The organism is Ottowia thiooxydans, from assembly GCF_040548795.1.
GTDB classification, from domain to species: Bacteria; Pseudomonadota; Gammaproteobacteria; order Burkholderiales; family Burkholderiaceae_C; genus Ottowia; species Ottowia thiooxydans_A.
In genome coordinates, this window is the sequence record NZ_JBEPSH010000005.1 from 1 (window position 1) to 57,481 (window position 57,481).

General features: G+C 58.0%; 51 protein-coding genes, 5 tRNA genes and 1 pseudogene. 43 read left to right on the forward strand and 14 right to left on the reverse strand.

What is annotated here, in order from left to right; genetic code table 11:
* The 26 genes from ABIE13_RS12120 to ABIE13_RS12245 form a co-directional block, all read left to right on the forward strand.
* A partial coding sequence (locus tag ABIE13_RS12120) for an acyl-CoA dehydrogenase family protein (RefSeq protein WP_354443721.1) occupies positions 1-786 on the forward strand: 786 nt, incomplete at its 5' end.
* 67 nt (positions 787-853) lie between these two features.
* Positions 854-1,753, forward strand: coding sequence for a succinate--CoA ligase subunit alpha (locus tag ABIE13_RS12125; protein ID WP_354443723.1), 900 nt, complete (start codon positions 854-856; stop codon positions 1,751-1,753).
* Positions 1,750-2,901 (forward strand): ATP-grasp domain-containing protein, encoded by a 1,152-nt coding sequence (locus ABIE13_RS12130; RefSeq protein WP_354443725.1) that lies wholly within the window; start codon positions 1,750-1,752, stop codon positions 2,899-2,901. The genes ABIE13_RS12125 and ABIE13_RS12130 overlap by 4 nt, the downstream gene beginning before the upstream one ends.
* A 45-nt stretch (positions 2,902-2,946) precedes the next feature.
* A complete protein-coding gene (locus tag ABIE13_RS12135) occupies positions 2,947-3,729 on the forward strand; it encodes an enoyl-CoA hydratase-related protein (RefSeq protein ID WP_354443727.1) in 783 nt (260 codons plus the stop codon).
* A 15-nt stretch (positions 3,730-3,744) separates the two neighbouring features.
* Positions 3,745-4,917: an iron-containing alcohol dehydrogenase family protein gene (locus tag ABIE13_RS12140; protein WP_354443729.1), complete on the forward strand. Its 1,173-nt coding sequence runs from the start codon at positions 3,745-3,747 to the stop codon at positions 4,915-4,917.
* A gap of 18 nt (positions 4,918-4,935) precedes the next feature.
* A complete protein-coding gene (locus tag ABIE13_RS12145; protein ID WP_354443731.1) occupies positions 4,936-6,093 on the forward strand; it encodes an acyl-CoA dehydrogenase family protein in 1,158 nt (385 codons plus the stop codon).
* A 24-nt stretch (positions 6,094-6,117) separates the two neighbouring features.
* On the forward strand, positions 6,118-7,140 hold the full coding sequence (locus ABIE13_RS12150; RefSeq protein WP_354443733.1) for an acyl-CoA dehydrogenase family protein: 1,023 nt from the start codon (positions 6,118-6,120) through the stop codon (positions 7,138-7,140).
* Between the two features lie 27 nt (positions 7,141-7,167).
* Entirely contained in the window at positions 7,168-7,956 is a 789-nt protein-coding gene (locus tag ABIE13_RS12155; RefSeq protein ID WP_354443735.1) for a crotonase/enoyl-CoA hydratase family protein, read from the forward strand.
* 473 nt (positions 7,957-8,429) lie between these two features.
* Entirely contained in the window at positions 8,430-9,002 is a 573-nt protein-coding gene (locus ABIE13_RS12160; protein ID WP_354443737.1) for an aminodeoxychorismate/anthranilate synthase component II, read from the forward strand.
* 113 nt (positions 9,003-9,115) lie between these two features.
* Complete coding sequence (gene trpD / locus ABIE13_RS12165) at positions 9,116-10,144, forward strand: anthranilate phosphoribosyltransferase (protein WP_354443739.1); 1,029 nt, start codon at positions 9,116-9,118, stop codon at positions 10,142-10,144.
* A gap of 67 nt (positions 10,145-10,211) precedes the next feature.
* On the forward strand, positions 10,212-11,012 hold the full coding sequence (gene trpC / locus ABIE13_RS12170; RefSeq protein ID WP_354443741.1) for an indole-3-glycerol phosphate synthase TrpC: 801 nt from the start codon (positions 10,212-10,214) through the stop codon (positions 11,010-11,012).
* Positions 11,012-11,869: a uracil-DNA glycosylase gene (locus ABIE13_RS12175; RefSeq protein WP_436278407.1), complete on the forward strand. Its 858-nt coding sequence runs from the start codon at positions 11,012-11,014 to the stop codon at positions 11,867-11,869. The genes trpC and ABIE13_RS12175 overlap by 1 nt, the downstream gene beginning before the upstream one ends.
* 16 nt (positions 11,870-11,885) lie before the next feature.
* Positions 11,886-11,971 (forward strand) — tRNA-Tyr (locus ABIE13_RS12180).
* Positions 11,972-12,140: 169 nt separating this feature from the next.
* Positions 12,141-12,214: transfer RNA gene (locus ABIE13_RS12185), tRNA-Gly, on the forward strand.
* Between the two features lie 29 nt (positions 12,215-12,243).
* Positions 12,244-12,318 (forward strand) — tRNA-Thr (locus tag ABIE13_RS12190).
* Positions 12,319-12,386: 68 nt separating this feature from the next.
* Positions 12,387-13,577: an elongation factor Tu gene (tuf, locus tag ABIE13_RS12195; protein ID WP_354443743.1), complete on the forward strand. Its 1,191-nt coding sequence runs from the start codon at positions 12,387-12,389 to the stop codon at positions 13,575-13,577.
* A gap of 19 nt (positions 13,578-13,596) precedes the next feature.
* Positions 13,597-13,672, forward strand: a tRNA-Trp gene (locus ABIE13_RS12200).
* Positions 13,673-13,854: 182 nt separating this feature from the next.
* A complete protein-coding gene (secE, locus tag ABIE13_RS12205) occupies positions 13,855-14,238 on the forward strand; it encodes a preprotein translocase subunit SecE (protein WP_354443745.1) in 384 nt (127 codons plus the stop codon).
* On the forward strand, positions 14,238-14,816 hold the full coding sequence (nusG, locus tag ABIE13_RS12210; protein WP_354443747.1) for a transcription termination/antitermination protein NusG: 579 nt from the start codon (positions 14,238-14,240) through the stop codon (positions 14,814-14,816). The genes secE and nusG overlap by 1 nt, the downstream gene beginning before the upstream one ends.
* Before the next feature lie 129 nt (positions 14,817-14,945).
* Positions 14,946-15,377 carry a 50S ribosomal protein L11 gene (gene rplK / locus ABIE13_RS12215; protein WP_354443749.1) on the forward strand — a complete coding sequence of 144 codons (432 nt, stop codon included), beginning with the start codon at positions 14,946-14,948 and terminating at the stop codon, positions 15,375-15,377.
* Complete coding sequence (rplA, locus tag ABIE13_RS12220) at positions 15,378-16,073, forward strand: 50S ribosomal protein L1 (RefSeq protein WP_354443751.1); 696 nt, start codon at positions 15,378-15,380, stop codon at positions 16,071-16,073.
* A gap of 266 nt (positions 16,074-16,339) precedes the next feature.
* Positions 16,340-16,849, forward strand: coding sequence for a 50S ribosomal protein L10 (rplJ, locus tag ABIE13_RS12225; protein ID WP_354443753.1), 510 nt, complete (start codon positions 16,340-16,342; stop codon positions 16,847-16,849).
* A gap of 45 nt (positions 16,850-16,894) precedes the next feature.
* Positions 16,895-17,269 carry a 50S ribosomal protein L7/L12 gene (gene rplL, locus ABIE13_RS12230; RefSeq protein WP_354443755.1) on the forward strand — a complete coding sequence of 125 codons (375 nt, stop codon included), beginning with the start codon at positions 16,895-16,897 and terminating at the stop codon, positions 17,267-17,269.
* A gap of 306 nt (positions 17,270-17,575) precedes the next feature.
* Entirely contained in the window at positions 17,576-21,688 is a 4,113-nt protein-coding gene (gene rpoB / locus ABIE13_RS12235; RefSeq protein WP_354443757.1) for a DNA-directed RNA polymerase subunit beta, read from the forward strand.
* Positions 21,689-21,709: 21 nt separating this feature from the next.
* Complete coding sequence (rpoC, locus tag ABIE13_RS12240) at positions 21,710-25,954, forward strand: DNA-directed RNA polymerase subunit beta' (protein ID WP_354443759.1); 4,245 nt, start codon at positions 21,710-21,712, stop codon at positions 25,952-25,954.
* A gap of 186 nt (positions 25,955-26,140) precedes the next feature.
* Positions 26,141-26,725: a LemA family protein gene (locus ABIE13_RS12245; RefSeq protein ID WP_354443761.1), complete on the forward strand. Its 585-nt coding sequence runs from the start codon at positions 26,141-26,143 to the stop codon at positions 26,723-26,725.
* 233 nt (positions 26,726-26,958) lie between these two features.
* On the opposite strand, the gene ABIE13_RS12250 is transcribed toward ABIE13_RS12245, so the two are convergent.
* The 4 genes from ABIE13_RS12250 to ABIE13_RS12265 all read right to left on the reverse strand — a co-directional run bounded on the left by ABIE13_RS12250 (position 26,959) and on the right by ABIE13_RS12265 (position 30,881).
* Entirely contained in the window at positions 26,959-27,762 is an 804-nt protein-coding gene (locus tag ABIE13_RS12250; protein WP_354443763.1) for an MqnA/MqnD/SBP family protein, read from the reverse strand.
* Between the two features lie 146 nt (positions 27,763-27,908).
* Positions 27,909-28,844: a DMT family transporter gene (locus ABIE13_RS12255; protein ID WP_436278408.1), complete on the reverse strand. Its 936-nt coding sequence runs from the start codon at positions 28,842-28,844 to the stop codon at positions 27,909-27,911.
* Positions 28,841-29,338 (reverse strand): methylated-DNA--[protein]-cysteine S-methyltransferase, encoded by a 498-nt coding sequence (locus tag ABIE13_RS12260; protein WP_354443765.1) that lies wholly within the window; start codon positions 29,336-29,338, stop codon positions 28,841-28,843. The genes ABIE13_RS12255 and ABIE13_RS12260 overlap by 4 nt, the downstream gene beginning before the upstream one ends.
* Positions 29,339-29,381: 43 nt before the next feature.
* The gene (locus ABIE13_RS12265) at positions 29,382-30,881 is read right to left on the reverse strand and encodes a DNA-3-methyladenine glycosylase 2 family protein (protein WP_354443767.1); all 1,500 of its coding nucleotides are present in this window, start codon (positions 30,879-30,881) and stop codon (positions 29,382-29,384) included.
* 341 nt (positions 30,882-31,222) lie between these two features.
* Here ABIE13_RS12265 and soxC point away from each other — a divergent pair, with 341 nt between their 5' ends.
* From soxC to ABIE13_RS12300, 7 genes are all read left to right on the forward strand, one after another.
* Positions 31,223-32,473, forward strand: coding sequence for a sulfite dehydrogenase (soxC, locus tag ABIE13_RS12270; protein ID WP_354443769.1), 1,251 nt, complete (start codon positions 31,223-31,225; stop codon positions 32,471-32,473).
* Positions 32,460-33,077 carry a c-type cytochrome gene (locus tag ABIE13_RS12275; RefSeq protein ID WP_354443771.1) on the forward strand — a complete coding sequence of 206 codons (618 nt, stop codon included), beginning with the start codon at positions 32,460-32,462 and terminating at the stop codon, positions 33,075-33,077. The genes soxC and ABIE13_RS12275 overlap by 14 nt, the downstream gene beginning before the upstream one ends.
* Before the next feature lie 174 nt (positions 33,078-33,251).
* A complete protein-coding gene (locus ABIE13_RS12280) occupies positions 33,252-33,830 on the forward strand; it encodes a DUF4390 domain-containing protein (protein WP_354443773.1) in 579 nt (192 codons plus the stop codon).
* Between the two features lie 26 nt (positions 33,831-33,856).
* Complete coding sequence (locus ABIE13_RS12285; RefSeq protein ID WP_354443775.1) at positions 33,857-36,142, forward strand: sensor histidine kinase; 2,286 nt, start codon at positions 33,857-33,859, stop codon at positions 36,140-36,142.
* 27 nt (positions 36,143-36,169) lie between these two features.
* Positions 36,170-36,886 carry a response regulator gene (locus tag ABIE13_RS12290; protein WP_354443777.1) on the forward strand — a complete coding sequence of 239 codons (717 nt, stop codon included), beginning with the start codon at positions 36,170-36,172 and terminating at the stop codon, positions 36,884-36,886.
* A gap of 115 nt (positions 36,887-37,001) precedes the next feature.
* Positions 37,002-37,077 (forward strand) — tRNA-Phe (locus tag ABIE13_RS12295).
* A gap of 527 nt (positions 37,078-37,604) precedes the next feature.
* Positions 37,605-37,856, forward strand: coding sequence for a tyrosine-type recombinase/integrase (locus ABIE13_RS12300; protein ID WP_354443779.1), 252 nt, complete (start codon positions 37,605-37,607; stop codon positions 37,854-37,856).
* Positions 37,857-37,936: 80 nt separating this feature from the next.
* On the opposite strand, the gene ABIE13_RS12305 is transcribed toward ABIE13_RS12300, so the two are convergent.
* The 3 genes from ABIE13_RS12305 to ABIE13_RS12315 form a co-directional block, all read right to left on the reverse strand.
* On the reverse strand, positions 37,937-38,593 hold the full coding sequence (locus tag ABIE13_RS12305; protein WP_354443781.1) for a hypothetical protein: 657 nt from the start codon (positions 38,591-38,593) through the stop codon (positions 37,937-37,939).
* Positions 38,594-38,863: 270 nt separating this feature from the next.
* Complete coding sequence (locus ABIE13_RS12310) at positions 38,864-39,961, reverse strand: DUF4062 domain-containing protein (protein WP_354443783.1); 1,098 nt, start codon at positions 39,959-39,961, stop codon at positions 38,864-38,866.
* A gap of 81 nt (positions 39,962-40,042) precedes the next feature.
* Positions 40,043-40,552 carry a hypothetical protein gene (locus ABIE13_RS12315; RefSeq protein ID WP_354443785.1) on the reverse strand — a complete coding sequence of 170 codons (510 nt, stop codon included), beginning with the start codon at positions 40,550-40,552 and terminating at the stop codon, positions 40,043-40,045.
* A gap of 822 nt (positions 40,553-41,374) precedes the next feature.
* Here ABIE13_RS12315 and ABIE13_RS12320 point away from each other — a divergent pair.
* The 6 genes and pseudogenes from ABIE13_RS12320 to ABIE13_RS12345 form a co-directional block, all read left to right on the forward strand.
* Entirely contained in the window at positions 41,375-42,139 is a 765-nt protein-coding gene (locus ABIE13_RS12320) for a hypothetical protein (RefSeq protein WP_354443786.1), read from the forward strand.
* Positions 42,140-42,286: 147 nt separating this feature from the next.
* Positions 42,287-42,502 (forward strand): tyrosine-type recombinase/integrase, encoded by a 216-nt coding sequence (locus ABIE13_RS12325; RefSeq protein ID WP_354444684.1) that lies wholly within the window; start codon positions 42,287-42,289, stop codon positions 42,500-42,502.
* 136 nt (positions 42,503-42,638) lie between these two features.
* On the forward strand, positions 42,639-43,610 hold the full coding sequence (locus ABIE13_RS12330; protein WP_354443788.1) for a hypothetical protein: 972 nt from the start codon (positions 42,639-42,641) through the stop codon (positions 43,608-43,610).
* A gap of 126 nt (positions 43,611-43,736) precedes the next feature.
* Complete coding sequence (locus ABIE13_RS12335; RefSeq protein WP_354443790.1) at positions 43,737-44,594, forward strand: hypothetical protein; 858 nt, start codon at positions 43,737-43,739, stop codon at positions 44,592-44,594.
* A gap of 491 nt (positions 44,595-45,085) precedes the next feature.
* On the forward strand, positions 45,086-45,847 hold the full coding sequence (locus ABIE13_RS12340) for a hypothetical protein (protein WP_354443791.1): 762 nt from the start codon (positions 45,086-45,088) through the stop codon (positions 45,845-45,847).
* A gap of 133 nt (positions 45,848-45,980) precedes the next feature.
* Positions 45,981-46,211 (forward strand): annotated as a pseudogene (locus ABIE13_RS12345) (transposase domain-containing protein); the annotation flags it as partial.
* Between the two features lie 282 nt (positions 46,212-46,493).
* Here the strand turns inward: ABIE13_RS12345 and ABIE13_RS12350 are convergent.
* From ABIE13_RS12350 to ABIE13_RS12360, 3 genes are all read right to left on the reverse strand, one after another.
* Positions 46,494-46,862 carry an HNH endonuclease gene (locus ABIE13_RS12350; protein ID WP_354443793.1) on the reverse strand — a complete coding sequence of 123 codons (369 nt, stop codon included), beginning with the start codon at positions 46,860-46,862 and terminating at the stop codon, positions 46,494-46,496.
* Between the two features lie 352 nt (positions 46,863-47,214).
* Complete coding sequence (locus ABIE13_RS12355; RefSeq protein WP_354443795.1) at positions 47,215-48,561, reverse strand: type II toxin-antitoxin system HipA family toxin; 1,347 nt, start codon at positions 48,559-48,561, stop codon at positions 47,215-47,217.
* Positions 48,562-48,564: 3 nt separating this feature from the next.
* Positions 48,565-48,828: a helix-turn-helix domain-containing protein gene (locus tag ABIE13_RS12360; protein WP_354443797.1), complete on the reverse strand. Its 264-nt coding sequence runs from the start codon at positions 48,826-48,828 to the stop codon at positions 48,565-48,567.
* 588 nt (positions 48,829-49,416) lie between these two features.
* Here ABIE13_RS12360 and ABIE13_RS12365 point away from each other — a divergent pair.
* Both ABIE13_RS12365 and ABIE13_RS12370 read left to right on the forward strand, forming a co-directional pair.
* On the forward strand, positions 49,417-49,695 hold the full coding sequence (locus tag ABIE13_RS12365; protein ID WP_354443799.1) for a glyoxalase superfamily protein: 279 nt from the start codon (positions 49,417-49,419) through the stop codon (positions 49,693-49,695).
* Between the two features lie 47 nt (positions 49,696-49,742).
* A complete protein-coding gene (locus ABIE13_RS12370) occupies positions 49,743-49,997 on the forward strand; it encodes a hypothetical protein (RefSeq protein ID WP_354443801.1) in 255 nt (84 codons plus the stop codon).
* 612 nt (positions 49,998-50,609) lie between these two features.
* On the opposite strand, the gene ABIE13_RS12375 is transcribed toward ABIE13_RS12370, so the two are convergent.
* Together ABIE13_RS12375 and ABIE13_RS12380 are read right to left on the reverse strand one after the other, a co-directional pair.
* Positions 50,610-51,779 carry an aminotransferase class V-fold PLP-dependent enzyme gene (locus ABIE13_RS12375; RefSeq protein ID WP_354443803.1) on the reverse strand — a complete coding sequence of 390 codons (1,170 nt, stop codon included), beginning with the start codon at positions 51,777-51,779 and terminating at the stop codon, positions 50,610-50,612.
* A gap of 2 nt (positions 51,780-51,781) precedes the next feature.
* Entirely contained in the window at positions 51,782-52,738 is a 957-nt protein-coding gene (locus ABIE13_RS12380; protein ID WP_354443805.1) for a tripartite tricarboxylate transporter substrate binding protein, read from the reverse strand.
* Between the two features lie 12 nt (positions 52,739-52,750).
* On the opposite strand from ABIE13_RS12380, the gene ABIE13_RS12385 reads away from it, so the two are divergent.
* Both ABIE13_RS12385 and ABIE13_RS12390 read left to right on the forward strand, forming a co-directional pair.
* Entirely contained in the window at positions 52,751-53,638 is an 888-nt protein-coding gene (locus tag ABIE13_RS12385) for a GntR family transcriptional regulator (protein WP_354443807.1), read from the forward strand.
* Positions 53,639-53,824: 186 nt separating this feature from the next.
* The gene (locus ABIE13_RS12390; RefSeq protein WP_354443809.1) at positions 53,825-54,739 is read left to right on the forward strand and encodes a GNAT family N-acetyltransferase; all 915 of its coding nucleotides are present in this window, start codon (positions 53,825-53,827) and stop codon (positions 54,737-54,739) included.
* A gap of 105 nt (positions 54,740-54,844) precedes the next feature.
* Here the strand turns inward: ABIE13_RS12390 and ABIE13_RS12395 are convergent, their stop codons facing one another.
* Both ABIE13_RS12395 and ABIE13_RS12400 read right to left on the reverse strand, forming a co-directional pair.
* Complete coding sequence (locus tag ABIE13_RS12395; RefSeq protein WP_354443811.1) at positions 54,845-56,428, reverse strand: N-acyl-D-amino-acid deacylase family protein; 1,584 nt, start codon at positions 56,426-56,428, stop codon at positions 54,845-54,847.
* A 46-nt stretch (positions 56,429-56,474) separates the two neighbouring features.
* Entirely contained in the window at positions 56,475-57,473 is a 999-nt protein-coding gene (locus tag ABIE13_RS12400; protein WP_354443813.1) for a LacI family DNA-binding transcriptional regulator, read from the reverse strand.
* Positions 57,474-57,481: the final 8 nt, after the last annotated feature.

Genomic DNA, 57,481 nt, shown 5'->3' on the forward strand with positions numbered 1-57,481 from the left:
GAGCCTGATGCCGGCACCAGCACCACAGACATCAAGACCTTTGCCCGCCGCGAGGGAGACCGCTACATCGTCAACGGGCGCAAGGTGTGGATCTCCACCGCTCAGGTGGCCAACAAGATCTTGCTGGTCACCCGTACGGCACCCAAATCAGAAGGCAAGAAACCCACCGATGGCATCACGCTGTTCTACACGGACTTGGACCGCAGCCGCATCGATGTCCGAGAGATAGAGAAGATGGGCCGCAACGCGGTGGATTCGAATGAGCTGTTCATCGACAACCTGGAAGTGCCAGTAGAAGACCGCATAGGCGAAGAAGGCAAGGGCTTCAAGTACCTGCTGCATGGGTTGAATGCAGAGCGCATTGTGGTGGCCGCTGGGCTGCTCGGTGGAACGCGCAGCGTGCTGGATCGGGCGGTGAAATATGCCAAGGAACGTGTGGTGTTTGGCCGGCCCATTGGGATGAACCAGGCGGTGCAACACCCCCTGGCAGAGATCTGGGCGCGGTTGACGGCGGCTGAGCTCACGGTGTGGGCCGCAGCCACGCTGTACGACCAGGACCTGCCTTGCGCTGCGGAGGTCAACGCCGGCAAGTACCTGTCCGCTGAACTCTTCTTCGATGCCTGCACAAGGGCGGTTCGGGTACACGGTGGCTATGGCCAAGCCAAGGAATACCACGTCGAGCGCTACTTCCGTGAGTCTGTGAATCCCCTGGTGGCGCCGGTCAGTCAGGAGCTGGTTCTTTGCCACATTGCTGAATCCATGCTGGGATTGCCCAAGTCTTATTGATCTTAGGGAGATTGGCAATGTTCAAAGATTCACTATGTCCTATCTACTTTCTTGAGGGATCTACCCAATGGCTGTACTGCTGAAGGCCGGAATGAAGACCCTGGCGGTCAATGCCGTGGGCGACTACGGAGGCTCGGTCGTCCGTTACATGATCGAGTCCGGCACCAACATCGTCGCCCACGTGGCACCGGGGCGAGAAGAAGCCACTATCGACGGTTTGCCACGCTTCTCGTCCATGAGAGCCGCCGTAGAAGCCACCGGCGCCGTGGCGGCCGCCATCTACACGCCCCCAGGTGGTGTGCGTGATGCCTTGCTTGAGGCTGCTTCCTGCGGATTGCAGCTGGTCTTCACGGCTGCCGAATTCGTGCCGGTGCACGACGTGGCCTATGCCATGGCTGAAGCCCGTGAACGAGGCATGTGGGTGGTCGGGCCCAACTCGCTGGGCATCGCTTCGCCAGGACAGGCCATCATCGGCGCCGTGCCGCGCGACTTTGTTCGTCGCGGCAAGATTGGCATGATTGGCCGCAGCGGCACTTTGACCTTGAACTTGTGCCGTCTTCTGACCACGGCTGGTTTTGGCCAGAGCACCATCGTCCATACCGGAGGTGATGTCATTTGCGGCCGCAATCCCCACGAATGGTTACAGCAATTCCTGGACGATCCCGAAACCGAGGCCATCCTCTATTCCGGTGAACCTGGTGGAACCAAAGAGTACGCCATGCTGGACCTGATAGCCAGTGCGCGCAAGCCCGTCATCGGATTAATGGTCGGCAGGTACGCGCCGCGTGGCAAGGTGATGGGACACGCCGGTGCGCTCATTGGCGGCGACCGTGACACCGCCGCTGCCAAGGCAGATGCAATGCAAGCAGCGGGTGCGCATGTGGTGCGGTCTCCTCTTGATCTGGCGCCGTTGCTCAAGGAAATAGCGCCCGCGCTCATGGAACAAGCAGAGGAGGTGCCTGCATGAATCTTGTTGAATTCGAAGCCAAGGGCCTGTTGCGACGAGCAGGATTGCCGGTGCCCCCTGCACAGCTGCTAAGGCCTGATGACCCGATCCCTATGGACAGAGCGTGCGTAGTCAAGGCTCAGGTCCCGTTTGGCGGCCGCGGTAAGCAAGGTCTGGTGACCTGGGCCGCCGCCGATCAGGTGCAAGCTCGGGTCTCGGAGATTCGCCAGCGCATGCGAGAGCTCAAATTTGAACCCGTTCTGCTGCTGGAAGATCCGCTGGAAGTGGCGCAAGAGACCTATCTAGCCTGGCGCATTGACGATGTCGGACAGTGCTACGTCTGCTCGTTCTCGCTCCATGGGGGCGTAGAAATCGAGAATCACGCAGACGGCTTGCACGAACTTCGTTTTGATCCTCGGCAGATCCCAGGCGCGCATGATTTTCTTGAGTTCTTTGAAAGCTGCGGCGTCAAAGGGCGAGCCCTGGCTTCGCTCTCGCGCTTTGCAGCAAGCAGTTGGCGTGCCTTCATTCAAAACGATGCGCACCTGGTGGAAATCAACCCGTTGGCCATCACCCGCCAGGGCGACGTGATCGCCTTGGACGCCAAGATCGTGTTGGATGACAACGCAGACGCTCGCCACCTGGACTGGAGCGAGCTTCACTCGGCCAGCCTCACCTCGGCTGGGCTGACCGATCTTGAGCAGCGGGCCCAACGCGCGGGCCTGACATTCCTGGAGCTTGAAGGCGATACCGCCGTGGTCTCCGGCGGCGCTGGCCTTGGCATGGCGCTGCTGGACATGCTGGGCGATGCAGGAATGCCCGCCGCCAACTTCGTGGACACCTCGGGCGGTAGTGCCGCTTCAGTTTACGCAGCGCGCACGCAGATCGTGTTCGAGCGTGCCCAGCGCGATGACGTCAAGGCCATCCTGCTGTACCTGACCGTATCTGCCAGCAACATCGCTCGCCATGTGCGGACTTTGCTGGAGATCCTGGATCGGCATCCACCACCCAAACCCATGGTCATCGGCATCTTGTGCGCAGGCGCTGCCGAGCGTGAAATGACCTTCCAGCAGGCTCAAGCTTTGTTTGCCGAGCGCGGGTTCCCATGTGCTCGTGACCTCAAAGGGGTCATGGCTGCACTGGTTGAACTGAGAAAAAAGCACGGTTGAACACCGTCCAAACCGATTCATTTGATTTTGAAGCAGAGAGACGCCATGACCGACAACAACGAACTCATCATCGATCGCCAAGGACCGGTCCTCCGGTTGACCATCAATCGCCCGCATCGCCGTAACGCCTTCACTAGCCCGCTTTTGCTGGCGATGGCCCAGGCTGTACGCGATAGTGCAGAGGACGACGACCTGCGCGTGATTGTGATCACTGGGGCTGGAGACAAAGCTTTCTCAGCCGGCGCTGATCTCACGCCGGGCGACACCCCTTTCAAACCCAACGCCGCCATGCTGGAAACTCCGCTGGGCGTACTCGCTCGCGTGGTGCGCGAATGCCGGGTTCCGGTCGTTGGACGAGTCAACGGCTTTTGCCTGGCAGGTGGCATGGGCTTGTTCGGCCTTTGCGACTTGGTGGTCGCTACCGAAGATGCGACCTTCGGCATGCCGGAAGTCAAGCGTGGCCTCTTTCCCATGCAGATCCTGACGCAGTTGAGAGATCTCATTCCCCCTCGCCTGATGAACGAGATGTGCATGACGGGCGAGCCGATTGACGCGCGCACGGCCATGGCGGCGGGCCTCTTGAACAGGGTCGTGCCAGCCGATCAACTGGACGCCACAGTCGACGCTTTGGTGGCCAGCCTCGTCGCCGCGTCGCCTATGGCCATACGCCGTGGCAAGTACGCGATGCGGGCGGTAGAAGGCATGACCTTCGATCAGATGATGGCCTTCACGGAAACCGCGCGTGCGCCCATGATCCAGACGGAAGACGCCAAGGAAGGCCGCGCCGCTTTCAACGAAAAGCGCGCACCGCGGTGGACCAATCGGTAAGTGACCGCCCGCACCATGAAGTCTTCAGCATCGGTATTCGCATCTCATCGAATCTACGCCGGCGAAGGAAGTTTGCAGCAACTGCAAGCGGAAGTCCGCAGGGTGGGTGCTTCCAGGGTGGCTGTCCTATGTGGCCGGTCGTTAGCTGCCCATCCCACGGCGCTCGGCCTTGTGCAGCAGGCATTGGGAGAAGCCTATGTGGGCGTTTTCGACAAGGTACAAGCGCACAGCCCTTCCCAAAGCGTCGTACAGGCCGCTGATTGGTTGCGAGATCATGGTGCCGATGCCGTCTTGGCTTTGGGCGGCGGCTCAGCCATTGTCACTGCACGCGCAGCCAGCATCGTGCTTGCCGAAGGGGGGCTTCCCAGGGAATTGGCAACACACAGAGATGAGTCAGGGCGGCTCGTGAGCCCCAGGCTGTTGAAGAACAAGATTCCCATCTTTGTCTTGCCAACGACGCCGACCACGGCAACGCCCAAGACCGGCAGTGCCGTCCATGATGAGCAGACTGGCGATAGGCTGGCCTTGTTCGATCCCAAGACGCGCGCCACTTGCATCATTATCGAGCCCGCGCTATTGGCCACTGCGCCCGACGACTTATTCCTCTCAGCCAGCCTCAACACCCTGGCCATGGCCATCAGCGGCCTGGAGGCTGATCATGACAATGATCTTTCAGAGGCCTTGTTGCGTCACACCGTTGAGATGGTGGCAACGCATCTTCCCCACTTGCAGCGCGACCCAGGCTCATTCGACCTGCGACAGCGTCTCGTGCACGCATCAATACTGTGTGGGCAGGGTACAGATCTGACTGGCGGCGGCGTGGTCACTGCGGTCAGCCATAGCCTGGGGCCGGAGTCCGATGTGGCCAATGGCATCATCAACGCGATCTTGCTACCGCACGCCATGCGCTTCAATGCACAGGTGGTGCCGCATCGGTACGAACGTATAGTGGCGCCATTGCGGTTCTGGGTGCCTGCTGTGCAGCAAAGCGCGGCTGAGTCAGCCATTGCTGCTGTAGAAGCTCTCTTGCGGACCCTGGGCACACCTTCGACGTTGAGAGATACGGGTGTGAAACCAGAGCGTTTCGAGTCGCTTGCGGCACACGCCATGAATGACTGGTCGCTTAAAAACAATCCAAGGCAGGTCCAGGATGCCGACATCGTGGCGCTGTTGCGCGCGGCCTGGTAGTTTTCAGAAAGAGTTCAGATGAGTGTCCTTGACTCTCTTTCCCTTACTCGGATCCCATCGGAAGATGAAGCGCTGCGCGCAGAAGTACGCGACTTTCTCTCCCAGGCCATCCGGCAATGGCCTGCCCATGTCAGGGCGCGTTCATGGGGCGGCTACAGCAATGAGCTGAGTCGCCAGATCGGCGCCAAGGGATGGATTGGAATCACTTTACCCAAAGCCTATGGGGGTGGTGGCCGCAGCGCCTTTGCTCGCTACGTCTTGGTAGAGGAGTTTCTGGCCACAGGCGCACCAGTGGGCTCGCATTGGATCGCCGATCGCCAAAGCGGGCCCCTCATCCTCAAGTACGGTACCGAGGATCAAAAGCAGTTCTATCTGCCTCGCATATGCCGCGCAGAAGCATTCTTCTGCATAGGCATGAGTGAACCCAATTCAGGCTCCGACCTGGCAAGCGTGAAGACGCGGGCAGTATCTAATGACAACGGCTTTCTGCTGAACGGCCAGAAGATCTGGACCACCAACGCCCATCACTCTCATTACATGATTGCGCTGGTCCGTACCTCCGGCGAAGCGTCCGACCGGCACAAAGGACTGTCCCAGGTGATTGTGGACCTGTCGCTCCCGGGCGTGACCGTGCGTCCTATTGTGGATCTTTCCGGAGACAGCCATTTTTGCGAAGTCTTCTTTGAAAACGTGCAACTCGCGCCGGAGGCGCTCATCGGAACGGAAGGGCAGGGCTGGGAGCAAGTGATGTCAGAGCTTGCTTTTGAGCGCAGTGGACCCGAGCGAATTTTCTCCAGCATCGTGCTTTTCGATGAATGGTTGGCTTGGGTGCGCACTTCAGAAGGTCGAAGCGACAGTGCGTTGCGCCTGGCCGGACGCATCTTCACGGAACTGGCGCCGCTGCGCGCGATGTCCATTTCCGTGCAAGAAAAATTGACCCGTGGTGAGAGCCCTGTCGTTGAGGCTGCCCTGGTCAAGGAGTTAGGCACCACCTTGGAGCAGTTCATTCCTTCGGCCATTGCTGATGACCTTGCAGGGCGAGGCAACACCGATGTGCCGCTGGAATTGCTGCGAACCTTGAACTACACCACAGAGGTAGCGCCCTCGTTCTCGCTGCGAGGCGGTACACGTGACATCCTGCGCGGCATGATCGCCCGTGGCCTGGGCTTGCGCTGATCGCGGTGGACAGGAGTGATGGAAATGCATGAAGATCTGTTCGCCGACGCTGTCGATCAACTGCTGAGGGACCACTGCAGCCCTCAGGTGGTGCGCAACATAGAGGCCGGCCAGTCGGCCCAGGCGCTGTGGACTCAACTGGAGAATGCTGGTTTTGCCGATGCCATGGTGGCAGAGTCGGGCGGCGGGGCTGCCATGGGCCTTTCTCAGGTGTACGGCGTGTGGTCGCTGTGCGGCTCGCACGCCTTGCCCGTGCCGCTGGCAGAAACCATGGTGGCACGTGGGCTGCTGTCTCTGGCGGGTGTGACCCCTCCTGCCGGCCCCATTGCCTTGGCAGAAGGCCGCGTCATGCAAGACGGCACGCTGACTTGCGCCGTAGTTCGGTCAGGAAAGGTGGCGCACACCGTGCTGGTTCAGCATCAAGCGGGGTGGCAACTTCTCCCTATGTCTCAGGCGGATTCAGAGCCTGCCGCCTTTTGCCTGGACACGCGCTCTCATTGGGCTTCCGCGCAGGTCTCCAACGCCCCGTCTCTGGAACTTGCCCTGCCGGATATGCTCGATCTGCGAACCCTGCAAGCTTGCTTGACCGCAGCTCAGCTCGCCGGAGGGCTTATGCAGACTTTTGAGCGCACCTTGAACTATGCCAATGATCGAACTCAGTTTGGTCGGCCCATCGGCAAGTTCCAAGCGATCCAGCACCAACTGGCTGTCATGAGCGAGCATGTCTTTGCTGCCCGTATGGCCGCACAACTGGGTTGTGCAGGTCATGGCATGTTCCCTGACCGATTGCGCGTGGCCGTGGCCAAGGCGCGCTGCAGTCAGGCGGCGCTGCTGGTGGCCAAATCAAGCCACGCTATCCATGGCGCCATCGGCTTTACTGAAGAATACGATCTTCAACTGATGACTCGGCGCCTGCACGCCTGGAGGCAGACTGCAGGTTCCGAGTCTTATTGGCATGCCGTGGCCGGCACGGCGCTTGTAGATGCGCACCCGGCTTGTACCCTTGATCTTCTGCGCGCAACCACAGATGTCGCTAGCGCGTGTTGACGCCCTCATTGATTGGAGAAAACTTTCATGGCCTTTTTGAATATTCAACGCGACGGCGCCGTTCTCACGCTCACCATGAGCCAGCCAGAAACGCGCAACGCCCTCACGGGCAACACGGCAGCCGAAGAGTTCGTCCAGGTCTGCGACGAGGTGCGTCGCGACCCTTCTGTCAAAGCCATCATCCTCACGGCCGAGGGACCGGTATTCAGTTCCGGTGGCAATGTGAAGGACATGCGTCGCTTCTTTGATGAAACCTTGACACCCGATGCCATTCGGGAAGAGTACCGCCAGGGCATCCAGCGTATTCCGCGCGCCCTGTACAACCTGGATGTCCCAACCATTTGCGCCGTCAACGGGCCAGCCATTGGTGCAGGCCTGGATCTTGTGTGCATGTGCGACATACGAATTGCGAGCGAAGAGGCCAGCTTTGCAGAAAGCTTCGTGCGGGTGGGCATCGTCCCTGGCGATGGCGGCGCATGGCTGCTTCCAAGAGCGGTAGGCATGGCCAAGGCGAGTGAAATGGCATTCACCGGCGAGGCCATCAATGCCCAGGAGGCCATGAGCTTCGGCTTGGTCAGTCGTGTGGTCGCTGCCAGCGAGCTGCTGCCCACCGCTCGCGCACTGGCTGGCAAGATTGCAGCCAACCCCGGGGCCGTCATGCGCATGACCAAGCGGCTGCTGCGTGAGGGCGAGCACGCGTCTCTGGAGTCGCTGCTGGAGATGTCCGCCGGCTATCAGGCCATTGCCCACAAGACAGCGGATCACCGCGAAGCCGTTACGGCCTTCATAGAAAAACGCTCGCCTCGGTTCAGCTAAAGCGCAGCCGAAGACTGCAAGCTCCTGTGGATTCGGCCCTGTGAAGTCGGCAATCCGTTCGGACTGAGGTTCTATGGGTTTGGTCAAGTAGAAAGTGGCATTTGAACTGCCTAAAACCGTTCCGGCGATTTCCAAGTCCGACAGGCTCCTAGCCATGTAGAATGCCTCGTGGCTGTTTTTATGACCCCCATTTCTTCGATCAACACACTTCAGTGGTGGCGCTTCCAATAGGAAGCGGCATGTCGCTGCGGTGCAGACCGCAACCTTGTCGCCGTACCGGTGGGCAAGGTCTGAGACTTTCCGGCACGGCGGCTCCAACCTCATGGAGGATGTCCAATGCCCTTGATCCCATCACATCTGGTAGCTTGCCTTTCCTCTCAGAATGGGCGTTGGCGTACGCGCGTCATTTGCCATTGGAGTCACGCCAACGCCGTGATCCCGTTCAAAATTCTTGAAATCAAAGAGGTGGATCTATGAAGCTCCTCATGCTCGACAATTACGACAGCTTTACCTACAACATCGTCCAGTACTTTGGAGAATTGGGCGCTGAAGTCGAAGTTTTTCGCAACGACGAAATCACGCTTGAAGGCATTGCTGAGCGCAAGCCTGATCGCCTGGTCATCTCGCCTGGCCCGTGTTCGCCCGCAGAGGCAGGCATCTCGGTCGCCGCCATCCAGCACTTCGCCGGCAAGCTGCCTATCCTGGGTGTCTGCCTCGGGCACCAGTCGATTGGTGCTGCTTTCGGTGGCAATATCATCCGTGCGCAGGAATTGATGCACGGCAAGACCAGCGTCATCACCACCAAGCAAAAGGGCGTTTTTGCGGGGCTTCCTGAGCAGTTCACGGTGAACCGTTACCACTCACTCTCCATCGAGCGCAGCACGATCCCCAAAGAGTTGGAGATCACCGCCTGGACGGATGACGGTGAAATCATGGGCGTGCGGCACCAGTCGCTGGACGTGGAAGGGGTGCAGTTCCACCCCGAAAGCATCCTGACAGAGCATGGACATGCCATGTTGAAGAACTTTCTGGTACGGGCGGCCTGACCGTCGCCTTCAGTCCGTCTTCTCCATCCACCCCACTTCTTCCCAGAACGCCCAGGTTCGGTGCAGTCGGGCCAGTGGCGCACTCTTCACCCCAAGTTGAATCGAGACAAAGAATGATCACCGCTCAGGAAGCGCTCCAGCGCACCATAGAACACCGCGAAATATTCCATGACGAAATGCTGCATTTGATGCGGCTGATCATGAAGGGCGAAATCTCCCCCCTCATGATTGCGGCCATCACCACGGGCTTGCGCGTCAAGAAAGAGACCATTGGTGAGATCACTGCGGCCGCGCAGGTGATGCGAGAGTTGTCTCTCAAGGTCCATGTTCAAGATCCCACCAACCTGCTTGACATCGTCGGCACGGGGGGAGATGGCTCACACACCTTCAATATCAGCACCTGCTCCATGTTTGTGGCGGCGGCCGGTGGTGCACGCTGCGCCAAGCATGGCGGGCGCAGCGTCTCCAGCAAATCAGGCAGTGCCGACGTTCTGGAATCACTGGGCGTCAATATCAATCTCAAGCCGGAGCAAATTGCCCAAAGCATTGCTGAAACCGGCATGGGTTTCATGTTTGCGCCCAATCATCATCCCGCCATGAAAAACGTAGCGCCGGTCCGCAAAGAGATGGGCGTGAAGACTTTCTTCAACATTCTTGGTCCACTGACCAATCCGGCCGGGGCACCCAACATCCTGATGGGCGTGTTTCACCCCGATCTGGTCGGCATTCAGGTGCGTGCCCTGCAGCGACTGGGCGCAGAGCATGCGGTGGTCGTGTATGGCAGAGACGGCATGGACGAGGTCAGCCTCGGCTCGGCCACTGCCGTGGGCGAGCTGAAAAACGGGGAAATCAGCGAATATGAAATCCACCCTGAAGACTTTGGTTTGCAGATGGTCAGCAACCGTGCATTGAAGGTCGAGACACCGGAGCAGTCCATGGCCATGCTCAAGGGTGTGCTGGACGGCCAGCCTGGCGCGCCTCGCGATATCGTTCTCTTGAACGCCGGTGTCGCGCTGTATGCGGCAGGCGTGGTGAGCACGATGAAGGACGGCGTGGTGCGCGCACGTGAGGCCATCGATTCAGGTGCTGCCCGTGGCAAGCTGGACAGCCTGGCAGCCTTCAGCGTCAGAATGGCCGCTTGATGCGCCCCGCCAACTTTTTGAACATCCAGAGCGCGAGCAGTCAGCTGGCGCGGAAAGCTATTGAAAAATGAGTGACATCCTCGACAAGATCGTCGCCGTCAAACGCGAAGAAGTCGCTGCGGGCCTGAAAGTGAAGTCGCTCGCTGCCATGCGCGAAGACGCTGAAAGCCGTGTGCTCACGCGTGACTTCATCGGGGCTCTGCGTGCCAAACTAGCGGCGGGCGAAGCTGCCGTCATCGCGGAGATCAAGAAAGCCAGCCCCAGCAAAGGTGTGATCCGTGAGGACTTCATCCCTGCGGACATCGCGCAGAGCTACGCGTTTGGTGACGGCAAGACCAGTGCAGCCTGCCTTTCGGTGCTGACGGACCGGCAGTTTTTCCAGGGCAGCATCGACTACCTCAAGCAAGCGCGCGCCAGTTGCGCACTCCCTGTGTTGCGCAAGGATTTCATGATCGACCCCTATCAGGTCTATGAAGCGCGCGTCATGGGGGCAGACTGCATTCTCCTCATTGCCGCAAGCCTTGGCGATGAGCAGATGGCTGAGCTGGAGGCCATCGCTCATGGCCTGGATATGGCGGTCCTTGTAGAAGTTCATGACCAAGCTGAACTGCATAGAGCTTTGAAGCTCAAGACGCCATTGGTCGGTATCAACAACCGCAATCTGCGGACCTTCGAAGTCTCGCTGGACACCACCTTGAGCCTGCTGGCGGAAGTCCCGTCTGATCGACTCCTGGTCACCGAAAGTGGTATTGCCACCGCGGCAGACGTTCAACGTCTTCGTGAGGCTGGTGTGCATGCATTTCTGGTGGGTGAGACCTTCATGCGTGCACCTGAGCCGGGTGAAGCACTGGCCGAGCTGTTTCGCTGATGCCGGCAACTGATCGTCAGCGCGCAGCGCAGACGGGTTCACTTTTTAACGACACGCCTGCTGGTCCGAACTGCCTGCGCGACTGGCCCGTGGGCATGGGTCAAGTGGCCTCAGGCTGGCAGCCCGTGCTGAACCAATTCCTGCAGAGCGAAGCCGGTCAGCGTCTGGATGAGTTCTTGAAGACGCGCGTGGCGGCGGGTGCTTGCATTTACCCTCCCACGCCTTTGCGCGCATTGACACTCACGCCTCCTGAAGCTGTTCGGGTGGTCATTCTGGGCCAGGACCCCTATCACGGGCCCGGCCAAGCCAACGGACTGGCATTCGATGTAGGCCCGGGCATCAAATTTCCTCCCAGCTTGCGCAATATCCACAAGGAATTGGCGCTTGAATATGGTCGGCCGCCCCAGACCGATGGCTTGCTTGAGCACTGGGCACGTCAAGGCGTTCTGCTGCTCAACACCTGCTTGACGGTAGAAGATGGCCAGCCCGCCAGCCATGCCAAACTGGGTTGGCAAACCTTGACCACCGCTATTTTCGATCAGTTGGTTGAAAGTGAGCGCCCGCTTGTGTTCATGCTCTGGGGCTCCCATGCGCAAGCCAAGGCCCCCGAAAATCTCAAGCTGGCAACAGCAGCAGATATCGCTGGCTCGCCCCAGCGCATGGGCGGGCAAAGAGCCCATTTGTGGTTGATGGCCAACCACCCTTCGCCGCTCTCAGCCTTGCGGCCTCCTGTACCATTCATGGGTTGCGATCACTTCAAACGCGCCAACGATTTCCTCGCCGCAAACGGCCAAATCACCATTGATTGGCTGGGCGAAAAAGAAATTTTTGGTAACGGTCATAAAGTGGTGGCATAATCCTGAGTTCTTCGCCGGAGAGGTGGCCGAGTGGTTAATGGCAGCAGACTGTAAATCTGCCCTCTTACGAGTACGCTGGTTCGAATCCAGCCCTCTCCACCAGCGAAATTGAGAAAGCCGGCTTGCCGGTCGACTGAAGTTGAAAGCCTGTTCGCAGGTTGGCAGCAAGAGTGTTTGGGAAGCTTTTTCCGAGCAAAAGAATCTTGCGCAGGGTTTGGGTAAGTCCGTGTCAGTTGTTGAGCGGGTCCTTGCTTTCCTTGTGGAGCCTTTTGCGGGAGTAGTTCAATGGTAGAACCTTAGCCTTCCAAGCTAATGACGCGGGTTCGATTCCCGTCTCCCGCTCCAGTTGGTCTCAAGTTGGTAAAGCGATTATTGCCCTTGTGGCTCAGTGGTAGAGCACTCCCTTGGTAAGGGAGAGGTCGCGGGTCCGATTCCCGCCAAGGGCACCAGATTTGCCGAGGCATGTGCATCCGGCTATCGTTTTTGATGTTCGGTTTATTTTTTCGGAGTCGAAGAAATGGGAAAAGAGAAATTCGAGCGGACGAAACCGCACGTGAACGTGGGCACGATTGGTCACGTTGACCATGGTAAGACAACGCTGACAGCGGCCATTGCGACTGTGCTGTCCAAGAAATTTGGCGGCGAAGCCAAAGCGTATGACCAGATTGACGCAGCGCCAGAAGAAAAAGCGCGCGGCATCACGATCAACACAGCGCACGTTGAGTACGAAACGGCTAACCGCCACTACGCTCACGTGGACTGCCCAGGTCACGCTGACTACGTTAAAAACATGATTACCGGCGCTGCCCAGATGGACGGCGCTATCTTGGTCTGCTCGGCCGCTGACGGCCCTATGCCCCAAACGCGTGAGCACATTCTGCTGTCGCGTCAGGTTGGCGTGCCTTACATCATCGTTTTCCTGAACAAGGCAGACATGGTGGACGACGCTGAACTGCTCGAGCTGGTCGAGATGGAAGTGCGCGAGCTGCTGTCCAAGTACGAATTCCCTGGCGATGACACCCCCATCATCAAAGGCTCTGCCAAGCTGGCCCTCGAAGGCGACACTGGCGAGCTGGGTGAAGAGGCCATCATGAAGCTGGCTGAAGCGCTGGACACCTACATTCCTACGCCTGAGCGTGCGATTGACGGTGCCTTCCTGATGCCAGTGGAAGACGTGTTCTCCATCTCTGGCCGCGGCACTGTGGTGACTGGCCGTATCGAGCGCGGTATTGTCAAAGTCGGCGAAGAAATCGAAATCGTCGGTATCAAGAACACCCAGAAGACCACTTGCACGGGCGTGGAAATGTTCCGCAAGCTGCTCGACCAAGGTCAAGCAGGCGACAACGTGGGTATCTTGCTGCGCGGCACCAAGCGTGAAGACGTCGAGCGCGGCCAAGTGCTGTGCAAGCCAGGCTCCATCAAGCCACACACGCACTTCACAGGTGAAGTGTATGTACTGAGCAAAGATGAAGGTGGCCGTCACACGCCTTTCTTCAACAACTACCGTCCTCAGTTCTACTTCCGTACAACAGACGTGACCGGCTCCATCGAGCTGCCAGAAGGCAAAGAGATGGTCATGCCTGGCGACAACGTGAGCATCACCGTCAAGCTGATCGCTCCTATCGCCATGGAAGAAGGTCTGCGCTTTGCTATCCGTGAAGGTGGCCGTACCGTTGGCGCCGGCGTGGTTGCAAAAATCATTGCCTGATAGGTAAGAGAGTATCAGTAGGGGTATAGCTCAATTGGCAGAGCGTCGGTCTCCAAAACCGAAGGTTGTAGGTTCGATTCCTACTGCCCCTGCCACCTAAAAGTGGCCCTTTCAAGCCCGCCGATCACTCGGTGGGCTTATGTGTTAAGAGCGGTAAGGACTTGTTATGCGGTGGGAGGTGTCTCCCGGGGTGAGATTTCTCGCCCAAATGGCTTCAAGTCTTTTCCTTGTGTTTTGAGCCCCGTCCGACGGGGGTCCAGCGAAGAATTCGCCCAATATGGCTAGCACTCAAGTTGAAACCGTCACCCCAGGCGCCGATAAGGTTCGTCTTGGTTTGGCGGTGCTTTTGGTTATAGGTGCGCTGGTCGCGTTCTATATGTTGGCCAAGCAGGGGCCGGTTGCTCAATGGGTTTCGCTCATTGCGGGCTTGGTGTTGGCTGCGATCGTGTTTCTCACGTCAGAGTCGGGTAAGCGCTTGATCGCTTTTGGCCGTGACTCCTGGCGCGAAGTCCAGAAAGTGGTTTGGCCCACGCGCAAAGAAGCGCTGCAGACAACCGCTTTCGTGTTCGTCTTTGCTGTGGTCATGGCACTGTTTCTCTGGTTCACAGATAAAACGCTTGAATGGGTCTTGTACGACCTCGTTCTGGGCTGGAGGCAATAATGTCAGATTCCGTTTCGCAACTTCCTCCAAGCACCTCCGACAACCCTGATCTGAAGTGGTATGTCGTCCATGCCTATTCGGGCATGGAAAAGGCCGTTGAGCGCAACATCATTGAGCGCATCAACCGCGCTGGCATGCAGTCCAAATTTGGCCGCATCATGGTCCCCACTGAAGAAGTGGTTGAGATCAAGAACGGCCAGAAGCGCACGACCGAACGTAAATTCTTCCCTGGCTATGTGCTGGTGGAAATGGTCATGGATGACGAAAGCTGGCACTTGGTGAAACACACCAATAAGGTGACCGGTTTCGTGGGTGGCGCCAAGAACCGCCCTGCGCCTATTTCTGAAGATGACGTGATGAAGATCGTCAATCAGATGCAGGAAGGTACTGAGAAGCCTCGTCACAAGGTCGAATTCGAAGTCGGCGAATACGTTCGCGTCAAGGAAGGTCCTTTCACCGATTTCAATGGAACGGTCGAAGAGGTCAACTACGAGAAAAGCAAGGTGCGTGTCTCGGTGACCATTTTCGGTCGCGCTACGCCGGTCGAATTGGAGTTTGCTCAGGTCGAAAAAACCTGATCCAGCTTCCTGTTGTTTTTAGGTCCCCTGCGTTTTCAAGACTCTGCGCAGGGTGATTGTTTCAAAGAGTCGAAACCCCGGGGAGTTTGGGTCATAAGCCTGAACGTTCGTACCCGCAAGGAGTAAAGCATGGCGAAGAAAATCGTCGGCTTCATCAAGCTGCAAGTGCCAGCTGGTAAGGCCAACCCATCCCCACCCATCGGCCCAGCCCTGGGTCAGCGCGGTCTGAACATCATGGAGTTCTGCAAGGCGTTCAACGCTCAGACTCAAGGTGTTGAGCCTGGTCTGCCATTGCCTGTGGTGATCACGGCTTTCGCAGACAAGAGCTTCACTTTCGTCATCAAAACGCCTCCTGCTGCTGTTTTGATCAAGAAAGCCATCAAGCTTGACAAAGGTTCGTCCAAGCCGAACTCTGACAAGGTTGGCAAGATTACTCGCGCACAGCTCGAAGAAATCGCCAAAACCAAAATGAAGGACATGACAGCTGCCGATCTGGACGCTGCTGTTCGTACGATTGCTGGTTCCGCTCGCTCCATGGGCGTGACTGTGGAGGGTGTGTAAATGGCCAAGTTGACCAAAAAACAAAAGACCCAAGAAGGCAAGATCGATAGCACCAAGCTCTACGCTCTGACAGACGCTCTGGCTTTGGTCAAAGAGTTTGCCAATGCCAAGTTCGATGAATCCATCGACGTGGCTGTGCAGCTGGGCATTGATGCCAAGAAATCCGACCAGGTTGTTCGTGGCGCCGTCGTGCTGCCCAACGGCACTGGCAAGACCAAGCGTGTCGCGGTTTTCGCACAGGGTGCCAAGGCTGAAGAAGCCAAAGCCGCTGGCGCCGACATCGTGGGCATGGACGATCTGGCTGCTCAAGTCAAAGCAGGCGACATGCCTTTTGACGTCGTGATCGCTGCCCCTGACGCCATGCGCGTGGTGGGTACGCTGGGCCAGATTCTGGGTCCTCGCGGTTTGATGCCTAACCCCAAGGTTGGCACCGTGACGCCTGATGTCGCCACAGCTGTGAAGAACGCCAAGGCAGGTCAGGTGCAGTTCCGTGTCGACAAGGCCGGTATTGTGCATGGCACCATTGGTCTGCGTTCGTTCGAATCCGACAAGCTGCAGGGCAACCTGGCTGCGTTGATCGACGCACTGAACAAAGCAAAACCTGCTACCAGCAAAGGTGTGTACCTGCGCAAGGTAGCAGTGTCGAGCACGATGGGTGTGGGCGTTCGCGTCGACACGCAAACCATCGCCGCTTGATGAGAAATGCGGGTGAGGGCTTTCGCAAGATAGCCCTCACCTGACGTGGTGGGCTGCCGCTTTTCTAACCAGAAGTGGCAGGCCATCCAAGACCGCTGGCGTATGGTGCAAGCTGTACTTAATTGCTCTGAATTTCAGAGTGGCCAGCGCAGATGGCGAACCCGCTGAAAAGGTTAAACCTAAACAGTTGGTCGCTGCAAGAAAGGCGCGTTCTGGAGGTGAGGCGATTTTTGCCAATCTGAAAGACGCATTTGAAGGAGTAGACCTTGAGTCTGAATCGCAGTGAGAAAGAAGCGGTCATCGAAGACGTGACCAGCCTCGCCGCAAAAGCTCAAACGCTCGTGATCGCGGAATACCGCGGCATCACGGTCGCTGACATGACCAAACTGCGCTCCGATGCGCGCAGCAAAGGTGTGGCCCTGAGTGTGTTGAAAAACACACTGGCTCGCCGTGCTGTCGCCGGTAGTTCATTTGAAGTTGTCTCCGACCAGATGACCGGCCCGCTGATTTATGGCTTCTCTGAAGACGCTATTGCCGCCGCGAAAGTGGTGGCAGATTTCGCGAAAACCAATGACAAATTGGTCATTCGCGCTGGCGTATTCGGCGGCAAAGCCCTGAATCCAAACGACGTGAAGCAACTGGCTAATATTCCTTCCAAGGAAGTGTTGTTGGCACAGATTTGTGGCTTGCTTATGTCGCCAATTTCCCGCACCGCAGTTGTGCTGGGCGCGCTGGCGGCAAAAAAAGGCGAAGGCGAACCCGCAGCAGCTGCTTAAAGCAAGCGCGGCAACCCTCAATCAATTGTTTTAGGAAAATTTATCATGGCATTCGATAAAGACGCATTTTTGACCGCGCTGGACAGCATGACGGTCTTGGAACTCAACGACCTGGTGAAAGCCATCGAAGAGAAATTTGGCGTGAGCGCAGCTGCTATGGCTGCTCCTGCTGCTGGTGGTGGCGGTGCTGCTGCTGCTGCTGAAGAGAAAACCGAGTTCACCGTGCAACTGCTGGAAGCCGGCGCGAACAAAGTTTCCGTCATTAAAGCTGTGCGCGAAATCACTGGTCTGGGCCTCAAAGAAGCCAAAGACCTGGTTGACGGTGCTCCAAAGCCAGTCAAAGAAGGCATCTCCAAGGCCGACGCCGAAACCGCCAAGAAAAAGCTCGAAGAAGCTGGCGCGAAAGTCGAACTCAAGTAATTCACTTGAAAGCAGCGCAGCCTCCTATCAATCATTCATTGACCTGGGATTTTGCGCTGCGAAGGCTGGCCTGAGAAGGCCAGCCTTCAGCTCTTTCAGAGCACACCTGAAAACGGCCCTACAAGACGGTTTTCAAGTGTCTTCTGACTCGACTGCAGAAGGCGACTTGGTTCGGACCGCGTGCAATGCGTGGTCGTCCGCCATCGGCTGGTAGTGGCCAGCCACCAAGCAACGCAAGCTTCTAACGGAGCGTGCTGTCCCCAGTCGCCAGATGTCCAGGACTCATCCTCTTTGCCCGGAGATTACATGGCCTACTCATTTACCGAACGTAAACGCATCCGCAAGAGCTTTGGAAGCCGCGATAGCGTACTCGAAGTGCCTTACCTGCTGCAAATGCAGAAAGACGCCTATACCGCCTTCCTGCAGTCGGGCACGGCACCCAAAAAGCGCACACATGACGGCCTGCAAGCCGCATTCGAATCCGCGTTCCCCATCGTTTCGCACAACGGCTTCGTGGAAATGAAGTTCGTTGAGTACAACCTGGCCAAACCCGCATTCGACGTGCGCGAATGCCAAACGCGCGGCTTGACGTTCTCGTCTGCCGTGCGCGCTCGCGTGCAGCTCATCATTTATGACCGCGAGTCATCCACTTCCCAGTCCAAAGTGGTCAAGGAAGTGAAAGAGCAAGAGGTCTACATGGGCGAAGTGCCCCTGATGACCGACAAAGGCTCATTCATCGTCAACGGCACTGAGCGCGTGATCGTCAGCCAGTTGCACCGTTCCCCAGGCGTGTTCTTTGAACACGACAAGGGAAAGACCCACAGTTCGGGCAAGCTGCTGTTCTCGGCACGCATCATCCCTTACCGCGGCTCCTGGCTGGACTTCGAATTCGATCCCAAAGACATTCTGTTCTTCCGGGTCGATCGTCGCCGCAAGATGCCCGTCACGATTCTGCTCAAGGCCATTGGCCTGAACCCTGAATCCATCCTGGCGAACTTCTTCGTCAACGACAACTTCCGCTTGATGGACAGCGGCGCGCAGATGGAATTCATCGCCGACCGTCTCAAAGGCGAAGTGGCGCGTTTCGACATCACAGACAAGTCTGGCGCCGTGGTGGTGGCCAAGGACAAGCGCATCACAGCACGTCACACACGTGAGATGGAGCAATCAGGCACCACGCACATCAGCGTGCCTGAAGACTTCCTGGTGGGCCGTGTGGTCGCCAAGAACGTGGTCGACGGCGACACTGGCGAAATCATCGCCAAGGCCAACGACGAGCTGACCGAAGCGCTGCTGAAGAAGCTGCGTGAAGCCGGCGTGCAAGACCTGCAGTGCATCTACACGAACGAACTGGACCAAGGCGCGTACATCTCGCAGACCCTGCGTGCTGACGAGACGGTGGACGAATTCGCAGCCCGCGTGGCCATCTACCGCATGATGCGCCCTGGCGAGCCGCCAACAGAAGACGCCGTGCAAGCTCTGTTCCAGCGCTTGTTCTACAACCCCGACACCTACGATCTCTCACGCGTGGGCCGCATGAAGTTCAACGCCAAGGTCGGCCGCGACGATTCGACCGGCCCCATGGTGTTGACCAACGACGACATCCTGGCCGTGGTCAAGATCCTCGTCGAATTGCGTAACGGCCGTGGTGAAGTCGATGACATCGACCATCTGGGCAACCGCCGTGTGCGTTGCGTGGGCGAGCTGGCAGAAAACCAGTACCGCACAGGTTTGGCACGTATCGAAAAGGCCGTGAAAGAGCGGCTGGGCCAGGCAGAGCAAGAGCCTCTGATGCCTCACGACCTCATCAACAGCAAGCCTATCTCGGCCGCTTTGAAAGAGTTCTTCGGCGCGTCTCAGCTCAGCCAGTTCATGGACCAGACCAACCCTCTGGCCGAAATCACCCACAAGCGCCGTGTATCGGCTCTTGGCCCGGGCGGTTTGACACGCGAGCGCGCAGGCTTCGAAGTGCGTGACGTTCACGTCACCCACTACGGCCGCGTCTGCCCAATTGAAACACCTGAAGGTCCCAACATCGGCCTGATCAACTCGTTGGCTCTCTATGCCCGGTTGAACGAATACGGCTTCATCGAAACACCGTATCGCCGTGTGAACGAAGGCAAGGTCTCTAACGAGATCGATTACCTGTCTGCCATCGAAGAAGGCAAATATGTGATCGCTCAGGCCAACGCCACACTCGACAAAGATGGCAACCTGACTGGTGACCTGGTCTCCGCCCGTGAAAAAGGCGATTCCATCCTCGTCGGCGCAGAGCGCGTCCAATACATGGACGTGTCTCCAGCACAGATCGTCTCCGTGGCGGCATCCCTGGTGCCATTCCTGGAGCACGACGATGCGAACCGCGCGTTGATGGGCGCCAACATGTCGCGTCAGGCCGTGCCTGTTCTCCGTCCGGAAAAGCCCATGGTCGGCACCGGCATCGAGCGCGTGGCCGCGGTGGACTCCGGCACGGTGGTCACCGCTAGCCGCGGCGGCGTGGTCGACTACGTCGATGCCACCCGTATCGTGATTCGCGTCAACGACGGCGAAGCAGTTGCCGGTGAAGTGGGTGTGGACATCTACAACCTCATCAAATACCAGCGCTCGAACCAGAACACCAACATCAGTCAACGTCCTATCGTCAAGAAGGGCGACAAGCTGAGCAAAGGCGACGTGATCGCTGACGGTGCTTCCACCGATCTGGGTGAGATCGCCATCGGCCAGAACATGCTGATCGCGTTCATGCCTTGGAACGGCTACAACTTCGAAGACTCGATCCTGATCAGCGAGCGCGTGGTGGCAGATGACCGCTACACCTCCATTCACATCGAAGAACTGGTTGTGATGGCGCGTGACACCAAACTGGGTGCTGAGGAAATCACACGTGATATCCCGAACCTGGCCGAGCAGCAGCTCAACCGCCTCGACGAATCCGGCATCATCTATGTTGGCGCAGAAGTGCAGCCTGGCGACACGCTGGTCGGCAAGGTCACACCCAAGGGTGAGACCACGCTGACACCTGAAGAAAAACTGCTCCGCGCGATCTTCGGTGAAAAAGCCTCCGACGTGAAAGACACCTCGCTGCGCGTGGACCAGGGCTCGCAAGGCACGGTCATCGACGTTCAGGTCTTCACGCGTGAAGGCATTCAGCGCGACAAGCGTGCACAGCAGATCATCGACGATGAACTCAAGCGCTTCCGCCTGGACCTGAACGACCAGTTGCGTATCGTTGAGGCAGATGCGTTCGACCGCATCGAGAAGCTCCTGAACGGCAAAGCCGCCAACGGTGGCCCGAACCGCATCGCCAAAGGCACAAAAATCGACAAGGCCTACCTGGCTTCCGTCGACAAGTACCACTGGTTCGACATCCGTCCAGCAGAAGACGACGTTGCCGCGCAACTGGAAAGCATCAAGGCTTCCATTGAACAGCAGCGCCACAGCTTCGACCTCGCATTCGAAGAAAAGCGCAAGAAATTGACGCAAGGCGACGAATTGCCAGCCGGCGTGCTGAAAATGGTCAAGGTCTACCTGGCTGTCAAGCGCCGCTTGCAACCTGGTGACAAGATGGCCGGCCGCCACGGTAACAAAGGTGTGGTGTCCAAGATCGTTCCGGTCGAAGACATGCCTCACATGGCAGACGGCACACCAGCCGACATCGTGCTGAACCCATTGGGCGTTCCTTCACGGATGAACGTGGGTCAGGTGCTTGAGGTTCACCTGGGCTGGGCAGGCAAGGGCATTGGTCATCGCATCAATGGCATGCTGCAGGCTGAGGGCCGCGTTGCCAAGTTGCGTGAGTTCATGGAAGAGCTCTACAACAGCACTGGCCGCAAGGAAGACCTGGGCAATCTGAGCGACGAGCAGATCCTCGAAATGGCAGGCAACCTGTCCAACGGTGTTCCGTTTGCAACGCCTGTGTTCGACGGCGCTTCCGAAGAAGAAATCCGCACTATGCTGAAACTGGCATATCCGGACGACATCGCCCAAGCCAAGGGCCTGACTGCTACACGCACACAAGCCAACTTGTTTGATGGCCGTACTGGCGAGGCGTTTGAACGCCCCACCACTGTGGGCTACATGCACTTCTTGAAACTCCACCACTTGGTCGACGACAAGATGCACGCACGCTCCACCGGACCGTACTCTCTCGTTACGCAGCAACCTCTGGGCGGTAAGGCTCAGTTCGGTGGCCAGCGTTTCGGGGAGATGGAAGTGTGGGCACTGGAAGCCTATGGCGCTTCCTACACGCTGCAGGAAATGCTCACCGTCAAGTCAGACGACGTGCAAGGCCGTACCAAGGTGTACGAAAGCATTGTCAAGGGCGAACACTCGATCGAAGCGGGCATGCCCGAATCGTTCAACGTGCTGGTCAAGGAAATCCGCTCCCTCGGTCTCGACATCGAGCTCGAGCGTTCTTAATTTTGAAAGGGAAAGAGTCAAATGAAATCACTACTCGACCTGTTCAAGCAATTCACGCCTGATGAGCATTTTGATGCCATCCGCATTGGCCTCGCATCGCCTGAGAAGATCCGTTCGTGGTCTTTCGGCGAGGTCAAAAAGCCTGAAACCATCAACTACCGTACGTTCAAGCCTGAGCGTGATGGCCTGTTCTGCGCCAAGATCTTTGGCCCGATCAAGGACTACGAATGCCTGTGCGGCAAGTACAAGCGCCTCAAGCACCGCGGTGTGATCTGCGAGAAGTGCGGCGTTGAAGTCACACAGACCAAAGTGCGCCGTGATCGCATGGGTCACATCGATCTGGCCGCTCCTTGCGCCCACATCTGGTTCCTGAAGTCGCTGCCTTCGCGTCTGGGCCTGGTGCTCGACATGACGCTGCGCGACATCGAACGCGTGCTGTACTTCGAAGCATATGTCGTGACCGATCCCGGCATGACTCCGCTGAAGAAATTCGGCATCATGAGCGAAGACGACTACGACGCCAAGCGCAAGGAATTCGGTGATGAATTCATCGCTCGCATGGGCGCTGAAGGCATCAAGGACCTCCTGCAAGGCATCGACCTCGACATCGAGATCGAACGCCTGCGCGGCGACCTCACCGGCTCTGAAGTCAAGGTCAAGAAAAACGCCAAGCGCCTCAAAGTGCTGGAAGCGTTCAAGAAGTCCGGCATCAAGCCTGAGTGGATGGTGCTCGACGTGCTGCCAGTGCTGCCACCGGATCTGCGTCCGCTGGTGCCCCTGGACGGTGGCCGTTTCGCTACGTCCGATCTGAACGATCTCTATCGTCGGGTCATCAACCGTAACTCGCGTCTGCGTCGCCTGCTGGAACTCAAGGCTCCAGAAATCATTGCGCGCAACGAGAAGCGCATGCTGCAGGAAGCTGTGGATTCGCTGCTGGACAACGGTCGTCGCGGCAAGGCCATGACGGGCGCCAACAAGCGTGCCCTGAAGTCTCTGGCCGACATGATCAAAGGCAAGAGCGGTCGTTTCCGTCAAAACTTGCTGGGCAAGCGCGTCGACTATTCCGGCCGTTCCGTGATTACCGTGGGCCCAACGCTCAAGCTTCATCAGTGCGGCCTGCCCAAACTGATGGCGCTGGAACTGTTCAAGCCATTCATCTTCGCCCGCCTGGAAGCCATGGGCATCGCCAACACCATCAAGGCGGCGAAGAAAGAAGTTGAATCCGGCACACCCGTGGTGTGGGACATCCTGGAAGAGGTGATCACTGAGCACCCCATCCTGCTGAACCGCGCACCCACACTGCACCGCCTGGGCATTCAGGCGTTTGAGCCCATCCTGATCGAAGGCAAGGCTATCCAGCTGCACCCACTCGTTTGCGCGGCCTTCAACGCCGACTTCGACGGTGACCAGATGGCTGTCCACGTGCCGCTGTCGGTAGAAGCCCAAATGGAAGCGCGCACTCTGATGCTCGCCTCCAACAACGTGCTGTTCCCAGCATCGGGCGAGCCTTCCATCGTGCCTTCGCAAGACGTTGTGCTCGGTCTTTACTACACCACCCGCGATCGCATCAACGGCAAAGGTGAAGGCCTGATCTTCTCCGACATCGGTGAAGTCCAGCGCGCGCTTGATGGCAACGCGGTCGAGCTCACAGCCAAGATCAGTGTTCGCCTGACCGAGTGGAGCAAAGACAAGGAATCGAAGGAATTCGTGCCCTCCACCAGCCTGGTTGACACCACTGTGGGCCGTGCCCTGCTGTCCGAGATTCTTCCAAAAGGCCTGCCGTTCTCGCTGATGAACAAGGCGCTGAAGAAGAAGGAAATTTCGCGTCTTATCAACGCTTCCTTCCGCAAGTGCGGCTTGAAAGAAACCGTCGTTTTCGCAGACAAGCTGCTGCAAAACGGTTTCCGCCTGGCCACGCGCGCCGGTATCTCCATCGCGATCGACGACATGCTCGTTCCGGTTGAGAAGCAAGGCATCATTGAACGCGCCGAAGGCGAAGTCAAAGAGATCGAGCAGCAGTACGTCTCGGGTCTGGTGACCTCTGGCGAGCGCTACAACAAAGTGGTGGACATCTGGGGCAAGGCCGGTGACGAAGTCTCCAAGGTCATGATGGCCCAGCTGGCCAAACAGAAGACCATCGACCGTCACGGCAATGAAGTGGACCAGGAGTCCTTCAACTCCATCTACATGATGGCCGACTCCGGTGCCCGGGGCTCTGCAGCTCAGATCAGGCAGCTGGCTGGTATGCGGGGTCTGATGGCCAAGCCTGACGGCTCCATCATTGAGACGCCCATTACGGCGAACTTCCGTGAAGGCCTGAACGTGCTTCAGTACTTCATCTCGACCCACGGTGCTCGTAAAGGCTTGGCCGATACCGCGCTGAAAACGGCCAACTCCGGTTACCTGACACGCCGCCTGGTCGACGTGACCCAGGATCTGGTGGTCACCGAGATCGATTGCGGCACCGCTGATGGTTCCGTGATGCGCGCCATCGTCGAAGGCGGTGAAGTGATTGAATCACTGCGCGACCGTATCCTCGGCCGCACCGCTGCTGAAGATCTGGTGAGCCCAGAGACACAAGAAGTCACGATCAAAGCCGGCCAGATGCTGGACGAAGACGCCATTGACGAACTGGAAGCAGCTGGTATCGACGAAGTGCGTGTGCGCACTGCGCTGACCTGCGCTACCCGTTTCGGTATCTGCGCCAAGTGCTACGGCCGCGATCTGGGCCGCGGTGGTCTGGTGAACATGGGCGAGGCTGTGGGCGTGATTGCCGCTCAGTCGATCGGTGAACCTGGTACTCAGCTGACCATGCGTACGTTCCACATCGGTGGTGCGGCTTCGCGTGCGGCAGTGGCCTCCAGTGTGGAAGCGAAGAGCAACGGCTTCATCGGCTTCAACCCGACGATGCGCTATGTGACCAACAGCAAAAACGAGTTGGTCGTGATTTCGCGTTCCGGCGAGATCGTGGTGCACGACGAGCATGGTCGCGAGCGCGAGCGTCACAAGGTGCCTTACGGCGCTACGCTGACGGTCAAGGCCGACCAGCAGATGAAGGCCGGTACCATCCTGGCCAACTGGGATCCGCTGACACGCCCCATCATCACGGAATTCGCCGGTGAGGTGAAGTTCGAGAACGTGGAAGAAGGCCTCACGGTTGCCAAGCAGGTTGACGAAATCACCGGCTTGTCCACCCTGGTGGTGATCGATCCCAAGCGTCGTGGCTCTGCCAAGATCGTGCGTCCTCAGGTCAAACTGGTGGATGCCGGCGGCAATGAAGTCAAGATCCCTGGTACCGACCACTCTGTGACCATCGGCTTCCAGGTCGGCGCTCTGATCCAGGTGCGTGACGGTCAAAGCGTGGGCCCAGGCGAAGTGCTGGCGCGTATTCCGGTCGAAGGCCAGAAAACGCGAGACATCACGGGCGGTCTGCCGCGCGTGGCCGAGCTGTTCGAAGCCCGTAGTCCTAAAGACAAAGGCATGCTGGCCGAGATCACCGGTACCGTGTCCTTTGGTAAGGAAACCAAAGGCAAGGTGCGTCTGCAGATCACCGACCCTGATGGCAAGGTGTGGGACGAGCTGATTCCCAAGGAAAAGAACATCCTGGTGCACGAAGGCCAGGTGGTCAACAAGGGCGAATCCGTGGTCGACGGTCCAGCCGATCCGCAAGACATCTTGCGTCTGCTGGGTGTGGAAGAGCTGGCTCGCTACATCGTCGACGAAGTGCAGGACGTGTATCGCTTGCAGGGCGTGAAGATCAACGACAAGCACATCGAGGTGATCGTTCGCCAGATGCTGCGCCGCGTCGTGGTCGAGAACTCTGGCGATTCGCGCTACATCAATGGTGAACAGGTCGAGCGCAGCGAGATGCTGGACACCAACGACGCTTTGCGCGCCGAAGGCAAAGTGCCTTGCACTTACACCAACCTGTTGCTGGGTATCACCAAGGCGTCGCTGTCCACAGACAGCTTCATCTCGGCTGCTTCGTTCCAGGAAACGACTCGCGTGCTGACCGAAGCTGCCATCATGGGCAAGCGCGACGAACTGCGTGGTCTGAAAGAAAACGTCATCGTGGGCCGTCTGATTCCAGCCGGTACCGGGATGGCCTATCACCAGGCTCGCAAGGTCAAGGACCAGATGGACGAAGAAGAGCGCCGCGCAATTGCCGACTCAGAAGCCGCGGAACTGGCCTTGGCGACTGCTGGTGGCGACGTTGCGGAAACTTCGCACTCCAACATAGACGACGCAAGCGCCGCAGCAGACTAAGCTGCCACGGTCTCGTGTGAGAATGACGCCTGCCGCGCTGCATCAGCAGCGCGGCAGGCGTTTTTTTATTGCCCAGCATAAGGGGCGGCGGACCTCGCGAAGCGTGGAAACGTGGGGGCCATTTTTAGGGGCCAGTGGCTCTGCGTGAGATGAGTTCCGAAAACCGATCTACCTTTTCTCCTTGATATGTGGAGCTCCCAACTCTTGTTCTGGCTCGCCGCCGCCGTCTTTTTCTTCTGGGCGGTCGGGGCGTACAACCGTCTGGTGCGGTTGCGCGCTGCTGTGCGCAAAGCCTTTGCGTCTTTGGACGAGCAACTGCTCAGGCAGGTTGTCTGGGTCCAGGGCTGCCTACCCGTCTCCATGCGCAGTGGCGTCACCACGGTGTCTGGTGCGCTGCAAGATGAAACAGATGCTGTGTGGAGACGCCTGTCCGCTGCCAGCGAGCAATTTTCCGTAGCCCTGGCCCAGGTCCGAGCGCATCCCATAGACGGTGCAGCCACCGCCAGCCTTGCCATGGCTCATGACACGCTGACAGGCGCCTGGGCGAGCGCAATGCGCGAAGCCGTGGCCGATGACGCCGACCCTTCTGCAGATCGGCTGGACACACGCTGGACCACCCTGCTTCATCAAGCGCTGCCTCTGCAAGACGCTTTCAACGCGGCGGTTCGCGCCTATAACGGCGCCATCAACCAGTTCCCCGCCATCTTTCTAGCCAAAATTTTCGGCTTTCGACCTGCCGGCCTGATTGATCACCTCGCCCCACCGGCCTGAAATCCAGGAGAGCCCGATGCAGGCGCGCCTGCCGACCCGAGCCCCAGAACCTGGGGCTGTGAGTTGGTTTGGGCAGAGGCATCTACCAAGCTTACGTCGCTCTTCTCCGCCGTCATCCCCGGATGGCCGGCCCCGCGCGCAGGCGGGGATCCAGGATTACCTGACACTACTTGCCCTGAAGCACACCCTCGCGAACCCAAAAGCGGCCAAATGCGCAGGCCCATCTCGCCGATTCACCCCAAACGCTGCGCCACTTCAAACCCTTCAACCTGTCTCGGCAGCAGCGCCCGCATACGTTCAATGCCACGCACAAAGTCGTCGTCGCTCAAGTCATATTCGAAGTTGCGATGCAACGCAACAATCTCCTGGGCGCAGGGGGCCCACTTGTAGGCGTGTCGATGCGCTGCGACCGCAGCCATAGGATCACTGCGATAGCGGATCATCGAACCCGCGAGCAGTTTCTGCATCAGTTCAAGCCTGGCAGGGTCGGTGCCGGCCCGATAGACCCACACCGCCGGAACGACTGGGGTGCCCTGCCATTCTTGCCATTCTCGACCCAGGTCGTAGACGTAGGCGAATCGTTTTCGCCCGCGCTCCTCGACAGCCTCGTTCTGAATGAGAAGGCGCGGCGTGGTCGCATCGTCCACCTCGACATGGCGCCGCCAAGGGCCAATCGCCAAGCCATACTTGCCCTTGAGCAAGGCTTCCAGAATGCGCACGGATGAGGTCGTCAGGCTCGAGATGGCAATCTCAGCCAAATGAAGCTCCTCAATGGGGCACTGCGAAAACAGGCACACACTGTCCGCCTTATCGCGAAACGCAATGCCCCAACTTCCCAGCCGGTGCCAGGAATCACCCAACTCGAACCAATCCGCAACAGCCATGGGCGTGATGTCCACTTGGCCTCGCGCAGCCAATTGCCGAACGTCGCTCGATTCGCAAGGCAGCAGAGAGACGGGCCAATCCTCACACGAGGTGTAGTACGGAATCCAGGGCACACTGCTAAAGTGGCCGACGGTGGTGGGAAGCTTCGGCATTCAAAATTACTAAACAACTCAGTGGCGAACCCTTCGGATTCACGGGCCGTCTCTCGCTATGTCTTGCCATCGCTTTGCATTCCGGCAAACCCAACCCACGGCGGATCAGGGTGCCGAAATTTAACACCGCTTCGCTGGCCCGCGGTCTACCCCGTGCTGCGCCTGCGCCCCAAGTTGACCAGCCCTGTCGACAGCGCCACACCACACACAATCACCGCCGCGCAGATCAACATCCACTGCGTCACGTGCTCGCCAAGGAACACCACGCCGTAGAAGACCGCAAACACCGGCACCAAGAAGGTCACAGTGAGCGCGCGCGCCGGCCCGGCATTTTCGATGAGGCGGAAGAACAAGATGTAGGCGATGCCCGTACTCGCCACGCCCAACGCGATGAGCGCAAGCCATGCTTGCAGGCTCGGCATCTGTGCGGGCCACAACCACAGCGCTGGCAAGGCGAGAAACAGCGTGGCGCCAATTTGGCTGCCCGTCGCGGTGGCGAGCGGCGGAATGCCACCCAGGTAGCGCCGCGTCGCGCTGGCTGAAATGCCGTAGCTCACGCAGGCGCCCAGGCAGGCCAACACCGCCCACAAAGCGGCGTTGCCATCTGCGTTGGCGTGCAGGCCTGCACCGCCCGCGCTGCGCGATGCCAGCATCGCCACGCCTGTGAAGCCAATCACCAGGCCCAGCAAACGCGAGCCGTTAGGCCGGTCCTTGAACCAGGCCCAGGCGACGAGCGCGCCAAACATGGGCACCGTCGCATTCACTACCGCCGCCAGCCCGCTGGTGATGGTGAGCAGCGCAAAGCAGAACAGCGCGAAGGGGATGCCAGAGCTCACGACTCCGACCAGCATCGTCGCCTTCCAGTGTTTCGCCAGCGTCGGGCCATGGCCGCGCACGAGCAACAGCGGCAGCAGAAACACGGCGGCGATCGCCACACGCACCGCGGCGGCCGGCAGCGCGCCGAACTCGGCCGCGCCGATGCGCATGAAAAGAAAGGACGCGCCCCACAGCGCTCCCAGCAACACAAGGTCGACGAGCCAGCCGCGTGGTGCGCCCGCCGCCGGTATTGCCACCGCCTTCACAGTGCGCCCTCAAGTTTGAGCAGCGTGGCCTTACGCTCAAGGCCGCCCGCGTAGCCGGTGAGCGAGCCGTCGCTGCCCAGCACGCGGTGACACGGCACGATCACGCTGATCGGATTGCGGCCCACGGCTGCGCCCACCGCGCGCACGGCGGCTGGCTTGCCGATGCCGGCGCTCAACTGGCCGTAGCTCGTGGTCGCGCCCGCCGGGATCGCCAGCAGCGCCTGCCAAACCGACTGTTGGAAGCTCGTGCCGTGCGACAGGTCCAGCGGCACGTCGAAGTGCTTTCGCTTGCCATCGAAATAATCGTGCAACTGCGCCACCGTCTGCAGCAGCACAGGGTGCGCGTCGTTCGTCTGCCAGCCCGCCATGTCGGGGAAGTGGCGTTGCGCGTCAAACCAGACGCCGGCCAGGCCGTGGTTGGTCGCGACGAGGCGCACGCCGCCGAGGCGGCTGTCGATGTGCGTCGTGTAGAGGAGGGGGGTCTTGAATTTCATATGCCAAATCAACCTGTAGTGTCTGTGGTGACCGCGTAACTCGCTAGGTCTTTACCAGCGGTGGTCGCGGGGAAAGGGTGTTCCATGCCCGGAGCACCGCGTACCCGCGCCAGGGGCGCCAGGCTTGAGAGGCTTCGGTGGCGGCGCGCGCCGTAGTGACGCCGAGCGCCTTCTGCAGCGCGACGTCGCCGGCCGGAAAGGCGTCCGGCCAGCGCAGCGCGCGCATCGCGATGTACTGCGCGGTCCAGTCGCCGATGCCGGGCAGAGCCTGCAGCGCGGCCAGCGTCGCGGGCACGTCGGCGCCCGCGTGCAACGTGAGCCGGCCGTCGGCCACTTCACGCGCTATCGCCTGCAGCGCGGCCTGGCGCTGGCGCACGATGCCCAGTTGCCCCAGCGCATCGCCGCTGGCGCTGGCAATTGCGGCCGGTGTGGGAAAAAGACGCGTGAGCCCAGCGACGGGCGTCTCGATCGCCTCGCCGAATGCAGCGACCAGCCGCTGGCCCAGCGTGCGCGCCGCCGCCACCGTGATCTGCTGGCCCAACACCGCGCGTATCGCAAGCTCGAAGCCATCCAGTGTGCCCGGCACGCGCAGGCCATCCCCCTCGGGAAAGCTCGCGTGCAGCGCTGCGTTGATCGCAATCGGGTCGGCGTCCAGATCGAGCATCGCCCGCACGCGGCTGATCACCACCGGCAGCGCCGCTGCCAGCGAATCGCTCACCGACAGCAACACTTGTTCGCGTTCGGTGTCGAAGCGCAACTGCAGCCAGCCCGCATAGCTGCGTGTGCCCTGCACGATGCACAGCGTGCGCGCCAGCGTGCCGTCGCTCATCGCCTCGACGCCCGCGAGCGCACGCCGCTCGAAGAAGCCCAGCATGGCGCCCGCGTCGTAGGGAGGCCGGAAGCCCAGACGCACTTCGATCGGCTGGCCCTCGCGGTGGCCGCCCGCTCGTCGCAGGGCGCTAGGGTTGAGCTTGTAATGCGCCACAAAGGCCGCGTTGAACCGACGCACACTGGCAAAGCCACTCGCCAGTGCCACCTGCGTCATCGGCAACTGCGTGTCGGCGATGAGCTGTTTGGCCGCGAGCAGGCGGCGAGTCTGCAGGTACTGCAATGGAGACACGCCAAACTGCGTTTCGAAGATACGGCGAAGATGTCGGTCGCTCACGCCCAGGCGCGCGGCGATCTGTGCGGCGCCCGGGCCACTGTCATCGCCATCGGTCCAGGCATCGGGTTCGTCGATAAGACGTGCCGCCTGCAGCGCCAGAATGCGCGAAGCGTCCTCGGTCGACCAGCTGGCCGCACGCGGAGCGAGTTCGGGGCGGCAGCGCAGGCAGGGGCGGAACCCACTGGCCTCGGCCTGTGCCGCGTGGCGAAAGAAAATGCAATTCTCGCGGCGCGGCAGCTTGACGCGGCACACCGGGCGGCAGTAGATGCCCGTGGAGGTCACCGCGGTGAAAAATGTGCCGTCAAAGCGGGCGTCGTGCGTCCTCATCGCGAGGTAACACGCATCGCCTTCGAGGCCAGGAGTGGAGGGTTTCGACATGGGGCAATGATAGGCGCCTGCCATTTTGGAGTTGGCCGTTTTCGGACATGTGGCTGTCGGTGCGGTCCCAAAGAGCGCAGGTTCGGTTTCGACAGCAGAACCTGGGCGGGTTGCCTTCTGCTCAAGATTCTCAGCAAGTGGCCCGGCGCCTCAAGCTGCCCAAGCTAGAGAGATCTCGGTGAAAACGAGTACAAATGCGCGCGTAACTATAGTCAACAGTGTTGACTTATTGTGTTAGCCTAACTCGTCGGTCGCTTCAAGCAGGTCATAGTGCGACTGGCTATGGCGTGTTAACACGCTCTAGAACTCTATCGGAACCCACCCGTGATAGGAGGCAAGCCTTGGAAAACCACTCTTCGCTCTCGCGCAGAACGATCTTGAGGCGATCAGCGGCCATTCCCGCCGCATCGATCGCGCTCGGAACTGCGGCACATGCCCAATCGTCGTCCGGCCTGCCGCCGGCCGTCCCGGAATCAATGAGGACCCCCGGTGGCCCTTTCCTGAATCCTCCTTACGGGCTACCCTCAGAGTTCGAAAAAGGCGTGGTCAGGGTGCTGCCTGCCGGCAACAATCCGTTCCCCACCGGTTCCCGCACACCATTGCAGTCGCTGCACGGCATCATCACGCCCAATGGGTTGTTTTTCGAAAGGCATCACGCAGGCGTGCCCAAGATCAACCCAGATCATCACCGCCTCATGGTGCATGGCATGGTCAAGCGCCCGCTCATCCTGAGCATGGAAGACCTTATGCGCTTCCCCTCGGTGAGCAAGATCCATTTCCTGGAGTGTTCTGGAAACAGCTCCTCCCAATACACAGGTCCGTCCGGTAAGACCGCACAGGAAATCCATGGCCTGCTGAGCTGTGTGGAATGGACGGGTGTCAAGCTTTCCACCATCCTGGCGGAAGTAGGTGTCGATCCAAAAGCCAAGTGGATCCTGGCCGAAGGCACAGACGCTGCCGCGATGACACGCAGCATCCCCATGAACCTGGCCATGGGCGACGCCATGCTGGCCTATGCACAGAATGGTGAAAAGCTGCGGCCAGAACAGGGCTACCCACTGCGCCTTTTCCTGCCCGGAATCGAAGGCAACATGAGCATCAAGTGGTTGCGGCGTCTCAAGATCGGAGACAAGCCCTTCTACACGCGCGAGGAAACTTCCAAATACACCGACCTTCAGCCAGACGGAAGCTCATTCGAGTTCACCTTCCTCATGGACGTGAAATCGGTCATTCTCACGCCGTCTGGTGGCCAGAAAATCACCAAGGGCTTTCATGAGATCACCGGCGTAGCCTGGACCGGCTACGGGCGCGTCAAGGCGGTAGATATTTCCACCGACGGTGGCAAAACCTGGCGCCAGTCGGTGTTGCAGGAGCCTGTTCTCAGCAAGGCGCTCACGCGTTTTCGCTTCCCGTGGCAGTGGGACGGCAACCCCGTCATCATCCAAAGCCGCGCCATCGACGAAGCCGGCAACGTCCAGCCCATTCGCAAGAAGATCATCGATAAGCGGGGCACGAATCAGATCTACCACTACAACGCCATTCAAAGCTGGAAAATCTCTGAAACGGGTGAGGTGACCAATGTCCACGCATAACCGTCTTACTCAATGGTTGGCGATAGGGGTGGTTGCAACCACCGCGGTCGTCTCGGGTAGCGCGCTGGCGCAATCGTCCAGCACGTCGCGCACAGCTCAAACACCGCCAGCACACTACGGCTTCGGCAAACTCGCCTCTCCGGAAGAGATTGCCGGCTGGAACATAGATATCAGCCCGGATGGCGTGGGGCTTCCGCCAGGCTCAGGCACAGTAGAGCAGGGTAAAGCGCTCTATACCCAGCTGTGTCTGGCCTGCCATGGCGAGAACGGCAAGGGGGCTTCAGCCGCGGCCCTGGTAGGTGGCGATGGAACCCTGAACACGCCCAAGCCCGTGCGCACCATAGGCAGCTTCTGGCCTTATGCCACCACGGTCTATGACTACATCAACCGTGCCATGCCCTGGGACAAGCCGCAGTCGCTCAAACCCGATGAAGTCTATGCATTGACGGCCATGCTGCTCAATGCCAACAAGCTCATCCCTGATGACGCGGTCATGGACGCCCAAAGCCTGCCAAAGGTGCGCATGCCCAACCAAAAGAACTTTAAAGCCGCCAAAAACAAGGAAAACATGATTCCTGGCGTGCGCTGCATGAAAGGCTGTTGATCGCCAGACAATGTCGTCCAAGGCGTTTGTTGCACACAACACTAGGCTGTTCTTGTGCATGGCTGGGGCATTAATTACCCCTAGCCGGAATCGATTCCCGCTGCCTTGGCGACAATGGAGGTTGTGACAAGCTTTCATCTCCTATTGGGCTGGAGACCGGGTATTCTTGGCCGCATGCTCACCGTGCTTGCCCTGTTATGGGCTGTGAGCATGGGTGCGGCTGCGCAGACCTCCGTTTTGTTGACGGAATTGCGCGGAGAACGGGCGCCAGATGGCCTGTACGTGTCCGCTCAGCTTAAGTTCGATCTGTCCGGGGCGGTAGAAGAAGCCTTGGGTAAAGGCATTCCCGTCTATTTTGTGGCAGAGGCAGACGTCTTTCGTGAGCGCTGGTATTGGTCAGACGCGCATGTCGCGTCCGCACGGCGCTACATGCGCGTGTCTTATCAGCCCCTGACCCGCCGGTGGCGCTTGAGCAGCTCTTCCGAGCCCCTGTCCAACGCCGGGCTGGGCGTTAATCTGGGGCAGTACTACGACTCGTTGCCCGACACACTGGCGGCAGTCCAGCGCCTTTCACAATGGAAAGTCGCAGACGCCTCCAATCTGGACGCAGACGCGCGGTATTCACTGCGCTTTCGGTTCTATCTGGACTCTTCTCAGTTGCCGCGCACCATGCAGCTGGGCAATATCGGCCCATCAGAGTGGAACCTGTCCGTAGACCGCCGGCTTGACATTCCGCCGGAGGCCGGTAAGTGAGTGAGCCGGGGCATCAGACGCCCGCCGTGGAATCTAAGAAACTCCGCCCGGGTAAAAAGCTCGCTCGCTGGGCTCTGTACCTGGCCATTGTGGCCATCATCGGTATCGGCCTGACGCTGGTGTTCCTGCTGGTGCAGGCCACCAACAACCGGCTTCTCTACGAACGCTACTACGCCAAGCTGTTCATCATCAATATGGTGGTGGCGGGCTTGTTGGCCCTGGTCATCGTCTGGGGCATCTACCGCCTCATTGCCCGATTGCGGCGCCGCAAGTTCGGTAGCCGCTTGCTCATCAAGCTGGCAGCCATCTTCGCCCTGGTGGGGGTTCTCCCAGGGATGTTCATCTATGTGGTGTCCTACCAGTTCGTATCTCGCTCCATCGAGTCCTGGTTTGACGTCAAGGTAGAGGGCGCCCTGGATGCCGGCCTGAACCTGGCTCGTACCTCACTGGAAACCCAGGCGCGCGATTTTGGCAGTCAGTTGCGCGGGGCATCCACTGCCTTGGTCAATACGCCAGACAGCCTGTCCGCCGTGCCCCTGGAACAACTGCGGGCGCAACTGGGCGCTACCGACGCCACCTTGTGGAACTCTTCAGGGCGTTTGATCGCCAGCACGGGCGCATCGCGTTTCGAACTCAACCCGGACCGCCCTTCTGCTCAACTGCTGCGCCAGGCGCGAACGCAAGGGGTGGCCACCCAGATTGAAGGCATTGACGAGGCCGCGGCCGTCGGGCCGGGGGAGCCAGCTGTCAATGCCCGCATCAAGGCCGTGGTGGTGGTCAATGCACGCACTGTGGGGCTGTTCGACGAACAGCGCTATCTACAAGCCGTACAACCGCTGCCTGTGGCGCTGGTCAGCAACGCCCTGGCGGTGCAGCAGGCCAACCGGGAGTACCAGGAGCGCGCCCTGGGCCGTGACGGGCTCAAGCGCATGTACATCGCCACGCTCACGCTCAGTCTGTTTCTGGCCGTGTTTGGCGCCGTTCTCTTGGCCGTCTTGCTGGGCAAGCAACTGGCCACCCCTTTGCTGATGATTGCTGAGGGCGTGCGCCAGGTGGCCGCTGGTGACCTGACGCCCAAAGTGGTGCTGCAAGGCCGCGATGAGCTCGAAGGTCTGACCCGCTCTTTCGCTGACATGACGCAGCAACTGGCCGATGCGCGCACCACGGTCGATTCCAGTATGCGAGAGGTTGAAGCCGCCCGCGCCAACCTGCAAACCATACTCGACAACCTGACTTCAGGCGTCATCGTGCTGGACAAAGACGGCACCATTCAGTCGTCCAACCCCGGCGCCACGCGCGTATTGCGGGCACCATTGGCGGCCAGCAGCGGTAAATCGCTGGGCGCATTGCCCGGCCTGGAAGATTTTGCGACCGACGTGCAAGCGCAGTTTGGCGAATTCGAAGGCGAGCGCGCCGAGCACGGCCTGGACCACTGGCAAAAATCCTTTGAGTTATACGGCAACGCCGGCGGCACCAGCTCTGACACCGTGACACTGGTTGCCCGCGGTGCAGCGCTGCCAGGAGGCTTGCGCCTGCTGGTGTTTGACGACATATCCGAGATCGTCTCTGCACAGCGCGCACAGGCCTGGGGAGAAGTCGCCAGGCGCTTGGCGCACGAAATCAAGAACCCACTCACGCCCATACAGCTTTCAGCAGAACGCCTTGAATTCAAGCTGGCGAGCAAACTGGCGGGTACGGAGCAGGCCCTTCTCATCAAGTCCGTCAAAACCATCGTGGACCAGGTCGACGCCATGAAGCGTCTGGTCAACGAATTCCGTGACTATGCGCGCTTGCCTGCAGCCGTTCTGCAGCCCATTGATCTGAACGAATTGATCAACGAAGTACTGCACCTGTACGGCGCCGGCAGCGACGAAGGCAGGCAAGACGCCTCAGCCGCCTTGCGCTTTGAATGCGACCCTAGCTGCCCCCGCATATTGGGCGACCCGCAGCAGTTGCGCCAGGTCATTCATAATCTGGTGCAAAACGCATTGGATGCCATGGAAAATCAAGTGGGCCGAGAGGGCGGCGTTGTCATCAGAACCCAATGGAGTGTTTCAGCACAAAGGGTTCGAATGAGCGTGCTCGACCATGGCCACGGGTTTCCTGATGCCATCCTGAAACGCGCTTTCGAACCGTATGTCACCACCAAGGCCAAGGGCACTGGCTTAGGGCTACCCGTAGTCAAAAAAATAGCAGAAGAGCACCGCGCCCGGCTGGATGTATCGAACCGAATTGTCGATGGCCAGGTAGTCGGTGCTCAAGTATCGTTATCATTCGAACCAGCACCTGTCAGAGACCCCTCGGTCACCTGACGTATAGATAAGGAAATTTCACTTCACATGGCCAACATTCTGGTGGTGGACGATGAGCTCGGCATTCGGGATCTCTTGTCTGAGATTCTCAATGACGAAGGTCATACCGTCGAACTAGCTGAAAACGCAGCCCAGGCACGCAACGCGCGCCAGCGTGCTCGGCCTGATTTGGTTTTGCTGGATATCTGGATGCCAGACACCGACGGTGTCACCTTGCTCAAGGAATGGCGCGGTACCGGCCAACTAACCATGCCCGTCATCATGATGAGTGGCCACGCCACCATCGACACGGCAGTCGAAGCTACGCGCATAGGCGCTCAGTCTTTTCTTGAAAAACCCATCACGCTGCAAAAGCTGTTGAAGGCGGTTGAGCAAGCACTGGTGCGTGAGAACTCTGCGCGCAGGCCTGTGATGGACGGCGTTGAAGCGCCAGCCGCAGCACCAGCCATCGGCGGTACGTCTGAACTGACCGTAGAAGCCGCCATGACCGGCGGCCATTCTCTGCCCACCGCCATCGACCTCACGCCGCAAGGCCAACAGGTCTTTGAGCTGGACAAGCCTCTGCGCGACGCACGTGACGCCTTCGAAAAAGCCTACTTCGAATTCCACCTCGCCAAAGAGGGCGGTTCTATGACCCGCGTGGCCGAAAAAACCGGCCTGGAGCGCACGCACCTGTACCGCAAACTCAAGCAACTCGGCGTAGACCTGTCGAGGGGCCGAAGGGGTAGCATCTCGTCAGCTTGACCGGCGGATTCCCAAGCTTCTTCAGCGCAATCGAGCCCCTGGTTACAGACTCTTTTTGCGATTCGAAGAGGCTAGAGGAAAAAACGCCAAAAGTTGATGCTAGAATACTTAGCTTGGCCCGGTAGCTCAGTTGGTAGAGCAGCGGATTGAAAATCCGCGTGTCGTTGGTTCGATTCCGACCCAGGCCACCAATCATAATACGCCTCAGCGCTCGAAAGAGTTCTGGGGCGTTGCTGTTTCTGGTATCAGGAAGTGTGGCTTGAGCCGCCAGCCCGGCAGAATGCCCGCTTAGGGTCGTTAAGAAACTTATATGGTAGGCGGGAAGCAGACGTCCACTCGGCACAACCACCCTCAACTCAGGCCCGGAGAGGGTTACATCTGCCATTGTTCTGCATGGTCGTGCCAATGCGGAGAAGTCGAGCATCGCGTCTACGCTGCAGGATTGCGCTCCAGTCCCGTCGTTTCATGTGACCTGCGCCCCGTGGCTGCCACGTTCGCCACACCGCCACGGAAAAACCGATGATTTTCATGGGCGTTGCGGACGTTGCGGACGTTGCGGATGTGGCGGCCACCTGGGGAGAGGGCCTGCCGGGGCGCTGCGAAGGACAAAACGGAGGGGTTCTGAGGCACTGACAGCATCGCAAGAGGGCTGTATTTATATATATTTCCTTTGCCAGGTGACTCTACCCAACGCCGTCTGGGATCAACCGAGCCCTAGATGGAACATGAATCGCTGATTAGATGCAGCGATGTCAAGGTTGGGGTGACCAGGTATCTGTTCGTCAACAAGTCCACGCAGAGGTCGTTTGTGACGATCACGCGAGCTTGGTATCGGCTGAGGGCCAAAGCAGGAATTGAAGGCCGGCGCATCCATGATCTGCGTCACAGCTTTGCCAGCTTTCTGGTCAACGGAGGTCGCAGCTTGTATGAGGTACAGCAGATTCTGGGGCACTTGCGCTATCGGCCATGAGCCGTCGCTGGTGGAATCAAGACACAGACTTTGAACGATTGCGTTCAGCCGCGTCGTTAGGAGTCGGCTCGAACTGCGGGCTAGACCGTGCTTGCACCGAAACGCCTTTCCGCTTCGGCGAGCGCTTCTGCCCAGGGAACCAGTTTACTGGACAGCTTCTGGGAATGCACCGCAATTCGCACCTGATCGTTCAGGTCGTGAACTAAGCCGGAGTACCCAGTTGGCGCATGACGCGATGACAAGCGTTCTAATAGCGATGAATGGATTCCTGCTAAAGAACTCTTTTGGGTTAGTACATCAAATTTGTACGTGAACACCAACCTGCCCTTTTTGACATCGAGCATTGTCGATTCGCTATCCCAATAGCCATGCTCCTTCTTCGTTTTGGTGAAGGATCGTCCCGTCACTACAAATCCATCTAGGTCTTGAACAAAATGTTCGATCATGTAGCGGCGCTCATTAGAGTGCCCGTCGAACCAACCGATCCAGGTTCCGTGCAGGTAGTGTGCACTGAGAATCACGCCGTGAAGCAAATCCCATCGCTCCATCAGCCATCGAATAACAAGCGACAACAGACTATAAAGGCCGGCGGAGGTAATCAGCGCTGTAACAGATAGCGCAAAAGGCATTACCCCGCTTAACTTCATCGCTTCAGGCGCCACATAGACGATCAAGACGAACATGATCGTCACGGTAGCACTGGCAAGCAACGCGTTGAATTTCGCAGAAGGCGTCATAGAGGGGTCAAGTCATGGCAGGGAGCGGCTAATGCGGCTTCTGTGATCGTGAGGCAGCAGAAGGCGGATTAAAGAAAGGCTTGGCCCCGGTCGGTGTGCTCGGGATGATGTTCTCTGTGCAGCATTGAATTCCGCTTATCCACCAAATTAACGTTCAAGGAATCTCGTAGATTGGCATCATCTGCCAAAAACAGATAGTGTAAGTAGAAACACGTTCGCAATTTATGGACGACATCTCGTAAGCTAGCTGACGGGCTCCCAAAGGAGAGGTTATGCCACAGACTTTGTCTTCAGAGCTTTTTCGCTGCTTAGTCGAGAGGTCGGGCGTGCTGACGAATTCGCCGCAATGCTTGGTGCAGGCGCATCGTTTGATGCTTCGGGGGCACTCGGGGTTTTGGGAGTTTGCTTATCAACGAATACGAGAAACGCCTTTCCTTTTGCGGTTAGTCGGTACCTTTGCCAAGTCATCCCCGGCACCTTTTCAATTGCCGCAAGATCGTGCATTTCAAGCTTCGGACAAACATTGAAGTAAAGAAGCTTATGAATGTCGCTCGCTCCAAACCGATTGGTGACTCCAGTAATCAGAGAATCTCGCATGACGTCAAGAATCCGAAGAATGGGTACTGATATTGCCGGTTCATTTTCAACTTTGTTAAATACCTTGGTCGTAATTTCCAAGTCTTTCAAAGCTGTAATGATTTCCTTGAAATCTTCATCTTGTCGGCTTGGTGTGGATTTGGGTAAGCGATTTTCTGAAGAAAGTCTGATTTCTGCGACCTGCTTCAAGGCGTCATCCCTTTCGATCCGAAGCCTCGTAATGTCCTCCAATAATGGAGAAATATCCGGAATTTCTCTGCCTGAAATCCATCCCGTAAATTGATGGCGATTTTGTAGGTCGGAGAGCGTCTCGTGGACCGCGAGCTTGATGTCCTTCGGGTCACTAAAAAAAGATGAAATGCGACTCAGAACCTTCTCTCGGAAAAGTTTGAGTTCCCTAGGGTTCTCAGTTTCCATCGCATCTTTGCCCTCAACTTTGACCTTCTCATTTAGGGCAGAATCGTTGATGACAACGGCGAAGACGGGTTTGCTTTGCGAAACTGCATAGTCGTACTCAAGCTCGGTGTAGCTTAATGACGTCTTAGGGTCAACTGATCCGTAGCGACCACCGAGTACAAGCATATACACATCAGACTCATCTATCCACCTCCTTATGATTTCTAACTGAGACTCGCTGCCTGCTGAGAACAGCTCCATGCCTGCAGGGATGTGACCCGCTTTCAAGATTGCCTCGACTGCGGCTTGGCGCTCCGTTTTTAGATCTTTGTAGGTTGAAGAAATAAATACCTGCAATTTTTTCTTTGCACTCATGCTTTTTCCTCTGTTCTGCTTAATATATTTTAATGCTAGTCAGGTAAGCCATTTGATCCGAAGCCATTTGGTGATGCTGGCTCAAGGGTAGAGGCTCTTGAGGTAAGAGATGATTTGGCCTTCTCTGGCATTAAAACGTGCTGTGTCGTTTGTTTTTTTGGTATCAGCATCAGCCACGAAGAAATGGGTATTTGAGATAGGTGATAAATATCTTTGAATCTCTTGAATTCTGAGTTCGGCGTGAAAGTCCCATTTATTTTTTAGTAATAAGAGGTGAATCTCATCGAAGCTGGAGAACGGCTTGCCTTGAAGGATGCGCCGTGAGTCATTATTGCTCTCCCGCGTTGGACAGAACGCGCAGAAAATGTCTGTCGTGTGGGAAGGGGATTGCGTAATTCGGTCCGTTATGTCTTTAACAAAGCGATGTTCACCGCCATCATCGTTCGAGTGAGACTCAACAGTGAATTTACCATTGATACCTGGAATTGAATAAGCGTGTCCTCTATAGAAGCGAGATCGAGCGAACATGCTGTAAATATGAGTAGTCTTGCCCCAGTTATTGAAGCCAGTGATAAGAATTGCTCTCTTCATACCAGTAATTGCTCGCTTTAATAGGATTGATTGAGGGGGCGGCCTTTAGTTGCAGGCGGCTCTAACACTATACCTGTAGGTCCAGAGGCGCCTTGTGCGTGCGGTGGGGCAGGCCCAAAGGAGCTGGGGTCTCGCCGCTGTGATTAATCTCAGGGTATGCACAGCCGCTGGCACCTTCTTTTCCAACCGAATTGGATCAATGGCTGATCAGAGTACGCGTGCTGACGCAGTTGAATCCGGTAGACATATGAACGCGACTACGCGGAGTCAATGAGTAGGCATGACGGTGCGGTTCGGTAGTTCGGTTCGGCACTCTGACCGCGAGGTCGTTGACCTAACTCGAGAAAACCGATGGACATCTGACTCCAAGCTCGGAAAAGTTCGGTAGACGGTTCGGTAAGAGCCGGAGTTGAGGCGGGGAAAGGAAAAAACACCTTGTAAAACAGAGCCTTACCGAGAAAATTACACATTGTTGCATGTGTTGAAAATCCGCGTGTCGTTGGTTCGATTCCGACCCAGGCCACCAATCCCCATACGCCTCAGCACTCGAAAGGGTTCTGAGGCGTTGCTGTTTCTGGGGTTTGGGAGGGAGGCTTGCTCGCGAGCTACAGCTAGTCCACTTGACGCTTGCGGAGCTTAGCGGACTTTTTACCTAGGCGTGTCTAACCACCGCGTCCCTCAAACTCGGGCTACGTTCCACTTATAGGAGCAATGAGGGTCCAGAATATCTGACCGGACACAGTTTTTCGCGCAGGTTTTGCGGTTAAATTTCATTAGGCCTCGGACATGCCCACATGTGCGTACTGCAAGCAAGAAGGCACGATGACGCGCGAGCACGTCATCCCATCCTTTCTATATAAACTTCAAAAATCGTCAGGAAAGCAATTTGTTGGCTGGAATGAAGTGGTGCAGAAGATGGTGGGCGGCGAGGCCAAGGTCAAAGACGTCTGCTCCAACTGCAACAACGGCGTTCTCAGTGAACTGGACGCTTACGGCAAGCAGGTACTTGATGAAGCCGGCATTCTGGTTCACAACTATCTGGGGCGTTCGCTTGTTCTCAAATACGACTACGCCCGACTGCTGCGCTGGTCGCTGAAGGTGTCGTTCAATTCTTCACGAACTGACGGTGCCCATCGTCACTTGTTTGAGGATTTTGTTCCTTTCATCCTTGGAGTAGCAGAATCACCACCGAGGAAGCGTGTCGCTTTATTGGCCTATCTGGCAAGCCCCATTGCTTTGGATAAGACGCAAGAAGTTAACTCCGCGTTTGTAGAGGCTGCCCTCGGGGCAAAGACCTTGAATCCGCTTATTGTCCGAATTTGCTACGGATATGTGCGTGGGGACGATTCGTTAGTTCTTCGAATCAACATCCTGGGCCCACTGGTTCTGTTCATGCCTATATTTAATCCAGAAGTTCTGCTAGGTCACGCAGCCGCATCGATCCGACGGCTCCAGAAACTGCACCCAGGAGCAGTAGACCTATATGGAAAGAAGCGCCTTGTGCAGTTGCGGGCCGGAGCAAGCACTTGGATTGACATGTGGTCTGATCAAGCTAGACGAGTACGAGGTCTCCAGGGTAATGCGTAGACCTCGTGGTTGAGGGGCCTGCACAAGTAGTTTGTGAGCGTCCTCTTTGACCGGCCACCACCGGCGACTGACCGTTAGTACGAGTAGCTGTTACTCAACAAAGCGAAGACCAAGCCGTTTGTGACGATCACCCGGGCTTAGTCTGGGCTGAGGGCCAAGTCAGGGATCAAGGGCTTGCGCATTCATGATCTGCGTCACAGCTTTGCCAGCCTTCTGGTCAATGATGGACGTAGCTTGTATGAGGTGCAGCAGATTCTCGGTCACTCTGATCCGAAGGTGATCATGAGGTATGCACACTTGTCTACGAAGGCACTGCAGGAGGCTGCGAATGCCGCTTCGGTGGTGGTGAAGAAGGCAGCGTAGACGGAGGGTTCGACCTTGGGTGGTTTGCAATTGCTCGGATTGAGGTTTATGAATTGGTGCTGTCACCCACAAGCGGACAATCGGGTCGGACACGCCGCTACAGCACAATCGGTGCAGCGGGTCACCTTGGGAAACTATGGCGAGCACAATCTACGCAATCGATAACGAACTCTACTGCTTCTGGTCAAATGACCTCAGCGCCGACGCGCTCACCTTCCTGGATTCTGTGGATACCGGCTATTTTGGCTACGTGGCCGACGAAGCGCTAAAGCATCTTGGCGACCAGGTAACTGAGATGCGCGCGGCGACAAATCTGCGGATAGCGTTCTTTCATGGACTAGAGTCGCTGCTAATGCTTATCGCGGCTGCGGTGCAGGCCCCGAAATGCCCGCAGGCGTATTTAGGTCAGTGCAGTAACGGTGCGCTCCGAAGCGTCCTCGAAAAAATTGATAAGGGCTCGGTACTGCCGCAGTACAACAGGCTCCTCAAGGTTCGCTCCTGGCCCGGCATAGCCGAGGAGGTTCTAGGGTGTTTTCGAGAGGCAGAGACTGAACAGCAACTGCTTGTGGGAGAGTTCGCTAACCTGTGGGCCGACCTAGCTACTAAGCAACAGAACCAGATCGCAATCTGGGAATACAACAGCCTCAAACATGGCTTTCGCATACAGCCCGGTGGATTCAGCCTCAAGATAGAAGCTAAAGGTCCAGACCATTTCACTCCGCTTGAATCGACCATAAGTGAAAAATTTGGTACAGGATTTCAGGTAATAACTAAGCCGGGCGACGACACGGACAGCAATCGGAGTCGAGTGGCAGAGCGACACAACGTCATTTGGCGAGTTGAGGACCTTGCTCACCTTGTTCACCTGATTTCTGCATCTTTACGAAATGTGGTCACGTATTTGAGAGCCTACAACGGCGGCCCGCCCCCGTACGAAATTGTGAGAATGAGCGAATCGGCACCCCGGTTTCCAAGTTCTACCTCAACCTCTGTATCGTTAGCTGAGCTCGTTCCCGACGCTAGGCCGACGACGAAGGCCGAACTTGCGCAAGCCAATCAACGGAATCAGTTGGCTCGGGAAAAGCGTAACAGTGACGGCTCAAACTAGGCTCCAGAGGCTGATGTTGGCCCCGGGCATAGTCTTCAACATTCGATCAAAGCGGTTGTCAAGACGGATTCCGGTCACCAGCTGACGTTCAGCACTGAGCAGCGACCGATCTCTCATAATCGAGGCATGGTCAAAGTCCCTTATTCAATTCGCACCGGGATCAATCCGCGCTCCAACGGGTTCGACCTCAGAAAGATCTGCGAACTATTTGTACGCTTCTATGCGCAGTTTGATCAGGAGGGCTACACGCACGAACACTTCGGCTTCTGGTGTGTAGACATGCAAGACGTCAGGGGTAAGTTGATAGACATAGAGTTCACTATTCTGATGAGCTTGCGAAAGACCGACTTATGGCCGATTGCCGACAAAGCACCTGGATACTCGGAAGACGACCTCTTTGACATGATCGAATTTTTATTCGATCATGTCTCAAAGCCCCTCTCCGGCAACATGCACACCTTTAACCAGTGTGGCATGCACTGGGAAGCGTTCGATAGAGGTGCAGGGCAGAGCGAATTCCGGAAGCGAGTTAACGAACTACTCGCCCTCTATGAAAATCGGTTCGAGCTTTCTACCGATGGCCTTATCCTTCGCCAAGCGCCCGGGGGGTTTGAACAACTGTTCGCCGCCGCCGTACCTACCGATGACAAGCTGATCACCGCAAGGATAAAGGCAGCTGTCAACGAGTATCGCCGCCATGGTGCTTCGCTCGACGTCCGCCGTCATGCCGTGTCTGATCTGGCGGGCGTGCTGGAAGCACTACGTCCGAAGATGACGAATGCGATTACATCCAACGATGAGAAGGATCTGTTTAACATCGCGAACAACTTCATGATTCGGCATCACAATGACAAACAAAAGACCGACTATGAAGCCAGCCTCTGGTTGAGCTGGATATTTTATGTTTACCTTTCCACCATCCACCTCATCCTGAGAAGGGTGGAACTGAAGGAGCAGACGCATAGCGCGGGCGCTATCGTCTAAGAAGCAGTTGAAGCTGTGCTACCGATCAAGCTTTGCAGCTATTGCGGTTCCTGTTAAAGCCGGTGCATGCGCTTCAAGTTATCTATGGTTTACCACGGCGATAGGCCCTTGTGCAGAATGATTGGTGCATTGCTCGAAAGGATGCGCATTCCGAGCCGCGCAGAAAAATTCGACAGGCAGAGCTCAGTGGCTGAATTGGGTTGGATTGCGTCGCCCGGAAAGACTGTTTTCGGCCGATAGTGTTGAAAACCCCCATCAAATCTCAGAACTATCGCGTCGTTTTGATGTCGGGCTTTCATTGGCGGAGGTCCGCATCATGACTCGCCTGCCCAGTCGGAGCCCCGAGCTTCAACGTGAGCCATGATGCGCTGCTCCCAAGATAGTAGAGACGCTACCATTATTTATGCGTCCCAGCGCCCGAATCGGGTGATGGGTCATTTCTACAATTTGGCTATGATTACTACAAAAATGCGCTAGTGACGGAGGCACTCATGGTCGGACGAGATCAAGTTGAACGGGAACCATCAGGCGGTAACGAGAAAAGTAGCTGGTGGCGTCGCAAGGATTGGTTCGGCTATGCGTTGGGCGGCATCATGGGTTTAATCATCACGGTCGCGGCCACGTGGTACCAAATGACAACCTCGCAGAAGGAGGCTACCGCCGCTGAATTTGAACGGGCGCGGTCGATACGACAAAGTGTGATCGCGATCGTTGAAGAAGACGTGCTGAGCGGAAGTCGTCGCCTCGATCCAGATCTGATCAACAGGCTAGTTGACCAACGGCGACGAGATCAGTTCGTGACATTATCAATACCCGTCCGTGATGTTGTCGAGCAAGCTGAGTTCAATGTCTTGAGTAGCCGTTATCTGTCAACTGATCGGAAGGAACAGATTAAGCCAGTCTTTGTGAGATTTTTTACTGAGCTGGCTTCAAGAAGCTATGTAGCCTTGCCCGACACAACACCTGTCGCTCAGCAATGGAATATTCTCGCCAAGCAGATTCAGGATGGGAAGTCGGTGGAAGCGCTTGCGACATTACGTCAGCTTCAAGAAGAGCAAGCCACCGCTCTAGAGGTGTTGAGAGAATACACTCGGCGGCCCAGCTTTACAGACTCGCTGTTTGAATTTTTTCGTAAACCTACAAACGCTCTTGCATTCTTTGGCTTATACATGGTTTTCACGGGCTTATTGATCGCCTGGAGACGAAGTCACAGATACAGAATTTCTGGTCTTCGTAAGCCACCTCGCTTCTAGTGGCATGCAGGCTATTACGTCCCCCGAAGTAAAACAAGCGATAGTGCAGCGGTTTGAGTAGCGTTGGATTCGAGCGCTTGCATCGGGCACCATTAGGGCGGTTGTCGACAGTATTTACCCCTTAGCACATGCTTGGGTGGAAAACCAGATCAGGCCCTGGGCCATTGGGCGTTCGAACTGGCTGTTTGCCGGATCGCTACGCGGTGGCCAGCGCGCGGCTGCCATCATGAGCTTGATTCAGTCGGCACGCCTCAATGGTCATGATCCGTAGGCCTATCTGAAAGATGTGCTGCAGCGATTGCCTACGCACAAGAACAGCCAGATCGCCGAACTACTGCCTCATCGCTGGACGCCTGTGAACTGAATCACCAGCCAAGACGGGTTCGCCGGGCGCTTACGTTCTATGAGCAGCACGGCCAGATCATCCTCATCGCAGTAGGGATAAGCCAATGGCACGCTCAGGGCCTTGGAAATGAGCCTTGCCGTTTCCACAGGTGATTCGTGTGCTCATAGCGGCTGATTCTGGCCCAGCTTGATGACTCGTCAATGCCTATGAGCACTCCCACTTTTCCGTGAGAGTAACCCGCAGTGCAGATATTGTGACCACAGATGTCCGTTTATATCGAGAGTCATATTAAGCCTTGGCTTAGATGCGTAATCGGCTTAACAAAGAAAGGGCCTTCTGCGAGTGCCAGCAGTTGTTCACTATTTGGTTCTGAACGAGCTTTCTATAACGATCTGGTTGCAGCGCTTTTTCCATTCGATGACGTCGCTCATTGCATTCAGCGTGTGCTGCAACGATGTTGTCAGGGGTGTCTGGACCACCTTCAGATCTGGGTCTCAGATGCTCGGCGGTACAACGAAGTAGTGTGCTCAGATGCAGTGAAGCATTTACTTCAACCTGATCCTGTTGGTCATTCGACGGCAGCATTGGGAGCGAGCAGTAGTAGCAACGTCCACCTTGTTTGATGAAGGCTGCATGTCTTGAGCGACGAAGGCGCGTAGATTGACTCATGAGGTCGGTCCAGTAAACGCACGCGCCACAGCGATGCGAATACGGTTGAGGACACCTTATTTGATCCTCAACGGCTTACCGAGCTCTTATCTCATGGAGGCGACCAGGGATCTGTGATCTGGTCATGAGGTGTGGCGACCTCATCTCCATTGCGGGTTTACTTTGTGTCCTTGCCTTGACGCAAGTAATCCAGCTCTGTTTCCCGCACCAGGTCTGCAGCGGACACGCCCAGCGCCTAGCCAATACTGACGAGGGTTGTGATCGTCGGCGGCCTGACGCCACGCTCAAGACGTTACACGAATGTTCGATCTACGGCTGCCTTTGGGGGGCGAATACCTCGCACACGCTAAAACTAATTCGCCGGCTGCTCCTGCAGGCGTGTGGCCTGGGTGCGCATGCCCTTAAAGATCGCAGTGGCCACACCCTCAGGGAAGCCGGGCGGCAGTTGCTTTGCGACGGCCTCGATAGCGCCATCTACTTTGAAAAGCAACTCGCCGATGATGTCCTCGGCGTTTTCGCCCCAACCGCACTTCGCGGCGGTCGCGTTGAAGTGGCGTCGCATGACGGTGGCCAGGTGGTAGTGGCGGTTCTTTCCAGAGACTGCCATGGCCAGCTTGGCGTTCTTCCAGGCCAGTTGGGTCTTGCCCTTGCCGATGATGGGCCAGGCTGAGAGCACGTCGTACCACGGGGTCAGTGCGTAGGCACCGCCGGCGTGCAGTCGGATGCTGAAGTTCTTCGCGTGACCATCGGTGGCGGCCATCAGCCAGAAGGTAATCTGGCTGGCCAGTAGCATGCGCAAATCAGCGCGCGCGTTCTGCGAGCCGTGTAGCACCTGCGCAAGCTTCTCTATACCTGGGCCTCCATCTGCCTCGTACTTGTTGGCCGGGTTCACGCCGTAGGCCTGACAGAAGTCTTCTTGAGGAAGGCGGAGAATCCACTCCTTCGACGGATGCAGCTTGCGGTCGAATCGCTCGACCACAAGCACGGGAGCATGGTCTGCAAACGTGACAATGTCTGCTTGAGCCACGTCGAACCCGAGTGCACCCATCAGCTTCAGGCAAAGCCATTCGTTGTAAACCGAAGTGCGCATGTCTGCCTGCATGTTGCCAACCAGACCCAGCGGCAGCTTGATGATATGCGTGGTCGGGGTGGCGCCCAGCGGGCGCATCCACTGGCCTTGGTGCCGCAGCAATGCCGTCTTTTCCTGGACGCCGGCAATGGAGATGCGAAAGTCTTGCTCGTGCTCCGGCTTGCCGAACTGGGCTCCGGTCACCGCGCTGCGAAGCACGGCTGCAACGGCCTCATCGTCTAATGGCTCGCCGTCGATGCGGTCGAAGCCCTTGGGTTCCTCTTGCGCGTCCAGTAGTTGCACGGCACCTACGCAATCGCGACCGATGGCCGCCAGCAGGTCAAAGGTACCCTCAGAACCGGCAGCGTACCGCTGCGCCAATCGCTTTCGGATGGCACTGCTTTCCGGCAGCAGGTTCTCGAAGAAGTTTTCTACAAGCTCGCCGCGCAGGGGGGTGTTGTCGAGCAGCGGCAGTGGCAGGGATAACGATAGCGGTCTAGCAACGCTGGACTTGAGCCAGCTGTCGGCATAGGCCAGCCGCATGGGTTGGCTGCCGGCCGGGGTCCAGTGGCCAACGAGCTCACCATTGGTCCAGATGGAAAGCGGGCGAGAGTGCGCGCGTCGTCCCATCGCTTACCAGGCTGTTGCTGAGTCCCGCGCAGGCGGGGTGTCGTCGCGTAGCTGCACATTGAGCTGTAATCCGAGCTGGGCGCAAATGGCCAGGAGCTGGTCGACGCTCAGCGTGCCTGAGGCAAGCTCCAGCTCAGACACGCGCTTCTGACTCAGGCCCAGGCGGGCACCCAACTGAGCCTGCGTGAGCTTGCGGCTCTTGCGCACGCTCACGAGCAGGGTTCCAAGCTGAGCTGAGGTGACGATGCGTTGGGTTCGATTGAGCATGATTACCGCCTATTCCGGTAAATTCATTTTAGTGGAATATTCACTAATGTTGTATTACCGGAATAAGCGGTAAATTTTATTTACTGGAATAACCGGTATTTGTCTGGTGCTAACTTCGTCACCCATGTGCTCGTCAAATGCTGTTGTTGACGTCTCTCGCTATCAGGGGACTGATCAACTATCAAGTCCCCAGCGATCCGGGTCGCGATGGTCGGTAACGTGCTGATAGCCTGCTTCGGTCATGGTGGGAAAATTGGGTAGCAACATCACCCGCGTAGCGTCGGTGACGTCCAGCGCCCGGACCTGGCCGCCGTTGATGAATCCCGCTGCCGCGACGGATCTGAAAACGTAAAGTCGATCTGCCCGCCGACCACATCGGCCATGACCTATGGCATACCCCGGCAGGCGGCAAGGGTCAGCTCAAGAGCACCCGCCGTCTTCAGCAGTTCCCCCGCTGACATTTCGGCTGGGTCCGAGTGTCGATTCATCTACTTCATTGTGAATATGGGCCATTCGATAATCCGGAGTCGGACAACGTGCGTCTGATAAGTTCGCGCACATGGGATTAACTACAAGGAAACAACGCCTGTGGAGCAACATCGCTTTGGGCCTGTGCTGCCACCGTACCTCCAGGTGTCGTGCGAGGGCCGTGTGCAGCACTTGGTCGAACACCACAGCGGCGCCTGCCGCGGTGGAGTCCTGCGCGTTGCATGCAACGGAATCTATGGATTTCATGGCAGACAAGCAGCCAAGCATCACGGCCATGCGTGTCCTGGCATCGACCACACGGGGTTGGGCACGCGTGAGGTGACAGTGCGGCATTCCTTCGGGAATCGGTTGACCTTTGCTAATGCAGTGAGCACGTGACGGGCCGCCCGAATGCCCCGAGCCACCGACGACCGTGGCTACAGTCGATGGCAGCCCTCGCGGTCGCGGTCTTGATCGGCTGGGGTTGCCTTATTGGAGCGACCGAAGTGGTGGAAAGCGTGCGCACCGGGGTGCTCAACAACCGCAAAGGAACTGACATCCTTGCTATCGAGCAGCCTGTCCTTTACTGGGCCCTGATCGGCCTCTACACGGCGGCAACCGTAACCGCCGCCGGCTTGGCGCTTTTGGTGGTCGCCATTGCCGTGCGCGATCTGATTGGTGCACGAGGCCTTGATCGATGAATGCGTCGTCTACGCGCCTAGCGACCCGCGTGCGTGTTGCCGATGTGCAAAAAGTGGCGTGGTCTTTCCGATGCCGGCTGGAGCGCGAGATTCGGGCTTGAAGATGGCCCGCAGACCTCGAAGGGTCGAGGTGGTGAGGAGCCCGTTGTCGGCTGTCAGTGCGGAGCAGTTCTCCTGGCCAAGTCGCAAACGCCTGCGTGGCGACGCCGAAGGACCGCTGTGGCCGCTTGTGTTGAAAAACTACGCTTTCGCCACGTTGGACCGGCCCTGAGAAAAATCTACCTCTTAGATTGCGCCAGGATCGGCGATCGTAATGCGGTGATGGGTTTGAGTACCTAGCTCCGCCCTGTCGGCGCAGATGTTAATTTGCGACCAAGTTGGTCGCTTTCACAAAAGCGTGACCGCGCTGAATTTCGCTCCTGAGATCCGCTGCAAACTCCGCTGGTTGGCTGCCAATCACGGTTGCGGCTTGATCCTCAAACATCTTTCGAACGTCGGGTTCACGAAGAACGCGAGTAACGTGGTCTGCCAACTTCTTGACAACCTCTGGTGGCGTGCTAGCTGCGCCCACGCCGGGAGATCTAATCTGATCCTGTCGACGCAAGGCCAGCGCTATGCACGCAGGGCGCTCAACACCACGTTGACATCGTCCGCACTGCTGTAGCAGTGGAACCCAAAGCGCAGCAGACCGCGCCGCACGTTGAACTTGACATGCGCCTCACGCAGCCGCGCTGCGAACGCATTGAGCACCGGATCGCTCGACGAATAACCATCGCCTTCGCCCATGCGCCCTACGGTCACCAGGTGGCTGTCGAGTTCGCGACGGGGAGCGCGGCAGACAGGCAGGCCTACGGCTTCGAGTCCATCGCGCAACTCAGCGGCCAGGCCGCTGGCATGCGCATCGATGCGAGCGATGCCTAGCGCCAGCAGGCTATCGAGCGAGGCTTCGATCGCGGCAATGGCCGGCCAGTTGTAGTTGCCAGCCTCGAAGCGGCGCGCGTCGGGGAGCAGTTGGTAATCGAAGCTCTCTAGTTCCGACTGGTGGCCTGCGCCGCGCACTACGCTGTAGCGGCCAATCGCCGCTGGCGTGAGTCGTTGCGCCCACGCCGGGCTAACGTATAGGAAGCCGAGGCCGAACATGCCCAGCAGGCCCTTGCTGGTCGACGTGGCCAGCGCGTCGATGCAGTCGCGCTGAACGTCGACTTCCAGCACGCCAGCCGACTGCACGGCATCAACCAGGAACAGCGCGCCCACCTTGCGGCACGCCTGGCCAATGGGTTGCAGCCGCGTGCGATAGCCTGGTGTGAAGGTCACCGACGACACCGTGGCGATGCGGGTGTGACGATCGATCGCGGCCACGAAGGCTTCTTCGTTGATGCAGTCGCCGCGGGGCGGCACCAGTCGCAGCTCGACGCCTTTGGCACGCAGGGCGAGCCACAGATAGACGTTGTTAGGGTGCTCCAGCTCAGCACACAACACCACGTTGTCACCGGCGGAGAAGTCCATGGCCGAAGCCACGGCGTTCAGGCCCTCGGTCACGTTCTTCGTGAAGGCGATGTCGTTGGCGCCGGCCGCACCTATCAGGCGCGCGAATTTACCGCGCACTTGCTGCAGAAAGGCCTCGTTGTCGGAAGACTTGTCGTCCGTACCCATCCAGGTGAGGCCGATCGACTCCATCGCCGCTGCGTGGGCGGCGTTGGACAGCACAGACTTGGAGCCGACGTTGAGATAGGTCTGATTCAGGGCTGCGGGGAACTGCTGGCGTGCGGTGGCGAAATCCATCGTCATTTGATCAGGCCCATCGCCTTGGCCACGACCAGGTAGCCCTTGGAGCGTTCGGCCATGAAGGCGTCGACGCCGGACAGTGGCACGTCGACCAGTTCGAAACCGCCGGCGGCCATCTTCTGCATGAACTCGGGCTCGCGGTTGATCTGTGCAAATAGGTCGGACAGCTTGCGCTGCACGTCGGCAGGCGTGTTCTTCGGAATCGCCACGCCGCGGTAGGCGCCGTCGACCCAATCGATGCCCAGTTCCTTGAAGGTCGGCACGCCGGGCAGCCGCGGGTGGCGTTGCGGCATCGCGATAGCCAGCACGCGCACCTTGTCCTTCAGCTGGAAGGCCGCTGTGGTGTAGCTCATCATCGCGCTGATGTGGTTGCCCAGCAGCATAGGGTTCAGGTCGCCAGAACCCTTGAACGGCACGTAAGTTGTCTTGATGCCGGTCATCTCGTTCAGGCGCGCGGCGGCCAGGTGGTTTGCTGAATTGGTCCCGGTGCCACCGATGGTGACGGCGTCGGGCTTCTCCTTCGCGGCGCGCACCAGGTCCTGCAGTGTCTTGTAGGGACTGTCGGCCGAGACGATCAGCGCGTCGGGCGTGTAGGTATAGAAATAGACCGGCTTGATGTCAGCGGTCTTGTACTGCACCTGGCCTTCGAGCGGCTGCAGCACGATGTGCGGCAGATTGACGCTGACCACGTTGTAGCCATCGGCCGGCAGATTGTTGAGCTGGCTCCAGGCAAGCCCGCCACCGGCGCCGCCCTTGTTCAGGATCACCATTTCCTTGCCGGTCAATCGGCGCAACGCATCCTGCTGCAGCCGCGCCACGATGTCGGATTCGCCTCCCGCTGGGAACGGCACGGTGTACTGAATCGGCTTATCGGGGAAGCCCTGCGCGATGGCCGACAAGCAGGCCAGGCCAAAGACCCCAACCATCAGATTCTTCATTCCAACAAGAAAACGCATCACAAGCTTCCTATGTTTCAACGCGACCATCGCATTGGTTGTATGCAATATTACGGCATAAAGTGCCGTTTATTGCAATTTATTGCATTCAATAAAGGTGGTGCATCAGCGCTGGGGCAACGTAAACTCGACAGTTCCTTTCCTGATCGTCCCTTCGTGAACGCTACTGTTATCGCGACCGCCCCGCGGGCCTCCACCTCCCGCAAGGCCTTGCATGCCTTTGCAAAGGAGCGCCTGCGCCAGATGATTCTGTCGGGCGAACTCGCACCCGGCGAGCGCTTGAACGAAGCCAACCTGACTGAGTTGCTGCAGGTCTCGCGCACACCGCTGCGCGAGGCCTTCCGCACGCTCGCGGGCGAAGGCCTGATCGAGCTGCCACCCAGCCGGGGTGCCTATGTCACGGCGTTGTCCGGCACCGATGTGCGGCACCTGTTCGAGTTGCTCTCCGGCCTTGAGATGACGGCGGCCGACCTGGCCTCGCACCGTGCGACCGACCAAGAGCTGTCGACCGTCATGGCCTTGACTCACTCGCTCGAGAGCGCCTACAAGCGCGGCGATCGCCTGCAGTACTTCGCGCTGAATCAGTGCATCCACGAAAGCCTGGTGCGCTACGCATGCAACCCGCTGCTGGAAGAGAACTACAACAATCTCAACGCCCGGCTGCGCCGCGAACGCTTTCGATCAACGATGGACCTGCCGCGCTGGGGAGAAGCGATGGCCGAGCACCTGGAGCTGGCCAAAGCGCTGATGGCGCGTGACCACGGCGCGGTGCGGCGCATCATGTACGACCACCTGCTGTCGGGCTCCGAGGTCAGCATCGAACTGCTGACGGCAGAGCAACAGGCCCGGCCTGAACCCGGGCCGGCCAAACGCTCGCGCAGCAAGAAGGCGGTCGGTTAGCTGCTGGACCGGGCTTGGGTGGCAGGACATCACTGCCGCCCAGAACCCTGGCGAGCACAATAGAGGCGTTGGGCTTGGCGATGGAGCCGTGACCATTCAGGCTCTCCATGCGCTCAACGCCTAAGCCCTCCGTCAAGGGGTATTCCGCAAGCGCGCCGCCCCTGAGGTTGAACCTTAGCTATCTATATGTCTTCCGAAACCAATCTGCTTCTTCGCGAAGCACGCGACTCCGACCTTCCCGATCTGGTCGCCTGCGATGCGTATGCCCAGGTGCACGAAGCTCGAACGCACGAATTGCGTCGTTGGGTCGAGCAACAATCTTGCTTTGTCGCATTGATGCGCGATAGACCCGTTGGCTTTTTTGTCCTCGAGCACACCTTTTTTGGCAATGGTTTCATTCCCCTCGTCTGCGTCGCAGGGGCTCATCAACACCAAGGCATTGGCCAGTTTCTGCTTGCGCAGGCAGAGCGGCTTTGCAGCACTCCCAAGCTCTTCACCAGCACCAACGCATCCAACTCAAGGGCACAAGACCTGTTTGCTCGTGCTGGCTTTACCGCTAGCGGCACTGTCGGGAATCTCGATGAATCCGATTCCGAACTCATCTACTTCAAGGCTTTGCATAAGGCGAGCGATGCGGCCGACCCCTCTGGCACTGGACGTCTAGCAGCAAGTCGCAAGCTTCCCCTTGCGTCGAATGTCACCCCACACACCATGCTTGAACAGACGTTGTCGATTCTGCAAGCCTTGGAATGCGAACTGCACGCGCCGAAGACAAGGCGCGATCCAGAAAGACTTGGGCAGCTTTTACACCCGCAGTTTCGTGAGTTTGGTCGCTCTGGCCGCTCGTACACACGCCACGAGATGCTGGAGCAACTTCAAGCAGAAACTGAACTGACGAAAGTCCACTCTCAAGATTTTCGAATTGAGATGCTGGGACATTCGGACGCTCTTCTCACATACCGATCTGCACAACTGACGCCAAGTGGGCTGCTTGAGCGGCCTACAAATCGAGCATCAATTTGGCGGTTGGAGCCCACTGGCTGGCAAATGTTTTTTCACCAGGGCACGCCCACACAGGCGTTTTTCCAGAACGCGGCTTAACCGGTCACTCGACCCGACGTCCCTCGACAAGCCTCAGTCAGCGGATCAGCTTCAACCATAGGCTGCATTTGAGCTCCCGCGTCTACATCCGTCCTCTGACACTCATCAGCGTCTCAAAACATGCCCTGCTCGAACGGCTGTGCGCTCTCCGTCCCTCACGGCAAATTGGCCGTTGACCATCACATGCATCAGTCCTTGAGGACTGCTCGACATAGCCTGCAATGAGGACTGATCCGATAAGGCATCCGCGTCGAAGACAACCAAATCGGCGTGATAGCCATTTTTCAGGAGACCGCGCTTTTTGATGCTCATGCGGTGTGCGGGAAGAGATGTAAGTCGCCGAATGCCCTCGCTAAGGTCCATCATGCCCATGTCTCGAGCGTAGTGCCCTAAAAAGCGAGCAGTCCATCCGAAGGCAGTCGGGGCAAAGCGGACGTTCTTGAGTGGTCCACTGGTGTTGAGCGTTATCGCATCGGATATCACTGAGCATTCGGGTCTAGCCATAAGCAACCGAATGTCCTCATCTTCAGATATTCGACCGGCCCAAGTGCAGTCAGCCACAGACTCTCCTTCTTCCAGAAGGATGTCCAAAATGGCGTCGTGCGGGTCGACGCCACGCCGGCGGCCGATCTCTGCAAAGTCCAGGCCGACAAATTCATGACTGGCGGTGGACCGAGTGAGGACCAGTTCAGACCAACGCTTTTGAGCCACCAACTTCCATTGCGGGAAGGTGTTGTTCTTGAGAGCCGAGCGCAAACTGGGATCAGCCAAGCTCCGCAGCATTCCAGGAATGCCTCCCTCGTAAGCCCATTTAGGAAGGATGGTGTACAGAAAGGTTGGTCCCCACTCGTGAGGAATCACGTCAAAGCCCACGTCGATGCCCACGTTGCGAGTCCATTCGATCATCTCCAGCATGTGCTCCGCCGCATGTGCAGGTGCGCCCGTCTTGGGCGCCAAGTGCGAGAGCTGTAGACGGGCCTCGGACAAACGGGCTGTGGCTAATGCCTCTCCAACACCCATCTCATAGTTCCAGTCGCGATTGCGGATGTGGCTGGCATAGATAGCGTCGAACTCCTTGGCGACCCGCGCCATCTCTACAAGCTCCCTGAGATCCGAGTTGAATCCAGGGTTGTATTCAAGTCCGGAGCTGACTCCAATGGCTCCCTCGTCAAGGGAGCGCCTGACGATGTTGCCCATGTACTGCAGTTCATCGTCCGTGGCCGTTCTTGGTTCGTTACCCACCACATTCAACCGCACCGTGTTAAGTCCGACGTAGGCTCCGACATTAAGGCCAGGACGTTGTGCCTGCAACACATCGAGATATTCGCCAAACGACGACCAGGTGAACGCCTGCCCAGGCAATCGCCCGATCATGAAGCGCTCGACCAGTTCGCGCTTGATGCACGGGGCGCACGAGAAGCCGCAGTTGCCAATGATCTCCGTGGTCACACCCTGCATGAGCAGACTGTATCCATCGGGGTCGGAGAGCAGGGTTGCATCCGAATGGGTATGGATGTCGATGAAACCGGGCGACACGGTAAGACCAACGCAATCCACCAACTGCTCGGCGTCATGGCCCAGTTGGCCAATCGCCTCGATGCGCCCGTCGCGTACGCCGACATCCTGCAATTGGCCAGGTGCCCCGGACCCATCGAATACAGTTCCATTTTTGAAAATCACATCGAACATAGTTTGATCCTCGAGTGTCACAGGGCCTTGAAGGTCGTGTGCAGGGTCACACAGACCCGCGCACGATGAGCTGGCCTTTGAGTAACTGGGTGGACGGTTTGGCAATCTCGCCGTGCAGCAGCAGGTCAATCGACTGCTGAATCATGTCTTCAACGGGCTGCCGGATGGTGGTGAGCTGGTAGGCTGCCTTGGCAGCAATGGGATGGTCGTCAAAGCCCAGAATCCGAATGTCCTCAGGGATTCTTTTACCCATGTTGTAGCGCAGTGCATCCATCGCACCGGATGCGATCTCGTCATCGGCGCAGAAGATGCCATCAATCTCTGGGTGTGCTTCCATCAGCTTCTGAATTGCCTGGAACCCCCATTCGTAGGTGAACTCACCTTCCACTGTCGCAACCAGTGTTCTGTCCCACTCGTGCAACTGTTGGGTGAAGCCCCGTAGCCGGTCAGTGCTGGTAGAGGACTCGCTACTGCCGCCGAGAAAGGCCACATGCCGGGCCCCCGACTTGATCAGCGTATCTGCGGCGGTGCGCCCGCCATCGGTGTTGTCGCAGGACACTGAGTGAACCCCACCCGTGCGAGTGGTGCGGTTGAAAAGCACGACTGGAATGCCTCGTTCAACAAATTGCTGCGCGGCTGTTGAGGAGAGTGCCGCTGTAGTGATGATGGCGCCACGAACGCGATAACGCAGCACGTCGGGAACCACGTCATCCACCGATTGAGGCGGCGTGGCATTGAAGAGCAGTACTTGCAACTGCAATGCCTGCAGCGCCTGGGTGATGCGCTCCAGTACCACCGGATACCATGGGTTGGTGATGTTGGCCATCACGATGGCCACGATGTCAGACTGGCCGCTGCTGAGTCCTTGAGCCAAAGGGTGCGGGGCGTAGCCTAGCTCCGAAACCGCCTTCTCTATGCGTTCGCGCACGTCGGCGGCAACGTAGCCACGACCCGATGTCCATCGAGAGACGGCAGCCTGCGAGACCCGTGCCAGTTTGGCAACGTCTTTCTGTGTAACGGTTGGATGTGAAAGCGGTGTTGTCATGCCTGAGA

Bases quoted from the DNA above. Each gene is read 5' to 3' on its own strand.
- ABIE13_RS12175 (WP_436278407.1), top strand. From the start codon at position 11,012: ATGCCGGCAACTGATCGTCAGCGCGCAGCGCAGACGGGTTCACTTTTT.
- ABIE13_RS12375 (WP_354443803.1), bottom strand. From the start codon at position 51,779: ATGGATTTCGCCACCGCACGCCAGCAGTTCCCCGCAGCCCTGAATCAG.
- ABIE13_RS12260 (WP_354443765.1), bottom strand. From the start codon at position 29,338: ATGAAATTCAAGACCCCCCTCCTCTACACGACGCACATCGACAGCCGC.
- ABIE13_RS12130 (WP_354443725.1), top strand. From the start codon at position 1,750: ATGAATCTTGTTGAATTCGAAGCCAAGGGCCTGTTGCGACGAGCAGGA.
- ABIE13_RS12125 (WP_354443723.1), top strand. From the start codon at position 854: ATGGCTGTACTGCTGAAGGCCGGAATGAAGACCCTGGCGGTCAATGCC.
- ABIE13_RS12350 (WP_354443793.1), bottom strand. From the start codon at position 46,862: ATGAGTCAATCTACGCGCCTTCGTCGCTCAAGACATGCAGCCTTCATC.
- ABIE13_RS12335 (WP_354443790.1), top strand. From the start codon at position 43,737: ATGGTCAAAGTCCCTTATTCAATTCGCACCGGGATCAATCCGCGCTCC.
- ABIE13_RS12315 (WP_354443785.1), bottom strand. From the start codon at position 40,552: ATGAAGAGAGCAATTCTTATCACTGGCTTCAATAACTGGGGCAAGACT.
- nusG (WP_354443747.1), top strand. From the start codon at position 14,238: ATGTCAGATTCCGTTTCGCAACTTCCTCCAAGCACCTCCGACAACCCT.
- ABIE13_RS12135 (WP_354443727.1), top strand. From the start codon at position 2,947: ATGACCGACAACAACGAACTCATCATCGATCGCCAAGGACCGGTCCTC.
- ABIE13_RS12340 (WP_354443791.1), top strand. From the start codon at position 45,086: ATGGTCGGACGAGATCAAGTTGAACGGGAACCATCAGGCGGTAACGAG.
- ABIE13_RS12140 (WP_354443729.1), top strand. From the start codon at position 3,745: ATGAAGTCTTCAGCATCGGTATTCGCATCTCATCGAATCTACGCCGGC.
- trpC (WP_354443741.1), top strand. From the start codon at position 10,212: ATGAGTGACATCCTCGACAAGATCGTCGCCGTCAAACGCGAAGAAGTC.
- ABIE13_RS12360 (WP_354443797.1), bottom strand. From the start codon at position 48,828: ATGCTCAATCGAACCCAACGCATCGTCACCTCAGCTCAGCTTGGAACC.
- ABIE13_RS12155 (WP_354443735.1), top strand. From the start codon at position 7,168: ATGGCCTTTTTGAATATTCAACGCGACGGCGCCGTTCTCACGCTCACC.
- ABIE13_RS12330 (WP_354443788.1), top strand. From the start codon at position 42,639: ATGGCGAGCACAATCTACGCAATCGATAACGAACTCTACTGCTTCTGG.
- ABIE13_RS12395 (WP_354443811.1), bottom strand. From the start codon at position 56,428: ATGTTCGATGTGATTTTCAAAAATGGAACTGTATTCGATGGGTCCGGG.
- ABIE13_RS12390 (WP_354443809.1), top strand. From the start codon at position 53,825: ATGTCTTCCGAAACCAATCTGCTTCTTCGCGAAGCACGCGACTCCGAC.
- rplK (WP_354443749.1), top strand. From the start codon at position 14,946: ATGGCGAAGAAAATCGTCGGCTTCATCAAGCTGCAAGTGCCAGCTGGT.
- ABIE13_RS12320 (WP_354443786.1), top strand. From the start codon at position 41,375: ATGACGCGCGAGCACGTCATCCCATCCTTTCTATATAAACTTCAAAAA.
- rpoC (WP_354443759.1), top strand. From the start codon at position 21,710: ATGAAATCACTACTCGACCTGTTCAAGCAATTCACGCCTGATGAGCAT.
- ABIE13_RS12370 (WP_354443801.1), top strand. From the start codon at position 49,743: ATGGCAGCCCTCGCGGTCGCGGTCTTGATCGGCTGGGGTTGCCTTATT.
- ABIE13_RS12150 (WP_354443733.1), top strand. From the start codon at position 6,118: ATGCATGAAGATCTGTTCGCCGACGCTGTCGATCAACTGCTGAGGGAC.
- ABIE13_RS12385 (WP_354443807.1), top strand. From the start codon at position 52,751: ATGTTTCAACGCGACCATCGCATTGGTTGTATGCAATATTACGGCATA.
- rplL (WP_354443755.1), top strand. From the start codon at position 16,895: ATGGCATTCGATAAAGACGCATTTTTGACCGCGCTGGACAGCATGACG.
- ABIE13_RS12245 (WP_354443761.1), top strand. From the start codon at position 26,141: ATGTGGAGCTCCCAACTCTTGTTCTGGCTCGCCGCCGCCGTCTTTTTC.
- ABIE13_RS12275 (WP_354443771.1), top strand. From the start codon at position 32,460: ATGTCCACGCATAACCGTCTTACTCAATGGTTGGCGATAGGGGTGGTT.
- secE (WP_354443745.1), top strand. From the start codon at position 13,855: ATGGCTAGCACTCAAGTTGAAACCGTCACCCCAGGCGCCGATAAGGTT.
- ABIE13_RS12145 (WP_354443731.1), top strand. From the start codon at position 4,936: ATGAGTGTCCTTGACTCTCTTTCCCTTACTCGGATCCCATCGGAAGAT.
- ABIE13_RS12250 (WP_354443763.1), bottom strand. From the start codon at position 27,762: ATGCCGAAGCTTCCCACCACCGTCGGCCACTTTAGCAGTGTGCCCTGG.
- ABIE13_RS12280 (WP_354443773.1), top strand. From the start codon at position 33,252: ATGCTCACCGTGCTTGCCCTGTTATGGGCTGTGAGCATGGGTGCGGCT.
- ABIE13_RS12290 (WP_354443777.1), top strand. From the start codon at position 36,170: ATGGCCAACATTCTGGTGGTGGACGATGAGCTCGGCATTCGGGATCTC.
- ABIE13_RS12380 (WP_354443805.1), bottom strand. From the start codon at position 52,738: ATGCGTTTTCTTGTTGGAATGAAGAATCTGATGGTTGGGGTCTTTGGC.
- rplA (WP_354443751.1), top strand. From the start codon at position 15,378: ATGGCCAAGTTGACCAAAAAACAAAAGACCCAAGAAGGCAAGATCGAT.
- ABIE13_RS12160 (WP_354443737.1), top strand. From the start codon at position 8,430: ATGAAGCTCCTCATGCTCGACAATTACGACAGCTTTACCTACAACATC.
- trpD (WP_354443739.1), top strand. From the start codon at position 9,116: ATGATCACCGCTCAGGAAGCGCTCCAGCGCACCATAGAACACCGCGAA.
- ABIE13_RS12300 (WP_354443779.1), top strand. From the start codon at position 37,605: ATGGAACATGAATCGCTGATTAGATGCAGCGATGTCAAGGTTGGGGTG.
- ABIE13_RS12265 (WP_354443767.1), bottom strand. From the start codon at position 30,881: ATGTCGAAACCCTCCACTCCTGGCCTCGAAGGCGATGCGTGTTACCTC.
- ABIE13_RS12305 (WP_354443781.1), bottom strand. From the start codon at position 38,593: ATGACGCCTTCTGCGAAATTCAACGCGTTGCTTGCCAGTGCTACCGTG.
- rpoB (WP_354443757.1), top strand. From the start codon at position 17,576: ATGGCCTACTCATTTACCGAACGTAAACGCATCCGCAAGAGCTTTGGA.
- ABIE13_RS12400 (WP_354443813.1), bottom strand. From the start codon at position 57,473: ATGACAACACCGCTTTCACATCCAACCGTTACACAGAAAGACGTTGCC.
- ABIE13_RS12355 (WP_354443795.1), bottom strand. From the start codon at position 48,561: ATGGGACGACGCGCGCACTCTCGCCCGCTTTCCATCTGGACCAATGGT.
- ABIE13_RS12310 (WP_354443783.1), bottom strand. From the start codon at position 39,961: ATGAGTGCAAAGAAAAAATTGCAGGTATTTATTTCTTCAACCTACAAA.
- tuf (WP_354443743.1), top strand. From the start codon at position 12,387: ATGGGAAAAGAGAAATTCGAGCGGACGAAACCGCACGTGAACGTGGGC.